General features: G+C 44.4%; 47 protein-coding genes, 1 tRNA gene and 1 riboswitch (1 of these 49 running past the window's edge). Of the genes, 34 read left to right on the top strand and 14 right to left on the bottom strand.

Annotated elements, in window-relative coordinates:
- Positions 1 to 241, top strand: the 3' portion of a protein-coding gene (locus tag AB6F11_RS01425) for a glycine zipper 2TM domain-containing protein (RefSeq protein WP_104216127.1). 215 nt of this gene lie to the left of the window's left edge; 241 of the gene's 456 nt are visible here — the last part of the coding sequence; its start codon lies off the left edge, out of view; its stop codon occupies positions 239 to 241.
- Positions 242 to 403: 162 nt separating this feature from the next.
- Complete coding sequence (gene aroA / locus AB6F11_RS01420) at positions 404 to 1,684, top strand: 3-phosphoshikimate 1-carboxyvinyltransferase (protein ID WP_017062105.1); 1,281 nt, start codon at positions 404 to 406, stop codon at positions 1,682 to 1,684.
- Between the two features lie 61 nt (positions 1,685 to 1,745).
- On the opposite strand, the gene AB6F11_RS01415 is transcribed toward aroA, so the two are convergent.
- Positions 1,746 to 1,991, bottom strand: coding sequence for a YciN family protein (locus AB6F11_RS01415; protein WP_017062104.1), 246 nt, complete (start codon positions 1,989 to 1,991; stop codon positions 1,746 to 1,748).
- 439 nt (positions 1,992 to 2,430) lie between these two features.
- Between AB6F11_RS01415 and topA the strand changes: the two genes are divergently transcribed.
- From topA to AB6F11_RS01395, 4 genes are all read left to right on the top strand, one after another.
- Positions 2,431 to 5,061: a type I DNA topoisomerase gene (gene topA / locus AB6F11_RS01410; RefSeq protein WP_050643790.1), complete on the top strand. Its 2,631-nt coding sequence runs from the start codon at positions 2,431 to 2,433 to the stop codon at positions 5,059 to 5,061.
- Between the two features lie 524 nt (positions 5,062 to 5,585).
- On the top strand, positions 5,586 to 6,815 hold the full coding sequence (glgC, locus tag AB6F11_RS01405) for a glucose-1-phosphate adenylyltransferase (RefSeq protein WP_080582251.1): 1,230 nt from the start codon (positions 5,586 to 5,588) through the stop codon (positions 6,813 to 6,815).
- On the top strand, positions 6,805 to 8,259 hold the full coding sequence (glgA, locus tag AB6F11_RS01400) for a glycogen synthase GlgA (RefSeq protein ID WP_104216128.1): 1,455 nt from the start codon (positions 6,805 to 6,807) through the stop codon (positions 8,257 to 8,259). Before glgC ends, glgA begins: the two co-directional genes overlap by 11 nt.
- Before the next feature lie 285 nt (positions 8,260 to 8,544).
- Complete coding sequence (locus AB6F11_RS01395) at positions 8,545 to 9,342, top strand: alpha/beta fold hydrolase (RefSeq protein ID WP_017062100.1); 798 nt, start codon at positions 8,545 to 8,547, stop codon at positions 9,340 to 9,342.
- Between the two features lie 133 nt (positions 9,343 to 9,475).
- Here AB6F11_RS01395 and AB6F11_RS01390 read toward each other — a convergent pair whose 3' ends face one another.
- Complete coding sequence (locus AB6F11_RS01390) at positions 9,476 to 9,793, bottom strand: DUF2007 domain-containing protein (RefSeq protein WP_017062099.1); 318 nt, start codon at positions 9,791 to 9,793, stop codon at positions 9,476 to 9,478.
- 64 nt (positions 9,794 to 9,857) lie between these two features.
- Positions 9,858 to 10,538 carry a TVP38/TMEM64 family protein gene (locus AB6F11_RS01385; protein WP_102394105.1) on the bottom strand — a complete coding sequence of 227 codons (681 nt, stop codon included), beginning with the start codon at positions 10,536 to 10,538 and terminating at the stop codon, positions 9,858 to 9,860.
- 377 nt (positions 10,539 to 10,915) lie between these two features.
- Between AB6F11_RS01385 and AB6F11_RS01380 the strand changes: the two genes are divergently transcribed.
- On the top strand, positions 10,916 to 11,275 hold the full coding sequence (locus AB6F11_RS01380) for a DUF3316 domain-containing protein (RefSeq protein ID WP_017067843.1): 360 nt from the start codon (positions 10,916 to 10,918) through the stop codon (positions 11,273 to 11,275).
- Between the two features lie 97 nt (positions 11,276 to 11,372).
- On the opposite strand, the gene AB6F11_RS01375 is transcribed toward AB6F11_RS01380, so the two are convergent.
- The 3 genes from AB6F11_RS01375 to torD form a co-directional block, all read right to left on the bottom strand.
- On the bottom strand, positions 11,373 to 11,963 hold the full coding sequence (locus AB6F11_RS01375; protein ID WP_019820997.1) for a TfoX/Sxy family DNA transformation protein: 591 nt from the start codon (positions 11,961 to 11,963) through the stop codon (positions 11,373 to 11,375).
- 127 nt (positions 11,964 to 12,090) lie between these two features.
- A riboswitch (cyclic di-GMP riboswitch) is annotated at positions 12,091 to 12,176 on the bottom strand.
- Positions 12,177 to 12,346: 170 nt separating this feature from the next.
- Positions 12,347 to 13,351 carry an HTH-type transcriptional repressor PurR gene (gene purR, locus AB6F11_RS01370; protein WP_017062096.1) on the bottom strand — a complete coding sequence of 335 codons (1,005 nt, stop codon included), beginning with the start codon at positions 13,349 to 13,351 and terminating at the stop codon, positions 12,347 to 12,349.
- Positions 13,352 to 13,667: 316 nt separating this feature from the next.
- A complete protein-coding gene (torD, locus tag AB6F11_RS01365; RefSeq protein WP_104216129.1) occupies positions 13,668 to 14,315 on the bottom strand; it encodes a molecular chaperone TorD in 648 nt (215 codons plus the stop codon).
- Positions 14,316 to 14,600: 285 nt separating this feature from the next.
- Between torD and torR the strand changes: the two genes are divergently transcribed.
- Positions 14,601 to 15,314, top strand: a complete 714-nt coding sequence (gene torR, locus AB6F11_RS01360; RefSeq protein ID WP_017062094.1) for a two-component system response regulator TorR — start codon at positions 14,601 to 14,603, stop codon at positions 15,312 to 15,314.
- Positions 15,315 to 15,471: 157 nt separating this feature from the next.
- On the opposite strand, the gene elyC is transcribed toward torR, so the two are convergent.
- Positions 15,472 to 16,332: an envelope biogenesis factor ElyC gene (elyC, locus tag AB6F11_RS01355; protein ID WP_104216130.1), complete on the bottom strand. Its 861-nt coding sequence runs from the start codon at positions 16,330 to 16,332 to the stop codon at positions 15,472 to 15,474.
- A gap of 115 nt (positions 16,333 to 16,447) precedes the next feature.
- Here elyC and cmoM point away from each other — a divergent pair, with 115 nt between their 5' ends.
- The 5 genes from cmoM (at position 16,448) to fdhF (ending at position 28,558) form a co-directional block, all read left to right on the top strand.
- A complete protein-coding gene (cmoM, locus tag AB6F11_RS01350; protein ID WP_017063509.1) occupies positions 16,448 to 17,233 on the top strand; it encodes a tRNA uridine 5-oxyacetic acid(34) methyltransferase CmoM in 786 nt (261 codons plus the stop codon).
- A gap of 125 nt (positions 17,234 to 17,358) precedes the next feature.
- Positions 17,359 to 18,696, top strand: a complete 1,338-nt coding sequence (mukF, locus tag AB6F11_RS01345; protein WP_017055049.1) for a chromosome partition protein MukF — start codon at positions 17,359 to 17,361, stop codon at positions 18,694 to 18,696.
- Entirely contained in the window at positions 18,677 to 19,483 is an 807-nt protein-coding gene (mukE, locus tag AB6F11_RS01340; protein ID WP_104216131.1) for a chromosome partition protein MukE, read from the top strand. The genes mukF and mukE overlap by 20 nt, the downstream gene beginning before the upstream one ends.
- Positions 19,480 to 23,940: a chromosome partition protein MukB gene (mukB, locus tag AB6F11_RS01335; RefSeq protein WP_104216132.1), complete on the top strand. Its 4,461-nt coding sequence runs from the start codon at positions 19,480 to 19,482 to the stop codon at positions 23,938 to 23,940. Before mukE ends, mukB begins: the two co-directional genes overlap by 4 nt.
- A gap of 388 nt (positions 23,941 to 24,328) precedes the next feature.
- Positions 24,329 to 28,558 (top strand): formate dehydrogenase subunit alpha, encoded by a 4,230-nt coding sequence (gene fdhF / locus AB6F11_RS01330; RefSeq protein ID WP_104216133.1) that lies wholly within the window; start codon positions 24,329 to 24,331, stop codon positions 28,556 to 28,558.
- A gap of 124 nt (positions 28,559 to 28,682) precedes the next feature.
- Here fdhF and AB6F11_RS01325 read toward each other — a convergent pair whose 3' ends face one another.
- The 6 genes from AB6F11_RS01325 to AB6F11_RS01300 form a co-directional block, all read right to left on the bottom strand.
- Positions 28,683 to 29,663 (bottom strand): alpha-L-glutamate ligase-like protein, encoded by a 981-nt coding sequence (locus AB6F11_RS01325; RefSeq protein WP_029235672.1) that lies wholly within the window; start codon positions 29,661 to 29,663, stop codon positions 28,683 to 28,685.
- Between the two features lie 3 nt (positions 29,664 to 29,666).
- Positions 29,667 to 31,172, bottom strand: coding sequence for an inactive transglutaminase family protein (locus AB6F11_RS01320; protein ID WP_029235671.1), 1,506 nt, complete (start codon positions 31,170 to 31,172; stop codon positions 29,667 to 29,669).
- Between the two features lie 17 nt (positions 31,173 to 31,189).
- The gene (locus AB6F11_RS01315) at positions 31,190 to 31,930 is read right to left on the bottom strand and encodes an ATP-dependent zinc protease (RefSeq protein ID WP_029405339.1); all 741 of its coding nucleotides are present in this window, start codon (positions 31,928 to 31,930) and stop codon (positions 31,190 to 31,192) included.
- Between the two features lie 314 nt (positions 31,931 to 32,244).
- Positions 32,245 to 33,216 (bottom strand): tRNA 5-methoxyuridine(34)/uridine 5-oxyacetic acid(34) synthase CmoB, encoded by a 972-nt coding sequence (gene cmoB / locus AB6F11_RS01310; protein WP_104216134.1) that lies wholly within the window; start codon positions 33,214 to 33,216, stop codon positions 32,245 to 32,247.
- A gap of 186 nt (positions 33,217 to 33,402) precedes the next feature.
- Complete coding sequence (gene cmoA, locus AB6F11_RS01305) at positions 33,403 to 34,131, bottom strand: carboxy-S-adenosyl-L-methionine synthase CmoA (RefSeq protein WP_017062083.1); 729 nt, start codon at positions 34,129 to 34,131, stop codon at positions 33,403 to 33,405.
- A 139-nt stretch (positions 34,132 to 34,270) separates the two neighbouring features.
- Positions 34,271 to 35,176 carry a DUF72 domain-containing protein gene (locus AB6F11_RS01300; protein WP_029235140.1) on the bottom strand — a complete coding sequence of 302 codons (906 nt, stop codon included), beginning with the start codon at positions 35,174 to 35,176 and terminating at the stop codon, positions 34,271 to 34,273.
- Between the two features lie 314 nt (positions 35,177 to 35,490).
- Between AB6F11_RS01300 and aspS the strand changes: the two genes are divergently transcribed.
- The 17 genes from aspS (at position 35,491) to AB6F11_RS01215 (ending at position 51,685) form a co-directional block, all read left to right on the top strand.
- Complete coding sequence (gene aspS, locus AB6F11_RS01295; RefSeq protein ID WP_017062081.1) at positions 35,491 to 37,269, top strand: aspartate--tRNA ligase; 1,779 nt, start codon at positions 35,491 to 35,493, stop codon at positions 37,267 to 37,269.
- 172 nt (positions 37,270 to 37,441) lie between these two features.
- Entirely contained in the window at positions 37,442 to 37,963 is a 522-nt protein-coding gene (gene ruvC, locus AB6F11_RS01290; protein WP_008219936.1) for a crossover junction endodeoxyribonuclease RuvC, read from the top strand.
- Positions 37,964 to 38,116: 153 nt separating this feature from the next.
- Entirely contained in the window at positions 38,117 to 38,728 is a 612-nt protein-coding gene (gene ruvA / locus AB6F11_RS01285) for a Holliday junction branch migration protein RuvA (protein ID WP_017062079.1), read from the top strand.
- Positions 38,729 to 38,831: 103 nt separating this feature from the next.
- Positions 38,832 to 39,848: a Holliday junction branch migration DNA helicase RuvB gene (ruvB, locus tag AB6F11_RS01280; RefSeq protein ID WP_065585131.1), complete on the top strand. Its 1,017-nt coding sequence runs from the start codon at positions 38,832 to 38,834 to the stop codon at positions 39,846 to 39,848.
- Positions 39,849 to 40,388: 540 nt separating this feature from the next.
- Positions 40,389 to 41,975, top strand: coding sequence for a cytochrome ubiquinol oxidase subunit I (gene cydA, locus AB6F11_RS01275; protein ID WP_017062077.1), 1,587 nt, complete (start codon positions 40,389 to 40,391; stop codon positions 41,973 to 41,975).
- 13 nt (positions 41,976 to 41,988) lie between these two features.
- Positions 41,989 to 43,125 carry a cytochrome d ubiquinol oxidase subunit II gene (cydB, locus tag AB6F11_RS01270; protein ID WP_102398111.1) on the top strand — a complete coding sequence of 379 codons (1,137 nt, stop codon included), beginning with the start codon at positions 41,989 to 41,991 and terminating at the stop codon, positions 43,123 to 43,125.
- Positions 43,126 to 43,156: 31 nt separating this feature from the next.
- Positions 43,157 to 43,264, top strand: coding sequence for a cytochrome bd-I oxidase subunit CydX (cydX, locus tag AB6F11_RS01265; RefSeq protein ID WP_000270284.1), 108 nt, complete (start codon positions 43,157 to 43,159; stop codon positions 43,262 to 43,264).
- Complete coding sequence (gene ybgE, locus AB6F11_RS01260; protein WP_017062075.1) at positions 43,257 to 43,559, top strand: cyd operon protein YbgE; 303 nt, start codon at positions 43,257 to 43,259, stop codon at positions 43,557 to 43,559. Before cydX ends, ybgE begins: the two co-directional genes overlap by 8 nt.
- Positions 43,560 to 43,731: 172 nt before the next feature.
- Positions 43,732 to 44,169, top strand: coding sequence for a tol-pal system-associated acyl-CoA thioesterase (gene ybgC / locus AB6F11_RS01255; protein ID WP_017062074.1), 438 nt, complete (start codon positions 43,732 to 43,734; stop codon positions 44,167 to 44,169).
- Entirely contained in the window at positions 44,159 to 44,842 is a 684-nt protein-coding gene (gene tolQ, locus AB6F11_RS01250; protein WP_017062073.1) for a protein TolQ, read from the top strand. Before ybgC ends, tolQ begins: the two co-directional genes overlap by 11 nt.
- A gap of 3 nt (positions 44,843 to 44,845) precedes the next feature.
- On the top strand, positions 44,846 to 45,289 hold the full coding sequence (tolR, locus tag AB6F11_RS01245) for a protein TolR (RefSeq protein ID WP_017062072.1): 444 nt from the start codon (positions 44,846 to 44,848) through the stop codon (positions 45,287 to 45,289).
- 13 nt (positions 45,290 to 45,302) lie between these two features.
- On the top strand, positions 45,303 to 46,370 hold the full coding sequence (tolA, locus tag AB6F11_RS01240; RefSeq protein ID WP_017062071.1) for a cell envelope integrity protein TolA: 1,068 nt from the start codon (positions 45,303 to 45,305) through the stop codon (positions 46,368 to 46,370).
- A 12-nt stretch (positions 46,371 to 46,382) separates the two neighbouring features.
- Positions 46,383 to 47,735 carry a Tol-Pal system beta propeller repeat protein TolB gene (gene tolB / locus AB6F11_RS01235; RefSeq protein ID WP_102394098.1) on the top strand — a complete coding sequence of 451 codons (1,353 nt, stop codon included), beginning with the start codon at positions 46,383 to 46,385 and terminating at the stop codon, positions 47,733 to 47,735.
- Positions 47,736 to 47,848: 113 nt separating this feature from the next.
- Positions 47,849 to 48,391: a peptidoglycan-associated lipoprotein Pal gene (gene pal / locus AB6F11_RS01230; protein ID WP_017062069.1), complete on the top strand. Its 543-nt coding sequence runs from the start codon at positions 47,849 to 47,851 to the stop codon at positions 48,389 to 48,391.
- Positions 48,392 to 48,424: 33 nt separating this feature from the next.
- Positions 48,425 to 49,207, top strand: coding sequence for a tol-pal system protein YbgF (gene ybgF / locus AB6F11_RS01225; RefSeq protein WP_017072257.1), 783 nt, complete (start codon positions 48,425 to 48,427; stop codon positions 49,205 to 49,207).
- A 209-nt stretch (positions 49,208 to 49,416) separates the two neighbouring features.
- Positions 49,417 to 50,478, top strand: coding sequence for a quinolinate synthase NadA (gene nadA / locus AB6F11_RS01220; protein ID WP_017062067.1), 1,062 nt, complete (start codon positions 49,417 to 49,419; stop codon positions 50,476 to 50,478).
- Positions 50,479 to 50,653: 175 nt separating this feature from the next.
- Positions 50,654 to 51,685: a potassium channel family protein gene (locus AB6F11_RS01215; protein ID WP_017063519.1), complete on the top strand. Its 1,032-nt coding sequence runs from the start codon at positions 50,654 to 50,656 to the stop codon at positions 51,683 to 51,685.
- Positions 51,686 to 51,760: 75 nt separating this feature from the next.
- Here AB6F11_RS01215 and AB6F11_RS01210 read toward each other — a convergent pair whose 3' ends face one another.
- Positions 51,761 to 52,330, bottom strand: a complete 570-nt coding sequence (locus tag AB6F11_RS01210; protein ID WP_017062064.1) for a UPF0149 family protein — start codon at positions 52,328 to 52,330, stop codon at positions 51,761 to 51,763.
- A gap of 171 nt (positions 52,331 to 52,501) precedes the next feature.
- On the opposite strand from AB6F11_RS01210, the gene AB6F11_RS01205 reads away from it, so the two are divergent.
- The 4 genes from AB6F11_RS01205 (at position 52,502) to gltS (ending at position 57,393) form a co-directional block, all read left to right on the top strand.
- Positions 52,502 to 54,955 carry a hybrid sensor histidine kinase/response regulator gene (locus tag AB6F11_RS01205; protein ID WP_102394097.1) on the top strand — a complete coding sequence of 818 codons (2,454 nt, stop codon included), beginning with the start codon at positions 52,502 to 52,504 and terminating at the stop codon, positions 54,953 to 54,955.
- 248 nt (positions 54,956 to 55,203) lie between these two features.
- Positions 55,204 to 55,653, top strand: coding sequence for an L-alanine exporter AlaE (locus AB6F11_RS01200; protein WP_017062062.1), 450 nt, complete (start codon positions 55,204 to 55,206; stop codon positions 55,651 to 55,653).
- Between the two features lie 180 nt (positions 55,654 to 55,833).
- Positions 55,834 to 55,924: transfer RNA gene (locus AB6F11_RS01195), tRNA-Ser, on the top strand.
- A 254-nt stretch (positions 55,925 to 56,178) separates the two neighbouring features.
- Entirely contained in the window at positions 56,179 to 57,393 is a 1,215-nt protein-coding gene (gltS, locus tag AB6F11_RS01190; RefSeq protein ID WP_048612760.1) for a sodium/glutamate symporter, read from the top strand.
- Positions 57,394 to 57,671 lie beyond the last annotated feature (278 nt).

The following is a 57,671-nucleotide window of genomic DNA, read 5'->3' as shown; positions in this document are numbered from 1 at the left end:
CGGCACTGGTAAAGAAGTGGCGACAGCTGTAGGTGCAGTAGCAGGTGCGGGTATTGCTCGTAACCGAGGTAACACACAATATAAAGTAGAGTACAAACTGGTCGAGTTATTGGTCAAAACCAAAGACGACAAGTTGGTCAACATTATCCAAGATGTCGATAACTCGATGCTGTTCAACCGAGGCGATGATGTACGAATTCTCTATTTTTCAGATGGTGTTCGAGTTGATCTCGTGTACTAGTATATAAATACGATTGATTGGCTAATTAATCACCGGTTTGGGCTGGATTAGCTCTGGAGTTCGTTGGAAAAGTTCGTTAGTCTGCAAGTACGAAGAATTATTCATCACCCGAAAATAAATACGCGCCAGTGACTTCGGGTGGTACAAGGACTATAAGATTTAATGGAAAGCCTTACGTTACAACCAATTCAAAAAGTGAACGGGGAAGTTAACCTACCTGGTTCAAAAAGCGTTTCCAACCGTGCACTTCTTTTGGCTGCACTTTCTACGGGAACCACTCGCCTAACAAACTTGCTAGACAGTGATGATATTCGTCATATGTTGAATGCATTAACTCAGTTAGGTGTTGATTATCAGTTGTCTGCAGACAAAACCGTTTGTGAAGTGACAGGTGTTGGTGGTGCATTTTCAAGTGACAAAGCCCTAGAGCTTTTCTTAGGTAATGCGGGTACGGCGATGCGTCCGTTGGCGGCTGCACTATGTTTAGGTCGCGGTGAATACGTTCTTACTGGTGAGCCTCGTATGAAAGAGCGCCCAATTGGCCACTTAGTAACAGCACTGCGAGAAGCCGGTGCCGACGTTGAATACTTAGAAAATGAAAACTACCCGCCATTGAAGATCACAGGTACTGGTCTGAAGAGCGGTACAGTTTCTATCGACGGTTCTATCTCTAGTCAATTCTTGACGGCATTTTTGATGGCTGCGCCCTTAGCTGAAGGTGAAGTGACCATTAAAATTGACGGTGAATTGGTTTCTAAACCTTACATCGATATTACGCTGCACATCATGAAGCAATTTGGTGTGGACGTGATCAATAATGATTACCAAGAGTTTGTGATTCCTACCGGGCAATCTTACTCGGCACCGGGTGATTTCTTGGTTGAAGGTGATGCATCATCTGCGTCATATTTCCTTGCAGCCGCTGCTATCAAAGGTGGTGAGATTAAGGTCACTGGTATTGGTAAAAACAGTATCCAAGGTGATATTCAATTCGCTGATGCGCTTGAGAAAATGGGTGCGGAAATCGAATGGGGTGACGACTACGTTATCTCTCGTTGTGGTGAGCTGAAAGGCATCGATATGGACTATAACCATATCCCAGATGCTGCGATGACTATCGCGACAACCGCATTGTTTGCGAAAGGCACAACGGCAATCCGTAATGTCTACAACTGGCGTGTGAAAGAGACAGACCGCTTGGCTGCAATGGCAACAGAGCTACGTAAAGTCGGCGCTGAAGTGGAAGAGGGTGAAGATTACATCATTGTTAACCCTGTGGCTGAACTGACTCATGCGGCAATTGATACTTACGATGATCACCGTATGGCGATGTGTTTCTCGCTGGTTGCTTTGAGCGATACGCCTGTGACGATTAATGATCCAGGTTGTACGTCAAAGACATTCCCTGATTATTTCGACAAGCTGAAAATGCTAAGTCTATAAAAATGCTTATTTTGTAAAGGTTTAGGAACAAAAAAGCTTGCCTAAGTGGCAAGCTTTTTAATTATTGCTGAATTGTAAATTCTTTCGAAAGGTGGTGCGCTAAGTATTTAAACATGTTAAATACCGCGGTTGTATTCTCGGTCGGCATTCCATTGCTGTCTAAGAAGTATTCACCTTTGAAGACGAGTACATCGTCTTTTTCTACTACGCTGTTTGCGCGCATGCCTTCAATGTAGTCATCATGTGATTGGATAATTTGGTTTGCGATAAGCAGTAAATCAAATTCTGCTATTACTTTCTTTGTCATGAGTTTATCTCTGATAACTGAATATAACGTTGAGTTTATGGTGTCGAACTAGAAATTCAATGATTTCACAACCGATTAAGAGAGTCTTTTCAAACATCCACAATTTATTTTGTGATTTACGGCAAAAATAATTGAATGGGGCTCGCGTTAGATTCGCGGACAAGCTTAGTATGAGCCCGTTTAGACGTAATGCCTGATGAATAGGCTCTTGCAAGTATTCTTAGTGAGTACTTTATAGCTTCTTTATATTGCGACCCTTTTATCTATGAGTCGTCGAATTGTCGAGCGATCAGATCCAATTTTGAAAAAAGCGGTTGATCTTCTAGTAATCTCGCACAATAGTAAAAAAAGAAGCAATGAATTTAGAATATCATGCGTAAAAGCCCACAAGCTAAATTGTTGGTGCTGAAGCATCGTGATTAAGGACGTTAGAGTCAATATGGGTAAATCGCTCGTTATAGTGGAGTCGCCAGCCAAGGCTAAAACTATCAATAAATATCTTGGCAAAGACTTTGTCGTTAAGTCGAGTGTAGGTCACGTACGTGATTTACCAACGGCGGGTCAAAGTACTGGTCAAAAGGCTGCTGCAGTTTCAACCAAGGGTATGAGCCCAGAAGACAAAGCTCGTATCAAAAAAGAAAAAGATCGCAAAGCTCTGATTAAAAAGATGGGTATCAACCCATATAAAGAGTGGGAAGCGAACTACCAAATCCTACCTGGTAAAGAGAAAGTTGTTGCTGAATTGCAAAAACTGGCTGAGAACGCAGACCATGTTTATCTCGCAACCGATTTGGACCGCGAAGGAGAAGCTATCGCATGGCACCTTCGTGAGATCATCGGTGGCGATGAAACGCGATACAAGCGAGTGGTTTTTAACGAAATCACCAAGAATGCTATTCAACAAGCTTTCGAAACTCCAGGTGAGCTAAACATCGATGGCGTAAACGCGCAACAAGCACGACGTTTTATGGACCGTGTTGTTGGCTTTATGGTGTCACCTCTGCTTTGGAAGAAAGTAGCACGAGGCCTGTCCGCTGGCCGTGTTCAATCAGTAGCGGTAAAACTACTGGTAGAGCGTGAGCGCGAGATCAACGCCTTTATCCCTGAAGAGTTCTGGGATGTGCATGCTGATACTAAAACTGCAGAGAAAACCGACTTTAGACTGCAAGTAGCGCAGAAAGACGGTGTTGCGTTTAAACCTGAAAATGAAGCGCAAACACAAGCTGCTGTTAGCGTTTTAGAAAAAGCGCAATACGAAGTATGTAAACGTGAAGACCGCCCAACAAAGAGTAAGCCGTCTGCACCTTACATCACGTCGACGCTGCAACAAGCGGCGAGTACGCGTCTTGGTTATGGCGTAAAGAAAACCATGATGCTGGCTCAACGCCTGTATGAAGCGGGTTACATCACTTATATGCGTACTGACTCAACCAACTTGAGTTCAGAAGCTGTAGAAGCCGCTCGTGAATACATTGGTTCTGAGTACGGCGCGCAATACCTTCCACCTAAAGCACTTGCATACGGCAGCAAAGAGGGCGCTCAAGAGGCCCACGAAGCGATTCGTCCTTCAAGTGTAGATGTTAAGTCGGAAGATCTAAACGGCGTAGACGCAGACGCACACAAGCTTTACTCGCTAATTTGGAATCAATTCGTAGCGTGTCAAATGACGCCAGCTCAATACGATTCAACGACAGTAAGCGTTAAAGCCGATGAGTACACGTTAAAAGCGAAAGGTCGTATCCTTAAATTTGATGGTTGGACTCGTGTTCAGCGTCCAATGGGTAAGAACGAAGATACGATCCTTCCAGCAGTTCAGATCGGCGATAAGCTTGATCTGATCGCGCTAGACCCTAAACAGCACTTCACTAAGCCACCGGCTCGTTTTACTGAAGCGGCGCTAGTTAAAGAGCTTGAGAAGCGTGGTATTGGTCGTCCTTCAACATACGCATCAATCATCTCGACGATTCAAGATCGTGGTTATGTAAAAGTTGAACAGCGTCGTTTCTATGCTGAGAAGATGGGTGAAATTGTTACTGACCGTCTAGACGGCAGCTTCAATGACCTAATGAACTACGACTTCACTGCTCGTATGGAGCAGAAGTTGGACCAAATCGCAGAAGGCGAAGCAAGCTGGAAAGGCGTGCTAGATAACTTCTTCGAAGACTTTACTGGCGATTTGGAAAAAGCAGATTTAGACGAAGACGCTGGTGGCATGAAGCCAAATCATATCGTGGAAACCGATATTGAGTGTCCGACTTGTAGTCGTAAAATGGGTATTCGTACTGCTTCGACAGGCGTATTTCTTGGTTGTTCTGGCTATGCACTTCCACCAAAAGAGCGTTGTAAGACAACAATCAACCTTGGTGATGAAGAAGGCATTATCAACGTGCTTGAAGAAGACGTTGAAACAGCAGCACTTCGAGCTAAAAAGCGTTGTCCTATTTGTGAAACGGCAATGGATGCTTATCTAATCGATGATAAGCGTAAGATGCACGTGTGTGGTAACAACCCGAACTGTGAAGGTTATGTGGTTGAGCACGGCGAATTTAAAGTGAAAGGCTACGATGGTCCACTTGTTGAGTGTGACAAGTGTGGTTCTGACATGGTTCTGAAGAACGGTCGTTTTGGTAAATACATGGATTGTACCAATGACGATTGTAAGAACACTCGTAAGATTCTGAAAAATGGCGAAGTTGCGCCACCGAAAGAAGACCCGGTACATTTCCCTGAACTTCCATGTGAAAATTCAGACGCGTACTTTGTTCTTCGTGATGGTGCTTCTGGTCTATTTATGGCTGCGAGCAACTTCCCTAAATCACGTGAAACACGTGCACCATTAGTGGAAGAGTTGGTTCGTTTTAAAGACCGTATCTCACCTAAGTTCCAATACCTAGCATCAGCGCCAGTTGCTGACCCTGATGGCAAGCCGACAGTGGTTCGTTTTAGTCGTAAGACTAAAGAAAACTACGTTCGTACTGAAGTAGATGGAAAACCGTCCGGTTGGACTGCGTTGTACATCGACGGTAAGTGGGAAGTTACGGATAAGCGTAAAAAGCCTAAAGAGAAGTAACTGAACGTTATTGATGAAAAAGCAGCCTAATGGCTGCTTTTTTTTGATCTCAATATGACTAACTATGCAACTTGTTGACTTAGTGTTTCGTCGGCGGGAATTTATTAAATTCACACCGCGAAATTAATGGTGGCAATTAATCATATCTTCTTATGCAACTTTAACGAGAATGTAACTTAATTAAAATATTGTAACTCACAGATCAGCGTTTAGTTGTATACCTGATGTGTGTCGGGTGTTAATGTAATGTTTCGTCTGGACGGTGTAGTGTGAGCTGCTTTAAGTCTTAGGAAAGCAATCAGCTTACGTACCACAGAATGGCGTATTAAAAATTGAATTCGGCCGAAAAGTCGATAACGTATATAAAACCAAGTGCAAAGAATAGTGCACACATAACAACGTTTGGCTTAGGATATTGTCACTGTATGTGAATGGATATTCGCTAAATACCGAAATAAGTGTTGGTGCTCATCCCCCAGAGGAAGATACCTCTACGAGTACTAACATCGACAAGCTATAGATATATGGAGAATAAAATGGCTGGTGTATTGGGAATGATTCTTGCTGGTGGTGAAGGCTCTCGCTTAAGACCTTTAACTGAATCTCGCAGCAAACCCTCGGTTCCTTTCGGTGGTAGTTACCGCTTAATTGATTTCGCTTTGAACAACTTCGTTAATGCTGATCTAATGAAGATCTACGTATTAACACAATTTAAGTCACAGTCACTGTTCCACCATATGAAAAAAGGCTGGAATATCAGTGGCATAACAGACCGTTTTATCGACCCAATTCCTGCGCAAATGCGTAAAGGAAAGCGTTGGTATGAAGGCACAGCAGATGCTATCTACCAAAACATGGGCTTTATGGAGTTGGAAGAACCTGATCAAGTATGTATTTTTGGTTCAGACCATATCTATAAGATGGACATCAAACAGATGCTTGATTTCCATAAAGAGAAGAAAGCGGCTCTAACAGTATCAGCATTGCGCATGCCGCTTGCTGAAGCATCAGAATTCGGTGTTATTGAGGTTGATGCTGACGGCCGTATGATTGGCTTTGAAGAGAAACCTGCAAATCCGAAGTCGATCCCGGGCGATCCAGAATCAGCGCTTGTTTCAATGGGCAACTACGTGTTCGAAGCGAAAGAGCTTTTTGCTGAACTAACGGAAGATGCTGATAGAGAAGGTTCGACGCACGATTTCGGCAAAGACATTATTCCAAACATGTTCCCACGTGGTGACGTGTTTGTTTATGATTTCAGCACCAACCGTATTACTGGTGAGAAAGAAGAAGTTTACTGGCGCGATGTAGGTACGATTGACGCGTACTGGCAAGCCCACATGGACCTTCTTAAGAAAGATGCGCCATTCTCGCTATATAACCGTAAATGGCCTCTACACACTTATTACCCGCCACTACCACCAGCTACGTTTACTGATTCGGCAAATGGTCGAATTCAGATCATTGATAGCCTTGTTTGTAGCGGTAGTTATGTACGTGGTTCGCGTATTGAAAAGAGTGTATTGGGCTTCCGCAGCAATATCGCATCAGCGTGTGATATTAGCGAAAGCATCTTACTCGGTGATGTAAAAGTGGGTGAGGGTTGTATCTTGCGCCGAGTTATCATTGATAAAGACGCAGATATCGCACCGGGTACACAGATCGGTGTGAATCTGACAGAAGACAAAAAGCATTACCACGTATCTGACGATGGTGTCGTAGTGATTTCTAAAGGAGCACGAGTTGGTTACTAAGACTCTCTCGGTACTTTTTGTAGCGTCTGAAGTTGAAGGCTTGATTAAAAGTGGTGGCTTGGCTGATGTAGCCAAGGCACTGCCGAAAGCGTTGCAAACACTCGAACAGGACGTTCGAGTGACTATCCCCGCATATAGAAACATTCCAAACATTGATTCAGCAGAAGTTATTTTATCGACTGAACTCGATCATTGGCCTCATACGGCTTATCAAGTTAAAAAACTGAGCGTAGAAGGCGTTCCAGTTTTTGGTATTGAATGTGCTAAGTATTTCGACCGCCCGGAAATGTACGCAGAAAACAATCAAGCTTATGCTGATAACGGAGAGCGCTTCTCGTTCTTTAGTGCAGCCTGTCTTGATATGCTTCCTAAGCTTGGTTTTCAACCGGATATCATTCATGCAAATGACTGGCATACTGGTTTCGTTCCTTTCTTGCTTAAATCGCGTTATCAACAACACGATTTCTTTGAAAATACGCGCAGTGTTATCTCGATTCACAATGCGGTTTTCAAAGGTGTGTTCGCATACGATGAACTTCAATTCCTGCCAGAGATGCACAGTTACCATGCGCCTGAAGCTTCAGTGAGTGACACTCATGTCACTATGCTAAGAGCTGGAGTGATGTGTGCGGATAAAGTGAACGCAGTAAGTCCTACCTATGCAGAAGAGTTGAAAACGGAATTAGGTAGCCACGGTATGGCTGCGGAATTCCAACACAGATCGGCTGATCTGTTCGGGATTTTGAATGGGTGTGATTACGGGGCTTGGAATCCGGAAACTGATGCTTTCCTTCCTCGTAAATACAAAGCGACCAAGCACAGCATGGCTCGCGGAAAATCAGCTTGTAAGCAAAAACTGCAACAAGATGTAGGTTTACCCGTTGCCGATTGCGCGGTTTATGGCATGGTTTGTCGCTTGACGAATCAAAAAGGTGTTCATTACTTACTGCCTATCATCGAACAGTTTTTGAAAAATGATCTTCAGATCGTGATTGTCGGTACTGGCGATCCGGTTTTGGCGAGTCAATTGAAAGAGCTATCAGCGCTTCACTCAGATAAGTTCTCGTTCGTAGAAGCGTACAATAATGAACTTGCGCACTTGGTTGAAGCAGGCTCTGATTTCTTCTTGATGCCTTCGGAATTTGAACCGTGTGGCTTAAACCAAATCTACAGCATGGCTTACGGTACTTTGCCGATTGTTCGTTCTGTGGGAGGTTTAAAAGACAGCGTGAATGATTACGATGAAGATCCTGAAGTCGCGACTGGGTTTGCTTTTGAAGAGCCAACACCGCAAGCGTTATTGGCTGTGTTACATCGTTCATTACTGCTTTACGCACAAAACCCATCTGAAATTAAGCGTGTTCAGCTTTATGCGATGCAGCGAGATTTTAGTTGGGAAGATGCGGCTAAAGAATACCTAGCTATGTACCATTCAGCATTTTAACTTGTTGACTTAGTTTTAAAATTAGCTGGCGAGCAACAACCGCTCGTAATAAATGAAGGCGCTCTAATTGTAGAGTGCCTTTTTGTTTCCTGGTCAGAGCACATCACGTTTACGAAGACAAAGCTTGCAAACTCATTTTTGTCAGGTAGAAAAGGTGAGGTAGGTATTCACATGACTAATGATAGGTTTGACACTATTATCACTTAAAGTTCTTAATAGCGTGGTATCCTTAGTCATCGCCTCGTGATGAGGCATAGCTCCATTCCAATAATTGAAGCGATAGGTATGTCTGAGAGTTTACTATTTCATAAAACATTTACTCACCCTACGAGCGATGAGTGGGTTGTATTTGTGCATGGCGCAGGAGGCAGTTCCTCCATCTGGTTCAAGCAGATCAAAGCGTATAAACAGCATTTCAACTTACTTCTCATTGATCTGAGAGGGCACGGTAAATCAGACAATATACTTAAAGGGCTGATTTCGAATCGTTATACGTTCAAATCGGTGACGCTTGATATTCTTAAAGTGTTAGACCATCTTAAGATCCGTTCTGCACATTTCGTTGGCATGTCTTTGGGCACGATTATTGTGCGTAACGTTGCCGAACTGGCGGCTGGCCGTGTACGTTCAATGGTACTGGGTGGCGCTGTCACCAAGCTAAACACTCGCTCTCAAGTGTTAATCAAGTTGGGTAACCTCAGCAAGCACATCATTCCTTACATGTGGTTATACAGCCTTTTTGCTTATGTTGTGATGCCACAAAAAAGCCAAAAAGAGTCTCGTCACCTTTTTATCCGCGAAGCTAAAAAGCTGTGCCAGAAAGAGTTTAAGCGCTGGTTTATCTTAACGGCTGATGTAAACCCCTTGATGAAATATTTTAAAGATAGAGAGCTACCAATACCGACTCTTTATTTGATGGGCGAACGCGACTACATGTTTATTAAGCCGGTAAAAGAAATGGTCGCAGCGCATGAGTCGAGCGAGCTAGTAGAAATCCCGAATTGTGGACACGTATGTAACGTGGAAAACCCTGAAGAGTTTAATCAGCGTTCGATTGCGTTTATTCAAAAACAAATTCAATGATTTTCTAGGTGTGAAATCAAAGATGATGATTTAATCGAATTGAAATAAAAACGGGAAGCTAACTTTAGCTTCCCGTTTTTATTTTTGGAGGAGGTATCTGACCGAATCGTTCTATCAGGTTACTGAGACCTTGCTATTCAGGTGAGGCAGCACCGCACTGCCAGCACGAGCCGAATTGCGCTTCGTTGACTTCATGACACTCACCACAACGCCACTCTTCATAGATGATCGAATCTTGCTGCTTTTGGTAGTCATTGACGAGCATGCGAGCTTTACTGGCCAATTCTGGCTCATATAACCATACGTAAGGGTCAGTTTCTTCGGTGAATGGGATTTCCCCCTTTAATCCGAACAACCCCTCACCACGGACTTCACAGGCAATATTCTCGCTTTCTAATAATCCACAGATGATATGAGCTTCTGTCGGATTCGATGCACTGAAGATTTTCATTGAAATAGAACCTTATTCGGCTATCTGTGTTATTTAGCTATTATAAACTATTCTGCTATATACGTTATTCAGCTACGGGTGCTGAGCGAAACTTACCCATCAACCATTTAGCCACTATTGGGAATATACCCAATAACGCAAATGACAATAGTACTGAAGGGGAGACGATGCCCGAAAGTGAATCAATTTCTGCGAGCTGAGTGCCAGCATTCAAGAAAACTGCCGTCCCCGGTAACATCCCGATTTGACTCGTAATGTAGTAACGACTCACTGACATCGGTGTTAGACCCATCAATAGGTTGATAAGGAAAAATGGGAATACAGGAATCAGACGCAGAGAAAACAGGTAAAACGCGCCGTCTTTTTCAACCCCCTTGTTAATCGTCGCCAATTTGTCACCAAACTTGGTTTGAATCCAGTCACGCAACAGGTAACGGCTACTTAAGAAGGCTAAGGTCGCACCGATCGCACTTGCGAAAGATACCAGCAGCAAGCTGTTCCAGAAGCCAAATAGCGCGGCCCCTAATAAGGTCACAACAGCGGCTCCAGGAATGGAGAAAGCCGTAATCATGACATACGCGACAAAATAGATAGCGGCAGCCGCAATAAAGTTGCTGTCAATGTATTCATTTAACACAGCTTGTTGGGCCTTAGCATTTTCAAGCGTTAAGTACTGGCCGAAATTGATGCCCAACAACACGATGGTTACGACCAACACAATACCCAATATCATTTTCTTACTCATTGATACTTCCTCTAAATTTTCAATGCATACCGATAGTATAGATAGACAGGCAAAGCATAGATTAACTTTCACCAGTTGATAAAAAACTATTTACTCTAGACGATGGATCGGGGCAAACAGTTAGCTTAATTGCTTAGTCTTATGTTACCGACAAGTATTGGCGGAATAGAGGTGGAAAAAGATTCGTTGGTTAGAGGTTGTGACTCTCTGCTAGGGACTTGTTTTGTATGCATTATTTTAATAGCGATAATTTGTACCACGTAAAAAGTAACAAAAATTTGAAAGAGTTTTGGTCTTGGCTCGTTCTATATACGTAACAATCGTGGCATGAAGATTGTTTTAGATAATTATTCAGGCAGACAACTAAGGAGCTAGCTATGAAATTATTATCAATGATTACGGTTATTGCTACAACGGGCCTATTCTCTTTCCAAGCCATGGGATCGGGCGTCTATCACCGTGCGGCTGTTGAGTCTAAAGTATTTAAAGGCGATGTAGTGGCGAGCCAATCACAGGCTTACGAATCTGGAAAAAAAATCTGGATGGATATAAACAGTAAGCGCTCATATGAATTGAGCAAAATCTTACCGCAAGCCTCTGAAAAAGTAGATGTACGCTCGTTTGAAATCAAAAACGGTACCATCAAAGTAAAAGAAATAATGGATTCCTCTGGAGAAATTAACTTCATTCCGATGGTTAAAGTGGATTACAAATACTATTACCGTCCATCTTTTTGATCGCAGTGGTCCAGCTATACACAAGACTAGTTTTGTCGACATAAAAAAAGCCGCAGTAAATGCGGCTTAGTTATGTATATAGATTGCACTGACAATGTTAATTGACGCGATTGATAAGCTCTTCGCGACGCTGCTGCGGTATAACAGACCAATGTGTACCATTGATCGCGCCTTCTAGCGCCCAAAGTAGTTCAATACTGACAGAAGACGCATGCGATTCTTTGATGGCGTTAAATGCGTTTACAGAGCCAGATTCATATAAACGTTCTACAGAATCGATCCCTGCCTTTTTCAACATACGCTCGGTAGCGAGTCGAAGATTAGGCAGATCTTTGAGTCGGGTCGGCTTAGCAGAAGACTGCTCAGCTTTTTCTTCTTTAGCAAAACCTAGAGACGTGGTTGCAAGCTGCAAGATTTTCTCTTGGTCTTGCCAGAGGCCTTCAGGTAAAGCGAAATATTTAGTAACGACAGGGAAACCACGTTTTTTGTAGACGTACGGTTGAAACCCTTGTTGTTCGAATTGTTTCGTTGTGCCTTTGTCTGCGCGTATGTGCAACTGGTCATTTACAACCAGAGCAAACATAGTGTCATCAGCAAAAAGACCGAAGCCACCAAACATTGAGCGTGATTTTATTTTTCCTAGGGACTCAAATAACTTCATCGAGTCCTTTAGTATCGGTTTATCCATGTTATTTATCTCGGTGTATTTGAACTACGCCACCAAATAAGCAGGTCCGAGAGATTAGCAAAATGTTGCAATTAAATTGTCAATAAGCCGTAAATTACTAAATTATTAGTAGTTACTGCATTTTGCCATCGGTAACCCCGCTACCATACCAACGAGTGGTTTAGGCCGGAAGCTTTGCGTCTCACTCTTTCGAGTGGTTTGCCCTGTGCGTGACTGATTGAATAGAATAAAGTTTTTGTTGAATGAAGCTCACAGTTGATATTTCAAAATGTGACATTGCTTCAATTAATGATCTTTCATTTATGCATAAGGGTTCATTGTGGTTGCTGATAAAAAAAGCGCACCTAAAGGTGCGCTTGATGAAATTAAACTCGAATTATCAACTAATTTAACGTTTTAACTGTACTTCGTTCAACAATTTCAGGATGCATTTCGAAGACGCGTTTTTCGTGGTCTTTGTCTTTGATGCGCTCCAATAGAATTTCGAATGCATTCTTACCAACACGACGTTTTGGTTGGTGAACTGTCGTTAACGGCGGAGAGAAGTATTCAGCGAGTTCGATGTTGTCGTAACCGATCACTGAGATATCTTCAGGAATGCGGATGCCTTTTTCTTGCAGTCGGCTCATTAAGCCGAGTGCCATTGTGTCGTTAAAGCAGAATACCGCCGTTGGACGATCTTCCATCTCAACGATTTGTTCTGCAGCAAGAACAGCCGTATCACACTCAAAGTTGCCTTCGATGATCATATTTTCATCAGCAGAAATCTTTGCTTCGTTCAGTGCGCGCTTGTAACCGGCAATACGTTCAACACATGCTGCTTTGTCTAAGTGGCCACTTAAACATGCAATCTTAGAGTGACCGCGTTCAATAAGGTATTTGGTCGCTAGGTAGCCACCTTCTTCTGAGTTATCGATGATCTTATCAGCCTGAGAGCTCTCAGGGCCCCAGTCCATGATAACTTTAGGGATGTCAGCGTGACGGTCTAACATCTCTCTTAGTTCTTCAGTTAGGTCAGAACACATAACTAAGATGCCATCTACACGTTTCTCTGCAAGCATTCGAATGTAGTCACGTTGCTTCTCATAGATACCGCCCGTATTACACAGGATCAAAGTGTAACCTTGACGGTAGCAGTAGCTCTCAACACCATCGATAACTTCAGAGAAGAATAGATTAGTTGATTGAGTCACTAGCATGCCGATGGTGCGTGTTGTATTACACTTCAAGCTACGAGCAACAGCACTTGGTGCATAGTTCAGTTCATCTACGGCTTTGTTTACTTTTTCTTGCGTTGCTTCTGCAACAAAGCGAGTTTTATTGATTACGTGAGAAACGGTTGTTGTTGATACGCCGGCTAAGCGAGCGACATCTTTTATAGTGGCCATGGTTTTATCCTATTAGAAGCTACTTTCCCAAAGTACGGAATAAAGTAGCCGTTAAGCTACCTAACTAAGAGCTTAAATTTGTAGGGCTCTTTGGGTACTAAAAGTGCTAAAAAACAAAAAACCGCTATTGAGCGGCTTGTCTTAACACCGAAATGCTCAAAACTATAATAAGCATAGCATTTCGTGAATGTTTCATATTTTATCGTTTGCGGTCACAATTTTAGACTGACTAGAAATTACTCGCAATAAAATTCCCCCGGAAATCCGGGGGAATTGTCACATTCTTCTGAATTTATTTAACGAGTCATCCAATAAGCTATTCACCAGCTAAATATTGAGTGTCTAATTGACAGAATGCGAGTAGCAACGATGAGACGGAGGAGTAGAAACCGAATTCATCAACGTCATGACATTTCACGTTGAACTTTGGTAACCAAGTCAGCAGTTGTTGTTCGATAAACTGCTGTTGAGCGGCAAATGAATTCTCTAGTTCTTCTTCAATATTCGTTTCGTTTGAACGAATGATCAAGTTACCAAGGAAATCGAGTTCGATAGCAATGTGGTCTGCTGGCTCTTTTAGATCTTGGTTCACAACTAAGTTGTGCTTAACCATGATCTCTTCCATATCTTTTGCTGGCTTATCATTCAAAAGGCCAGTTTCGCCGATATACATTGAAGCGTAAGGAAGAGCGCCGTGCTTATCTGTCTTTAAGAAAAGATCGCAAAAGTCTGCAGACAGTTCTAGCTGAGCATCTTCACGAGTTTGTAGGCGGTTCAGCGCATCCACTAACTTATCAATCGCTGGCTTTAGTGTCTCATTTTCGCCTAAACCAGTTAGGAAAGAACGAATTTCAACAGAGTGGTAGTGATCGAGTTCTTCTTGAGTGAGCTCTTTGGCAAATAAGCTTGATAGCCACCAGTATATTTCTGCTCTTTGCTCGTTGAACGCTTTCGTATCTTTCATTTGTTAGATCCTGACTTAGTCTTGTGATGTTGCTTATATGCATCTTGAAGTCACTTGGGCATAAGCACACCAAGGCTGAATAACAAGGTTATTTGCGAAACGCAAAGTTACTCGTTAGTAGTAATGCCTATATTGAATTGCGATGGACGATAAATAGCAAGGTTTAAGATTGTCTTGTATCAAAAAAAATCCATGTTTCTGGCTTTTATCTTCTGTACCACTAGAATTGTTACTAGTTATGAATAGAATAGTCACTGAAACTATTAAATAAGAAAAGTGGTGTAGATGAGCTATCACGTATTAGTCGTAGAAGATGATGTGGTAACCCGCAGTAAACTGGTTGGATACTTCCAGAACGAGGGTTACACAGTGAGCGAAGCAGAAAGCGGCGCTCAAATGAGAAACGTGTTAGAAGAAAACAACGTTGACCTCATTATGCTGGACATCAACTTACCAGGCGAAGATGGATTGATGCTAACTCGCGAATTACGCAGTCAATCAGACATTGGAATTATTTTAGTTACTGGACGCACGGATAGCATCGACAAAATCGTTGGCCTTGAAATGGGCGCTGACGATTACGTTACTAAACCCTTCGAACTTCGCGAGTTATTAGTTCGAGTTAAAAACCTACTTTGGCGTATTTCTGCTGCTCGTAAAACAGCAGCGGGCGCAGTCGAAGAAATATCAGATGAGTCTGTGGTTCGTTTTGGTGAGTGGACATTTGATATCCCTCGTCGTGCGTTAAGCAAAAACGGCGAACCGGTGAAATTGACCAAAGCAGAATACGAACTGCTAGTGGCATTGTCTTCTTACCCTAACCAAGTATTAAGCCGCGAACGTATTTTGAATATGATTAGCCACCGAGTGGACGCGCCTAATGACCGTACTATCGACGTATTGATTCGTCGTATGCGTGCAAAAATGGAGTTTGATCCTAAGAACCCACAAATTTTTGTGACGGTTCACGGTGAAGGTTACATGTTCGCTGGTGATTGATTTCCTTCGGAAGTGATTAATCAACAACGACATTTAAACGTAAAAAGCCGAGACACCATTGATGTCTCGGCTTTTTTATTGCTTAGCTTTCATTGTTAACGAACAGAGAACCTAAAAATACTTGCCGACTCAGTCTGCTCAGTATGAGTTTAAAGATTCAATTGGCTTCCTGAGGCTGAGCCGCAGAAACTTCACCGTCATCTTCAACTAAGCTGGAAGCTTCTGGAATCACCGGCTCTTCAACAATGTCATTGCTTGTATCAAGCCAATCACGTAAATCTTGCCAAACTAATCCCATGGTTTCGTGCCAGTAACGCTCAGTCTGCTCAAGGTAGAGAGCTTTTGGCATGTACTTATTCCAAGGCTCAACAACGCCTTCTTGTGCAAGGTAGTTGGTTGGTGCAGGCAGTGGTTTCATACCAGCTGCATGGAATTCATTGAGTGCACGAGTCATATGGCTCGCTGAAGTCACCAGAACCATTTTTTTATTCTTAACGAACGCAGCGGCTTGGCGAGCTTCTTCCCAGGTGTCTTTTGCGGTTTCAAGCAGAATGATGTCGGGCTTTGCTACGCCAAGTGCTAATGCAACTTTAGCCATCATTCTTGCGTTACTGACTTCAGTGCCTGCGCCATAGCCAGACAAAATGAGTTTTGCACCAGGGTAAAGGCGTAGAATACGAATCCCTTCACTTAAACGCATCAGGCCGGTGCGGCTAAGTTCTGATGTCGGTGGAATATGGTCGTCTACGACGTGACCACTTCCGAGAACCATTACGTAATCGACGGTTTCATCGACAGGTAAAAAAGCGGTGTGTTGCCTTTCCATTGGCATTAAAAGTTGACTAGAAACTGGTTGGAAAGCGATTAGGAAAATACCACATAGGGCTGAAAGGGTGATTAAGCAACCCGTCTTCCTTTTGGTAGTAAACATCACTAGGGCTAAACCCAGAAAAGCGAGAATTAACATTGCTGGCAGTGGCATCAATAGCGAAGACACTACTTTTTTCAGCTCAAACATATCCGAATAGTCCGAAAAAACATCACTTAGTAGTAAAAAGAGACATCGCCTCTTTATTCCTGGAATTCCTGTGACAGAATAGCAGGCACGATAGGACATAATAACTCAAGTAGCCGTGACTGAAGACCGTAATTTCGACGATATTGCCCACAAATTTGCAAAAAATATTTACGGCTCTGACAAAGGAGAGATCCGTCAGATCATCGTATGGGAAGATTTAGAACAAGCTTTGAGCAAGTTTGAGCAATCAGCTTCTCCGCTGCATGTGCTTGATGCTGGAGGCGGCCTTGCACAGATGTCGCAAAAAATTGCGTCGCTTGGGCATAACGTTTCTCTGTGTGATCTCTCTTCTGAAATGCTGAAGCTCGCAGAAGAAAGTATCAGCGAAGCGGGTTTGCTAGAGCAATATCGATTTATTCATTCACCAGTACAAAAAGTCGCAGAACATCTAGATGAGAAAGTCGATTTTGTGATGTTTCATGCCGTAATGGAATGGTTAGCCGATCCTAAAGAGGCGCTTGATTTATTGCTTGAACAAGTTAAACCGGGTGGCGTTGCCTCGATAATGTTTTACAACCACCACGGATTAGTCCTGAAAAATGTGATTTGTGGCAACATTCCTCATGTATTGAATGGGATGCCACATCGAAAACGGTTTAAGCTGCAACCACAAAAAGGCTTGAAGCCGGAAGAGGTTTATCAATGGATAGAAGACGCCGGTCTAGAAATCTGTGGTAAATCAGGCATTCGTTCCTTCAGTGACTACATAGGTAATATGGAGTACATGGGCGATTACCAATTTGAAGATGTATTGGAACTAGAAAAACAGCTATGTCGCCAAGAGCCATATCTGTCGCTAGGCCGTTATATTCACGTTTGGGCTCAAAAACCTGCGCAATAACAGCGGTGAATGTGGTAAAAGAAGCCACAACATGCGCTATGCAATCGTAAGAAGCCCGCGTCATAAAGAAATAGGCGTCATATCTAATACATTCGATATGACGAAGAACAGTAACAGGAACCACAATGAGTGAAATGACTCAAACTGCCGAAGAGCAGCCAATTGATGAGTTGGTGGGCTGGGTCAAGCAGCATGATTTTTCATTAAACTTGCCACCAGAGCGCTTAGCATTTTTGATTGCTATCGCAGTACTAAGCAATGAAAGGTTCGATGAAGAGTTGGGCGAGGGTGAACTGCACGATGCATTTACCATCGTCACTCGACTGTTTGAAGATACTGGCGAAGCGTCCGCGTTTCGTGCCAACAATGCCATCAACGAGTTAGTTAAACAGAAGTTGATTAGCCGCTTTACCAGCGAAATCACCGATGGTGCGAGTATTTATCGCTTATCACCATTGGCGATTGGTATTTCAGATTATTATTTACGCCACCGTCAGTTCTCTAAGTTGAAACTGTCTATCCAGCTTTCTATGGTTGCCGATGAGATGGCAAAAGCCATTGAAGCAGCACAAAAAGGCGGAACTCCAGGACATTGGAGAAAGAATGTTTACGGCGTGCTCAAGTATTCTGTTGGTGAAATTTTCGATCAGATTGATCTTAACCAACGTGTTATGGATGAGCAGCAGCAAACCGTTAAACAGCAAATTGCCGACCTTTTAAACAAGGATTGGCGAGAGGCGATTAACAACTGTGAAACCTTGCTTTCAGAAACCTCGTCCACACTAAAAGAATTGCAAGACACCTTGCAAGCGGCGGGGGATGAACTGCAAACACAGATCCTCGATATTCAAGAAATTGTTTACGGTGACGATGAACTCGAGTTCGTTGGCGAAACCCTGTTCGGCTTGCAGATGAAGCTAGACCGAATCACCAGTTGGGGCCAACAAGCCATCGATTTATGGATCGGCTACGACCGCCATGTTCACAAGTTCATCCGTACCGCGATTGATATGGATAAAAACCGCGCCTTTAGCCAGCGCTTGCGTCAGTCAGTCACTGACTACTTTGATGCGCCTTGGTTATTGACCTACGCCGATGCTGAGAAGCTGACGGATCTTCGTGATGAAGCGCTCGTGCTTCGTGATGACGAAGTGATGGGACAAGCACCAATCGACGTAGAGTACGAAGAATTTGAGCAAGTAAATGACCTGCTTTCAGATCGAATTGCAGAGATGTTAAAAGCTCACAAACAGCAAGGCGCGCCAATTGATCTTGGCCTTGTGTTACGCGATTACCTCGCTGCACACCCTCGCACACACCATTTTGATTTAGCCAGAATTGTTGTCGACCAAGCCGTGCGCTTAGGTTACTCAGAGTCTGACTATCAGGCTATTCAGCCAGATTGGCAGGCAATTAACGATTTCGGTGCAAAGGTACAAGCAAATGTCATTAACAAGTACTGATGATTACATGCCAGAGAAACTGGTAAAAGCGATAGCGAACCCACTGTTCCCTGCGCTAGATAGCATGCTGCGTTCAGGTAAGCATGTTTCAATAGAAGACCTAGATAACCACGCGTTGCTGTCTGATTTTGAAGTTGAGCTTCAGCATTTCTATCAACGCTACAATACGGAATTGGTAAAAGCGCCGGAAGGTTTCTATTACCTGCGTCCGCGTTCTACGTCTCTGATTGGTCGTAGTGTGTTGTCTGAGCTCGACATGTTGGTTGGCAAGGTGTTGTGTTTCTTATACCTAAGCCCAGAACGTCTGGCTCATGAAGGTATCTTCACCAATCAAGAACTGTTTGATGAATTGATGTCGTTAGCGGATGAGAAAAAACTCATGAAGCTAGCAACCAACCGTGCATCTGGTTCTGACTTAGATAAAGAAAAGCTCTTCGAAAAAGTTCGTACTTCTCTGCGTCGTTTACGCCGTATCGGCATGCTGATTGCGATTGGTGAAACGGGCAAGTTCCGTATCAGCGAAGCGGTATTCCGCTTTGGCGCTGACGTTCGTGTTGGTGACGATATGAAAGAAGCGCAATTACGTCTTATCCGTGATGGTGAAGCTGTGGTGCATACCCAAGAGCCTAACCAAGGTAGCTTGTTGAATGAAGAACAAGCGGAAGCTGTATCAGAAGTAGTTGCAGACGTAAACGAAAACGGTCAACAAGACATTTTTAACGATCAAGCTGACTTTGACCTTGAGTCAAACGATGGCGAACAAACAAAAGTAGAAGGTGAAGCATGATTGAAAGAGGTAAGTATCAATCATTAACCATGGTCAACTGGAACGGCTTCTTTGCGCGTACTTTTGATATTGATGGATTGGTTACAACGCTTTCTGGCGGTAACGGTGCGGGTAAGTCGACCACAATGGCGGCATTCATCACAGCACTGATCCCTGACCAAAGCCTTCTGCATTTCCGTAACACAACGGAAGCGGGTAGCTCGCAGTCATCTCGTGATAAAGGCCTTTACGGTAAGCTTCAGCCAGGCGCATGTTATGCCGCGCTAGATGTTGTGAACTCTCGTAATCAACGTCTATTGTTTGCAGTAAAACTGCAGCAAGTTGCGGGTCGTGATAAGAAAGTCGACATCAAACCGTTCGTTATTCAAGGCCTTCCAAGCCATGTGAAACCAACGGATGTGTTGATTCAGAACGTTTCAGACAGCCACGCTCGCGTATGTCAGTTGAACGACGTGAAAGCGGCGGTTGCACAATACGAAGGCGCGCATTTTAAAGCCTTCTCTTCGATTGTTGATTACCACTCACAGATGTTTGAATACGGTGTGGTACCGAAGAAACTGCGTAACAGCAGCGACCGTTCTAAGTTCTACCGCTTAATTGAAGCATCACTTTACGGTGGTATCTCAAGTGCAATTACGCGCTCTCTGCGTGATTACCTTCTACCGCAAAACGGTGGTGTGAAGAAAGCATTCCAAGACATGGAATCAGCACTACGTGAAAACCGCATGACGCTAGAAGCGATCAAGACGACTCAGTCGGATCGTGACCTGTTCAAGCACTTGATCACTGAATCTACGAACTACGTGGCTGCGGACTACATGCGCCATGCAAACGATCGTCGTAACAAGTTAGATCAAACCATGAAGTTCCGTGGTGAACTGTTCGGTTCTCGTGAAACCTTGCTTGATCAAAACAATTTGTTGAATCGCGTTCAAGAAGAACTAGAACTACTTGTCGATCAAGAATCGGCACTAGAGCAAGATTACCAAGCGGCATCGGATCATCTTCAGTTGGTTCAAACTGCACTTCGTCAGCAAGAGAAAATTGCCCGCTACAGCGAAGATCTAGAAGAGCTTAACGAGCGTCTAGAAGAGCAAATGATGGTGGTTGAAGAAGCTCAAGAGCGAGTACTTCTTGCCGAAGAGCAGGCAACCATCACTGAAGAAGAAGTGGATAGCCTGAAAACTCAGCTTGCTGACTACCAACAAGCGTTGGATGTTCAGCAAACGCGTGCACTTCAATACCAGCAAGCGGTTCAAGCATTAGAGAAAACTAAGCAGTTGCTTGGTGATGAATCGATTACGGCAGAAAGTGCATTAACTCTTGTTTCTGAGCTAAAAGCACAAGAAGAATCAAGCACTCAAGCGCTACTGGCTACTAAGCACAAGCTAGATATGTCTTCTGCAGCTTCAGCACAGTTCGACAAAGCACTGTCTTTAGTTAAGAGCATCGTTGGTGACGTGGAGCGCAAAGAAGCGTCTAGCAGCGCTAAACAAGCGTTAGAGAAAGGTCGTAACGCAAAACACGTTGTTGAAAATGAACAGCAGTGGCGTGCTCAGCACCGTGATATGGCTCGTGATGTGGCTCAGCAGCGTCAAGTAAAAGAGCTTGCGACTGAATACCAAAAGCAACACAACATCTCACTGACTGACGAAGCGGTTTTCGATGAAGAACGTGAACGTCACGCTATGCAGATCGAGTCTCTTGAGTACGCTCAAGAAGAGCTGCGTGAAGCGAAGAGTGAGCAACGTCGTGTGCAACAAAACCACGACCAAGAGATTCAAAAGCTTGAGTCCATTGCTCCAGCGTGGATCACGGCAAACGATGCGCTTGAAGCATTAAGAGATCAAACCGACGCTGAGCTAGAAGATAGCCAAGCGGTGATGACTCAAATGCAGCAAGTGCTTGAAGATGAGAAATCTCAAGCGGCAGCAAAAGATCAGTTGGCTACGCGCCGAGCTGAACTTGAGCAAGAGATTGAGCGTTTAGCCTCTCCAGGTGGCTCTAACGATCCTCGTTTGAAAGGTCTGGCGGATACGCTTGGTGGCGTGTTGCTTTCTGAGATCTACGATGACATCACGATTGGTGATGCGCCGTACTTCAGTGCGATGTACGGCCCAGCTCGTCACGCAATTGTGGTTTCTGATCTTGATGGTATTAAAGAGAAGCTGGTGGATCTTGATGATTGTCCAGAAGACCTTTACATCCTAGAAGGCGATGTCGACGCGTTTGATGACAGTTCATTTAATGCCGATGAGCTTGAAGGCGCAGTATGTGTTCAGCTGAACGATCGCCAAATGCGTTACTCACGTTTCCCTGAGATCCCACTGTTTGGCCGTGCGGCTCGTGAACAACGTCTAGAGAAATTGCGCGAAGAGCGTGACGTTGTTGTTGAGAACCACGCGAAAGCCGCGTTTGACTCTCAAAAGCTGAATCGTCTATATCAAGCATTCAACAGCTTTGTTGCGAAGCACCTGCACGTTGCGTTTAACGCAGACCCAGAACAAGCACTTGCTGCGATTCGTGATAAGCGTAATCAAATTGTTCGTTCTCTGGCTGAGCTTAACTCTAAAGAGCAGCAGCAACGTAGCCAGCTTCTACAAAGCAAGCAGGCACTCGGTGCGCTAGATAAATTAGCACCAATGGTTCGTATTTTAGAAGACGAAACATTGGCTGAGCGTTTAGCTGAATTAGAAGCGCAACTAGAGCGTTTAAGTGAAGCGAAATCTTACTTGAATACGCACGGCAAGGCGCTTACTTCTCTAGAACAGTTCGTATCTGCACTAGACGCTGACCCAGAGCAATTCGAAGCTTTGGAAGCAGAGTACCGTCAAGCAGACAACGCGCTACAAACGCTAAAAGGCAAAGTGTTCGCACTGTCTGATCTGATTGAGCGTCGTCATTACTTTGCTTACGCGGATTCTGTTGATTTGCTTAATAAGAGCAGTGAACTGAGCGAGCAACTGAAAGCGAAGTTGGTTCAAGCTGAACAAGCAAGAACCAAAGGCCGCGATGGCTTGAAGCAAGCTCGCGAACAGATGAACCAATACAACCAAGTATTGGCGGCACTGAAGAGCTCACATCAAGCGAAGCAAGAAACGGTTCAAGAGTTCAAACAAGAGCTACAAGAGTTCGGCGTAAACGCTGACGAAGGCGCTGAAGAGCGTGCTGTACGTCGTCGTGACGAGCTTCAAGATCGTCTGCATACATCTCGCAGCCGTAAGAGTGAATACGAGCGTACGATTACGTCAACTGAACTTGAGATGAAAGCACTGGCTAAGCGTCTTAAGAAAGTTCAAAAAGAGTACACCGAGCTTCGTACTTTCGTTGTTGCAGCGAAAGCGGGTTGGTGTTCAGTACTTCGTTTAGCGCGTGAGAATGATGTTGAACGTCGTCTGCATAAACGTGAACTGGCTTATCTAACGGCAGGCGAGCTTCGCTCTATGTCGGATAAATCACTGGGTGCGCTACGTCTGGCGGTAGCCGACAATGACGACCTGCGTGATTCGCTGCGTTTATCTGAAGACAACGCGCATCCAGAGCGTAAAGTTCTGTTCTACATTGCGGTTTACCAACACCTTCGTGAGCGTATTCGCCAAGATATTATTCACACGGATGATCCGGTTGAAGCAATCGAAGAGATGGAAGTGGAGCTAGCTCGACTAACAGAAGAGTTGACGCAGCGTGAAAATCGCCTGGCAATCAGCTCTGAGTCCGTAGCAAGCATCATCAAGAAAACGATTCAGCGCGAGCAGAACCGTATTCGAATGCTGAACCAAGGTTTGTCTAACATTTACTTTGGTCAGGTTAAAGGCGTACGTCTGAACGTTAAGATCCGTGAAAGCCACGAGATCTTGCTATCAGGGCTAGCAACTCAACAAGAGCAACACAAAGACTTGTTTGAATCAACGCGCTTTACCTTCTCAGAAGCGATGGCGAAGTTGTTCCAACGAGTGAACCCGCATATCGATATGGGTCAACGTTCTCCACAGGTTCTTGGTGAAGAGCTACTGGATTACCGTAACTACCTAGAGCTGAGTGTTGAAGTTAACCGTGGTTCAGATGGTTGGTTACAAGCTGAATCGGGCGCATTGTCTACGGGTGAGGCGATCGGTACGGGTCAGTCAATCCTATTGATGGTTATTCAGAGCTGGGAAGAGGAATCTCGTCGACTTCGCAGTAAAGACATCGTTCCATGTCGTTTGTTGTTCCTTGATGAAGCAGCACGTTTGGATTCTAAGTCGATCTCTACGCTGTTTGAACTGTGTGACCGTTTGGGTATGCAACTTCTGATTGCAGCACCTGAAAACATTAGCCCAGAGAAAGGTACAACCTACAAACTGGTTCGTAAGGTCTTCAAAGACCACGAACACGTACATGTTGTTGGCCTGCGCGGTTTTGCTCAAAACAAACCAGCATCTCCGGTGCAAGAGCTTATCGAAGAAACTGAGCAATAACTTTGATAGCCGAATTATAATCTTGATAGCCGAGCAATAACCTTGATAGCTTAGCTATAAGCTCGAAAGCGACTCAATGATATTTGTTCAAAGCCCCTAATCATTAGGGGCTTTTTTGTACCTTGAATCTAATTTCTTACTTCTTACTTCTTACTTCTTACTTCTTACTTCTACAGCAGAACCCCTCCCGCTTAATCCTTTCGTCGATACTGATAAGACCACTCATACCTTGTGGTTATTATCAATGGAACTTGTTTGAGGTCACACGCACAAAACCACAAATAATGTATGGTAATGACATAGATTTAATAATATTAATAATATTGTATTACTTAAATTTTAATTGTTGATAACTCGCGTGTGCGAAAGGTAAAGGTAGGACTTAGGTATGATTCAAATCGTGATTGATGGGAAATATCGAATCGTCGAGCAAGGACAAACCGTTCTTGAAGCGGCAAAAACATGTGGTTTGGAAATCCCATCTTTATGTGGTTTGAACAAAACAGCGGATAAAGTGCCGTGTGATTTGTGTGTCGTTGAAGTTGATGGCGTTGGTGTTACTCGCTCTTGTGAGCTTGAAGTGTCTAATGGGCTGAATATTACCACTCAGTCAAAACAGTTAACGAATCATCGACAAGAAGCGTTGAATCGCATCATGACCGATCACTACGCTGACTGTGAGGCGCCATGCCAAACAGCCTGTCCTGCTGGGGTCGACATCCAATCTTACCTGCACCATATTGCTCAAAATGATCACATTAAAGCGATTGAAGTGATCAAAAAGACATTGCCAATGCCGCTTTCAATTGGTCGTGTGTGTCCTGCTTTCTGTGAAACCGAATGTCGTCGTAACTTGGTCGATGAATCCATTGCGATTCGCCAACTCAAACGACACGCTGCCGATGCGGATCTAGCGGCTCAAGAGAGCTACATGCCAGCGAAGAAACCAAATAAAGGCAAGAGCATTGCTATTGTTGGTAGTGGCCCCGGTGGGCTTACGGCGGGTTATTACCTATCTAACGAAGGCTATGAAGTCAGTGTCTATGAGTCGATGCCCAAAGCGGGTGGTTGGCTGCGTTACGGTATCCCTGAATATCGCTTACCTAAGTCGATTCTAGATAAAGAAATCGAGTTGATGTGTCGCAACGGAATGGTGGTTGAGTGCGGTAAAAAACTCGGTGTTGATTTTACACTGTCTGATTTAAGTAACGATTTTGATGCGGTTTGTTTAGCCGTTGGTGCATCGCAAGCGGTCGAGATGAATTACCCGGGTAGCGAACTCGGAGGTTGTTATTTGGGTGTCGATTATCTGAAAGATTACGTGACCGATCAGCAGTACGTCACTGGTAAAAAGGTTGCCGTGATCGGTGGCGGTAATACAGCGATTGACTGTGCTCGAACCGCAGTTCGTGATGGCGCGGATACTACGCTGATTTATCGTCGTACTCGAGATGAGATGCCAGCAGAAGATTACGAAATCGAAGAAGCTGAACATGAGGGTGTGAAGTTCCACTTCTTAACCAACCCTGCAGAAAACATAGCCGATGAAAATGGTCATGTATCAGAAATACGATTAGAACGAATGGCTTTGGGTCCTGCTGATGCTTCAGGCCGCCGCAGCCCTAAACCAACTGGCGAGTTCTTTGTTGAAGCGTTTGATACGGTTATTGCTGCCGTGTCGCAAAAGCCTGATCTGAGCTTTATGGACAATGAAGCGATTGATATTCCTCTTACTCGTTGGAATACCGCAGATGCTGATCCACAAACCATGCATACCGGAACCGGAAATATTTTCAGTATTGGTGATTTCCGACGCGGCCCTGCAACCGCAGTCGAAGCGGTGGGGGATGGGCGTATTGCTGCACAAGCGATCGATCGCTTCTTCCATGGTGATATGGACAATATTCCAGCCAAACTGTTTAACTCAAGAAAGCACAAACAGCTCAAAGCGGTGGATCCTGAGCAATACCAGTCGATACAACGCATGGCTCGTAAGATCATGCCAGAACTAACGCCCGAGCAGCGTGAACAAAGCTTTGATGAAGTAGAAACAGGGTTTGAGAATGCTGATGCAATAGCGGAAGCTGCAAGATGTCTAGAGTGTGGCTGCCAGGCCAATACCGATTGCGACCTACGAGACTACTCGACCGAATACAAAGCAACGCAAACGCATCCAGAGTACAAAATCGATGTGGCTTCGAATGAGAGTTGGCAGGCGATTCGTGCTGAAGAAGCGAAGGTCGGGTTAACAAGGCAAAAATTTTCGGTCGATGACAGTTCTGAGTTCATTATCTTTGACGCCAACCGCTGCATCAGTTGTGGCCAGTGTATTCAAGCATGTCGAGAACAGAATGTTCATGGCGTTCTAAGCTTCATGAATCAATCGGATGGAAAACCTGCATCAAGACCTGAATGTCGCCCTAACTTTGGGGCAGATAAGACCTTAATGGGCGACTCAAACTGCGTTCAATGTGGATCGTGTATTCAGGCGTGTCCAACCGGTGCAATGGTGGATGCTCGCGACAGAAAGCAGGGAGACACAGACGTACTCAAGAAAGTCGATACCATCTGCACCTATTGCGGTGTCGGCTGCAAGCTAACCATGCATATCGATGAGCAGAAAAACAAAATCCGCTATATCGAAGGCGGAGACTCTCCGGTTAATGAAGGCATGTTGTGTGTTAAGGGACGATTTGGCTTCGATTTTGTGGGCAGCGATGCGCGTTTAACCACACCATTAATTCGTAAAGATGGCTGGTTGCAACCTGCAAGTTGGGATGAGGCAGTTAAGCTTATTGCCGAGAAGTTTACTGCGATTAAGCAAGGCTTTGGCAGTAACGCTTTAGCGGGGTTCTCGTCGGCGAAAACCACCAATGAAGATAACTATGCCTTCCAAAAATTCATACGTCGTGAACTCGGTACCAATAACGTCGATCACTGTGCGCGCCTTTGTCACGCATCTACTGTTACTGGTTTAGAGGCTTCGCTAGGTAGCGGGGCGATGACCAATGATATTCCAAGCATCAAGCACTCAGATGTGATCTTTATTATTGGCTCCGACACCACGTCAGCACACCCAATTATTGGCTCGCATATCAAGCAAGCTGTGAGACATGGTGGAGCGAGATTGATCGTTGCCGATCCAAAACGAATCGATATTGCTGACCATGCTGAACTTTATTTAGCGCACCGACCGGGTACTGATGTAATGTTGATCAATGGTGTGATGCAGCAAATCATCAAACACGGTTGGTACGACCAAGAGTATATCGAAGACCGTGTGGATGGCTTTGATACCTTGCTTCAAGAGGTAATGTCACCAAGTTATTCACTAGACAAAGTGGAGCTGGTAACTGGCGTTAAAGCGGAAGACATCTTCGCAATGGCGCGATTGATTGGTACTGCAGAGCGTACAGCGGTGTACTACTCGATGGGCATTACGCAACATACCACTGGTCACGATAACGTTCGATCAATCGCTAACCTACAGCTCTTGTGTGGCAATATCGGAATTGAAGGCGGCGGTATCAACCCATTACGTGGTCAATCCAATGTTCAGGGTGCGTGTGACATGGGCGCATTGCCAAATAACCTTCCGGGTTATCAGAAAGTGTACAACCCAATGGTTCGTCAAAAATTCGCGATGGAGTGGGGTGTTTCTGACCTACCGGCTGAAACAGGCTTAACGTTGACCGAAATTATTGATGGAGCGTGTCATCGAGATGTTCGTGGTCTGTACGTAATGGGCGAGAACCCAGTGCTGAGTGACCCGAACCAAGCGCATGTGATTGAAGGTCTTGAAGCGTTAGATTTCCTCGTGGTTCAAGATATTTTCTTAACCGAAACCGCTCAATATGCCGATGTGGTGCTACCGTCTTGCTCGTTTGCTGAGAAGTCTGGTCATTTTACTAATACCGAGCGTCGTGTTCAGCGTATTAACCCGGCGGTATTGCCTCCAGGTGAAGCGAAAGAAGATTGGGTGATTATCCAAATGTTGGCTAATGCGATGGGCGGCAATTGGGAATATGACTCGGTTGCTGATATCACCAATGAGATAGCGCGTGTCACGCCACAGTATGGTGGTTTACGTTGGGAGAACATTACGGTGAACGGCGTGCAATGGCCAAGTAATAAGAACAACCCTGATGGCACACGTATCATGCACCAGACCCAATTTACGCGTGGGCGTGGTCAAATGGAGGCGATTCCGTTTAGATACGCTGCTGAGCTACCGGATGCGGAATACCCGTTAGTATTAACGACAGGCCGTATTCTAGAACAGTTCCACACCGGAACCATGACACGTAAAACAAAAGGGTTGGATAACTTAGCAGGGCCGCGTGCCATGGTGAGTGTTCATGATGCTGAAGCGCTAGGTATCTCGAATGGTCAGATGCTTAAGGTCTCAACACGTCGTGGTGAAATCGAAATCGCGGCCTTTGTGACTAAACGAATGCAAAAGGGTGTGGTATTTATTCCATTCCATTTTGTTGAATCACCAGTTAACCGTTTGACTACCACAGCGACTGATCCACACGCGAAGATCCCTGAATTTAAGGTGGCGGCTGTGCGTATTGATCCTATTCGTGAGCCTGAGTGTGAAGTAACAGAGGCTTAATCATATTAGCTCGGTGAAGACGGCTGGCATTAAAAAGCCGCGTAACTCTCAGAGTTATGCGGCCTTTTTATCGAGCTAGATTCAGTATCAATAACTGAGTCGTTTCGCTTTAATTTAGATGAGCTTAGTTTTGAACAATTTCGCTACCGTGAACACCAAATTGCTTAGCAGCGTAGGCAACGCGCTCTGCTGGTTTTGGGTATTCAGCCGGTGTGCCCAGGTTTTCAATATGATGCAAGCGAGGTAATAAACCTGCGCCGTTTGCAATCTGTATTGCTAATCCAGGGCGAGCGTTTAGCTCCAGTACCATCGGGCCTTCTTCTTGGTCTAAAACCATGTCCGTACCCATGTAACCAAGGCCTGTCATTTCCCAAGCACTTGATGCAAGTGTCAGCAGCTTTTCCCAATGGGGTACTTGTAGTAGCGCCAACTCTTTACCCGTATCTGGGTGGTGAGTCACTGGGTGGTCAAATTGAACCGCACGAACGGCTTTACCCGTAGCGATACAAATACCTACGCCCACAGCACCTTGGTGCAAGTTAGCTTTACCATCAGAAGCCGAAGTCGATAGACGCATCATCGCCATTACAGGGTAGCCCTTGAATACAATGATTCGTACATCTGGTACACCCTCGTAACTGAAGCCGTCAAAACACTCGTCAAACTTGATGAGGTTTTCAACTACAGCAACATCGTTCTTACCACCGAGTGAGAAAAGACCCGCGAGAGCGTTACTGATGTGGCGCTCTACGTCTTCTTCATTGATAGTCGAACCCGATGGCTTGGTGTAAACGCCGTCCTTGTGAGAAGTCACAACAAGGATACCTTTACCACCACTGCCTTGAGCTGGCTTGATTACGAAACCCGGCCACTCTTTTACCATCTTGTGGATTGTTTTTACTTCAGCTTGATGACCAATCACGCCAATCAGTTTTGGTACAGTAGCACCAGCCTGTTCAGCAATGATCTTCGTCTTAAGCTTGTCATCAACGAGTGGATACTTGGAACGATCATTGTAGCGACCAATATAACTATGGTTACGCTTGTTCATTCCCATTATGCCTTTGTCTTTCAACCTAAACGGTGAAGTAAACTGATCAAACATAACTTAGTCCTCCGCTAGCGGTTTAAAGCGACGAAGCTCGGTTAGACGGTATCCTGTGTAGTTACCTAGTAGCAAGATGGTCGCTAGAATAACAAGTTGTAAACCAATAAAGTTAAACGTTAAGTGCTGAATGAACGGGTTAGTCATGCCTAAGTAAACAAGAACCGCAGTGAATAGAGAACCACCACCTTGCAGCATTACTTCTTTCGCGCCTTCTTCTTCCCATAGGATAGACATACGTTCGATAGTCCAAGATAGGATAATCATTGGGAAGAACGTAATGGATAGACCTTCAGTCAGACCCACTTTAAACGCGACCACAGTGAATACAGAAATAATCATGATTACCGTGATGATTACGGCGGATATCCTGGCGACCAGTAGTAAGTTGAGCTTGGATAAGTAACTTCGAATAATAAGACCTGTACCTACGATAAGTAGGAAGCCGACAATACCCGTTACCAATTGTGTTTGTACAAAGGCTACCGCAATCAGTACAGGCATGAACGTACCAGACGTTTTCAGACCGATGATGACACGTAGGAACACAACAATCAGAGCACCGATAGGAATCAGCATGATGGTTTTAAACATCGCTTGCTCTTCTAGCGGCAGACTATGAATGGAAAGGTTTAACAGTTGATCCGCAGAGACTTTACTGTTGGTTGCTTCAGTGGGAGTCACCTCCTGAGCAATCATCGAGAAGTGAACTTTACTGTTCTGACCGCCAACCACGTCTAATAGAGATACATTTGATTCATCCCAAATTAGCAGGTTTGGCTGAACTTGCTGTTCGCTTGATTCAGGAGAGAATAAAACCCATTGGTCGTTATCCCAGATCTGGTTCATTTGCTGGATAGATTGACGACGACGTCCATCTTCTAGCTCGATAACACCAACCACTTTATTGTGAATGTTTGCTGCTGAAAGTAGCTTGTGTGTCGCTTCCACTTTAGTCATGTTATTCAGAATAAGCGCTGAGTTTTGGCTGTCTGGATCGTTAAGTGTTTTGATGAGCTCACGGGTAAAAGTGAGGTTGTCTGCAGAACGCTTTGTCGCTCTATCAATCAATGCAAAAGAAGCGGCTTCTTCAGGGCCGTCGAAGCTTGGCTGTGCGACTTCGCCTTCTGGCGGTATAGCATCAACTTTTGCTTGGTTGTCGACTAGGAATTGTGTTTTGTAGTAGATAGTTTGAGGGCCATCTGCGTATCGAATAGACCACTCTGCGCGGCGACCTGATTCGGTATTCAAGTAAGAGATACCATAACCTGGCGATGAAGCCGATTCGCCGATAAGTGTGTAGTTAGACTGAGTATGAGGAGCCGCTAAGGAAACTTTTGCTTCTTTGCCTACTGCGTTGAACTCGATGCGAGCTTCAACGTCCCAAACCTGTCTGGTTTCCCCTGGAGTCCAAGGTACACCGTAGGTCGTATGTCTGAACATACTCAGTGTTATACCTGCCACAATAAGCAGGAATATAGAGATATAAAATGGAATTCTTGACGTCATAGCTTACCCTACTATTGTTATTTAACTTCCGTTTGTACGTACTTTTTACTTACATCTACTAGCGCTATGTCTTTGATAAATTCGCGCCCTAGTAACACAGGGTGACTCATTTGAGAGCGATCCGCCAATGTAAATTGCGCTTTTTCATGGATTTTTCCAACTTTCACCCATAATTCGATCACAGCTCGACGTTCTGCCTGATCATTGGTTGATTGACGGATTTTTACATAACGTACAACAGGCGCTTCAATCCATTTCTGGTCTTCTTCCGCTTGGGCTTTATCGTCTAGGTGGAATTTAACCCAGTTCTTGCCGTTACGTTCGAATTCTTTGATATCGACAGCGTTTAAAGAAGAGGTGGTTGCGCCTGTATCCACTCGTGCATCAAAGCTTTGCTTAATAGAGTCGATAGACACTTTTTCAATGCCGCCAAGGATAGTCGGTTGTGATGTAGGAGCTATAGGGGCCGCTGCAACTGCTACGGGTTCTTCTTCCTCTAGCTGTTCAATAACCTTGTGTTCCATGCTAGTTAGATGGACATCTAATTGGCTAGAAAGGGTAGTAATTTCGTCTTCTAAGCTTTCAATATAATCACTTTGATTGCTTAGTTGCAGTTCAAGATTTTGAACCTTATTTGCGATGTTTGTCTCTGAGCGGGCAATAGCATCGAGAGTTTCTTGGTGGTAGGCGGCACCGTTAGTCAGGGTACAACCAGAGAGCAAACCAACCGCCACAATCGGCGATAATCGCTTAAACATAAAAAAACCTTTGAGAATTAGAGAATAGTTCAGACTATTTAGAAGTTTAGCCCACAAAAAAGGATGCGTGAAGCATCCTATTGTAAGAGTCTGGTCATATTGAATCGCAATGTGAGCGCTACGCCAATTATTGCTATTTGAAATAGCTCACTTATTAAACATAAGTCAATTTTTGTTCAATTTGTGAGCTCAGGAAGAAAAGTTCATCGCGAAATCAACGGTGACTTTTTGACCATGGCAAGCCATTGTTTTGCTGTCTTATATAGGCTTGTGTTTTATTTACTCAATATGCCACTGCTTTGTGGGCAGAGATTCTATGGTTTTGTTGCTACCAAAATCGCACGTCTTGGCGCTGGGTGGCCTTCAACCGTTTTATTTGGATCGTTCGGATCTAGATAATCTGGAAGAGAGTTGTGCGTCATCCATTCTGTGGTGCGTTGTTCACCAATTGTCGTGACATTTTCATCAACGATACGTACGTCTTCAAAGCCAACTTGTTCCAGCCAGCGTTTCAGTGCGCGAGCTGAAGGGAAGAAGTACACGTTTCTCATCTGTGCGTAACGGTCAACCGGAACTAATACTGCGTTCTCATCGCCTTCAATCACCAAGGTTTCAAGAACCAGTTCACCGCCAGACACCAATTGGTCTTTCAGTTGAATCAAGTGGTCCAGTGGTGAACGACGATGGTAAAGCACGCCCATGCTGAATACCGTGTCGTAGGCTTCTAGCTTTGGGAGCTGCTCAATACCTAGAGGTAATAGGTGAGCTCGTTGGTCATCGCCCATCAACTTACGAATTGCTTCAAACTGAACCAAGAATAGGTGGGAAGGATCGATACCAACCGTTAAGCGAGCACCTTCACCCAGCATGCGCCACATGTGGTAACCATTGCCACAACCTACATCGAGAACCGAACGGTTTTTTAATGGAGATATATGTGGAAGCACACGATCCCATTTCCAGTCACTGCGCCACTCAGTATCGATATGGATGTCGTGAACCGTATAAGGACCTTTTCTCCACGGGTGGAAAGTCTTCAATAAGCTTTCTAGCTTTTTCAGTTCGCCTGTGTGGTATGGCGTAGAACTACCAATCGTCACTGAATTTTTCAGGTCAACTTGATCTGGCACGTCTTGTGGAATCTTGTTTAGTGCACGTAGCCAGCGGTCAAAGTCACCGTGCTCTGCATTTTGCCAATCGGTCAGTTGCTGTGGCAGGACATTTAGCCACGGCTGAAGGCGAGTATCTTGGGCAATAAGTTGATAAAAATTGGCAAAATTAAACATAGGTTTTCACTGAGTTGGTGGTGTAGAAATTAAATTTGTCACTCCATTAAGAGTGTGGACAAACATGCTAGGGAATCTCGTTTATCGTGTTTGATAAGAGATCCCCAATTCGTTTGTTCCTCGCTCTTGAGGATGACATTTTAGTACGTGCTAACGGTGTCGCGACGGTTACGTAATCTAAAATGTTTACTTTATCGCGAACATTGAACCAAAGTTGAAACATTGGAACCAAACTTCGCTGCTTGAGAAGCCAATCTTATCAAATCGTTCTCTGTGAACAGGGATCGAGTCTGGGCGCATTACGTTTTCAATTGCGCTGCGTTTCTGGCTGACTTCCAGTTCGCTGTATCCGTTAGCACGCTTGAAATCGTGGTGCAGGTCGATAAGCAGTTCGTTTGAGCTTTCGTCTTCGAATACGTATTTTTCTGACAGGATTAAGATCCCGCCAGGGCGCAGGCCTGCATGAATTTTTTCAAGTAGAGCGTATCGATCGTCTGGCGACAGGAATTGCAGCGTGAAGTTAAGTACCACAACCGAAGCGTCTTTGATCTCCACTTCACGAATATCGGCTTCAATCACCTCTACTGGTGTGTCACTACGGTAAGCATTAACGTGCAATTTACAGCGCTCAACCATGGCTTCTGAGTTATCGATAGCGAAAATCGTGCAGCCTTCTTGCTGAATGTGACGACGCATAGAAAGTGTCGCCGCACCAAGAGAGCAGCCAAGGTCGTAAATATTGGAATGTGGCTTTACAAAGCGCTCAGCCAGCATGCCGATTGCAGAGATGATATTGCTATAGCCAGGCACCGAACGTTGAATCATATCCGGAAATACTTCAGCAACCCTTGCATCAAAGGTGAAGTCTCCAATTTTATCAATAGGAGCGGAAAAGATATTGTCTGTGTTGCTCATAGCATTTTCTCTCGACAGTCAGCGTAATTGGCACAAAATTCGTACCAAATAAAAGGGGGCGTATTTTACGTAAAAAAAACGCCACTGTCACGAAAACTGAGATTTAGCTCAAGGTTCGAAGCTACTTACAAGTGAGAGGTTAAAACATCGAGATTTGGTGATTGCCTTTTTGAGCTGGAAACTGAGCCAGTTCGGGCAGTAATAATGATGTATTTTCAGAGACTTGCTTTTGTAGCCTCTTATAAATAGCAATCGCAAGTTCAGGTGCGTGGTTATTGTCTGGGGTGTGGATCATTAAATAGGGCTGCTTGCCTTCATTAAGCCAGTTTGGGATTTTGGCAAACCAAGGCTTAAAAAACTCAATATTAGGTTCTTGGTCTGGGTGACCAATAAATCGAATCATCGGGTTATTGGCGGTAGCAATTGCATGAACAGGAACACGCGGTTTTTTCTGATGCGCATCGATCACCGCTTCTGTGGTGGGTGGCGCAGAGAAAACGGGGCGGCTGTCCATAATGATGCGATTGATGCCTTCCTCAACCAGCCATTGGTTGAAGCGTTTTTCCGCATCGCCCTTATCAAAGAAACCTAAGTGTCGAACTTCGACGCCAAGCTGCATATCTTTTGGGAATAAGGTGCAAAACTTTTGTAGGGCAGGCAGCATGCTGGGCTCAAAACTGTGCGGCAGCTGAATCGTCCATTGACCAATACGGTCATGCAGTGGCGACATCGTCATCAAGAACTCTTTGAGTTCGGCTTGGCAGTGTCTCAGTTGTTGCTGGTGGGTGATGAATTTGGGCAATTTGAAGGTGAACTTGAAATCATCGTGACTGGCGGCTTTCCAATTGTGAACGGTAGACATACTTGGCGTAGCGTAAAAGGTGGTGTTGCCCTCAACGGTATGGAAAACTTGGGTGTATTTTTCCAAGCGTTCGGCAGGCTTGGTGCCTTTACCGTAGAACTGACTTTGCCACTCAGAATGAGACCACATAGTTAATCCAAGTCTTAGAGGTAAAGTTTCTGTTGTTATTACACGATTATCCATCTATTACACCGTTATCCATCACGCCATCAGTCATTACAAAAAGTTTTTGGGTTGAAACGAAAATCTACTTTACGAGAGTTTTGCTGATTAAGGTACTTTCGAGATATAATTATCGCAATTTTTTCGGTTTTGATGAATCTTTGCGCACTTGATGGGCTAAAAAGCAGCAAAGCCAGATAAAACACAATAAATTCGAATGTGGAAGGTCGATTTTAAGCGAGTTTCCGCGTATAAATGTTCCTTTGCTCTGTTGTGTGGAATGACCACTGACAGCTTGGAAATTAGTAAATAATTAAGAGATTGGGAAATTCATTATGCGTACCCATTACTGTGGTAACCTGAACAAGTCCCTGGCGGGACAAACTGTAGAATTGTGCGGCTGGGTAAACCGTCGCCGTGATTTAGGCGGTCTTATCTTTATTGATATGCGTGATCGTGAAGGCATCGTTCAGGTTGTTGTCGATCCAGATATGAAAGATATCTTCCCGATCGCTAACCAACTGCGTAATGAATTCTGTATCAAGTTTACTGGTGAAGTACGAGTTCGTCCGGACAGCCAAGTAAATAAAGACATGGCTACTGGTGAAGTAGAACTTTACGCGACGGGTCTAGAGATCATTAACCGTTCAGAAGCGCTTCCACTAGACTTCAACCAAACGAACTCTGAAGAGCAGCGTCTTAAGTACCGTTACATCGATCTTCGTCGTCCAGAAATGAGCGACCGTATTAAGCTTCGTGCACGTGCTTCTAGCTTCGTTCGTCGTTTCCTAGATGAGAACTTATTCCTAGACATCGAAACGCCAGTACTAACGAAAGCGACACCAGAAGGTGCTCGTGACTACCTAGTACCAAGCCGTGTTCACAAAGGTAGCTTCTACGCACTTCCTCAATCTCCTCAGCTTTTCAAGCAACTGCTGATGATGTCTGGTTTTGACCGTTACTACCAAATCGTTAAATGTTTCCGTGATGAAGATTTACGTGCTGACCGTCAGCCTGAATTTACTCAAATCGATATCGAAACATCTTTCATGACTTCTCAAGAAGTACGTAACGTGACTGAGAAGCTTGTTCACGATATGTGGAAAGAACTTCTAGATGTTGAACTAGGTCAATTCCCAGTAATGCCTTTCTCTGAAGCGATTCGTCGTTTCGGTTCTGATAAGCCAGATCTACGTAACCCACTAGAGCTAGTTGACGTTGCTGACTTGGTTAAAGATGTTGAATTCAAGGTATTCTCTGGCCCAGCTAACGACGAAAAAGGTCGCGTAGCAGTTATCCGTGTTCCAGGTGGTGCTAAGCTAACTCGTAAGCAAATCGACGGTTACGCTGAACACGTAAACATCTACGGCGCGAAAGGCCTAGCTTGGATGAAGGTTAACGACCGTGCTGCAGGCATGGAAGGTATTCAATCTCCAGTTGCTAAGTTCCTAAGCGAAGACGTAATCAACGGTATTCTAGATCGCACTCAAGCTGAATCTGGCGATATCATTCTGTTCGGTGCAGACAAAGCGGGCATCGTTGCTGAAGCAATGGGCGCACTTCGTCTTAAACTAGGTACGGATCTAGAGCTAACAGACACATCTGCATGGGCTCCACTGTGGGTTGTTGACTTCCCAATGTTCGAAGAAGACGGCGAAGGTAACCTACACGCAATGCACCACCCATTCACATCACCACTAGGTGTGAACGCGGAAGAGCTAAAAGCGAACCCAGCAGCAGCAAATTCTGATGCATACGACATGGTAATCAACGGCTACGAAGTAGGCGGCGGTTCTGTACGTATCCACAACGCAGAAATGCAAACAGCGGTATTTGGTATCCTAGGTATCGAAGCACAAGAGCAACAAGAGAAGTTCGGCTTCCTACTTGAAGCGCTTAAGTACGGCACGCCACCGCACGCTGGTCTAGCATTCGGTCTTGACCGTCTAGCAATGCTGCTTTGTGGTACTGAGAACATCCGTGACGTTATCGCATTTCCGAAAACAACAGCTGCAGCATGTCTACTGACAGACGCGCCAAGCCTAGCGAACCCAGCATCACTGGAAGAGCTAGCAATCGCAGTTAAATTGGCAGAGAAAAAAGAGCAAGCGTAAGCCTGTTATCTTTTCTTGTTGATGAAGAGATCCTAGTTGATAGAGAGCTCTCAATTAATTAGCCAAGACTTGCCAGTAAATTAGAGAATGCCCGTTAATTTGACGGGCATTTTTTTTTGCGTTCGATATACTAAGCTCATAAAGCATGTATAAATAATCAGTATTTGAAGTTATGTCTATTATCTTAGGGATTGACCCTGGCTCACGCATTACCGGTTACGGTGTTATTCGTCAAAATGGCCGCCACCTATATTACTTAGGGAGTGGTTGCATTCGCACCTCAGAAAAAGAGTTGCCGGGTCGACTCAAGCAGATCTATGCAGGTGTGAGCGAAATTATTACTCAGTTCCAACCGGATGTGTTTGCGATAGAGCAGGTCTTCATGGCTAAGAATGCAGACTCAGCGCTTAAGCTTGGGCAAGCTAGGGGCAGCGCGATCGTAGCGGCTGTAAATGCGGATTTGCCTGTTCATGAATACGCGGCTCGTTTAATTAAGCAAGCGGTGACGGGTAATGGTGGTGCGGACAAGTCTATGGTTCAGAACATGGTGATGAGCATGCTTAAGTTACCCGCTAAACCACAGGCCGATGCTGCCGATGCTCTAGGCGTAGCGATCACTCACGCCAACACCAATAAAACTTTGATAGCGCTTGCGGGTAAAGCAACAGGTGCAAGAAAAGGGCGTTACCGATAACCATAGGCTATGGCGTTTCTGAAGACAGAATCATTCGGTTTCTTAAGCTAAGCAAGCTTAAATAAATCATCCTAATAAACACAAAGAACTGGATAAGCATCCAGTTCTTTTATATTCTGTCCCTCAAATTATATTCCATCAAGAGAGTGAATTGTGATCGGACGTCTACGCGGTACATTAATAGAAAAACAGCCACCAGAATTACTAATCGAAGTGAGTGGTGTTGGCTATGAAGTTCAAATGCCAATGAGCTGTTTTTATGAATTACCAAATGTTGGCGAAGAGGCAATTATCTACACTCACTTTGTTGTTCGTGAAGATGCACAACTGCTTTACGGATTCAATACAGTTAAAGAACGTGCGCTGTTTCGTGAAGTCATCAAAGCAAATGGTGTTGGTCCTAAGCTCGGCCTTGGCATCCTCTCAGGCATGACTGCGAGCCAGTTTGTGCAGAGTGTTGAGCGTGAAGATATCTCTACGCTGGTTAAACTTCCGGGTGTGGGTAAGAAAACCGCTGAACGTCTGGTTGTTGAAATGAAAGACCGCCTGAAAGGGTGGGGCGCGGGTGACTTGTTTACTCCAGCGACAGATGCAGCTCCGATTGATTCTATGCCAACCGTTCACGACGCGGAAGAAGAAGCGGTAAGTGCGCTACTTGCATTAGGCTACAAGCCGACTCAAGCTTCCAAGGTGGTTTCTCAAGTGGCTAAAGATGGCATGACCAGCGAACAGTTGATTCGCGAAGCTCTGAAATCGATGGTTTAATACCCAATATACTTGTTCGACAAAATAGACTCATTCACTTTGCCTTTACACAGAGTCAAGAAGCGCAGAGTCAACAAGAGCATAGTTAGGAATAGCAGAATTTATGATTGAAGCCGATCGCCTTATTGCACCGGATAACCCAGTATTCAAAGATGAAGATGTCATTGATCGTGCAATACGCCCTAAAGCACTGGCTGACTATCAAGGTCAGGATCACGTTCGTGGCCAGATGGAGATTTTCATCAAAGCGGCACAACTGCGTAACGAGGCGCTCGACCATCTGTTGATATTTGGCCCTCCAGGCTTGGGTAAAACCACGTTGGCGAACATTGTTGCCAATGAGATGGATGTCAACATTCGTACGACTTCAGGCCCTGTTCTAGAAAAAGCAGGCGACCTAGCGGCGTTACTGACCAATCTCGAAGAAAATGATGTCCTGTTCATTGATGAGATTCACCGTTTAAGCCCTGTGGTTGAAGAGGTGTTGTACCCTGCAATGGAAGACTACCAATTAGATATCATGATTGGTGAAGGCCCAGCGGCACGCTCTATCAAGATTGACCTTCCTCCTTTTACTTTGATTGGCGCAACCACTCGTGCTGGCTCACTGACATCGCCGTTACGTGACCGTTTTGGTATTACTCAGCGTCTTGAGTACTACAAGGTTGAAGATCTACAAAACATCGTTCAGCGCAGTGCAGATTGCCTTGGTCTTTCTATGGAGTCCGAAGGGGCGCTAGAAGTTGCTCGCCGAGCTCGTGGTACGCCACGTATTGCTAACCGTCTACTACGTCGTGTTCGTGACTATGCGGAAGTGAAAGGCGATGGACATATTTGCCCAGACGTTGCAGATAAAGCACTCAACATGCTGGACGTTGACGCCAAAGGCTTTGATTACATGGATAGAAAGCTTCTGCTTGCGATAATGGAGAAGTTTGGTGGTGGTCCGGTTGGTATCGACAACATGGCAGCTGCGATTGGTGAAGAGAGAGACACCATTGAAGATGTGTTGGAGCCTTACTTGATTCAGCAAGGTTACTTACAAAGAACGCCAAGAGGTCGAATCGCGACCGACAGAGCGTATTTACACTTTGGAATAGATAAACCATCTAATCGTTAAATTATTCATTTTCAAAGATCCCAGTTGCATAAGCGCTGGGATTTTTTGCTTTTTATTGAATAACAACTCTTTGAGCGATTCGATAAAAAGGCTGAATAGCCTCTGTCAAAAATGAAAACTTTGATTTAGTTAGCAAAAAATGAAATAAGTTGTCATATTTTTTGTTAATACTTTATAGGTAGTTGTAATTCGTATGTTGAAGTGGTGCTGAGCATTTGTCACAGATATCATGCGCTGTTATTAAGACAAGCATAATTGGTGTGATTTTAATCATAATTGTACAAAAATAACTCTAATTTGCTCGAATAAATTTGATACAAATCAACGCAGGGTTCTCCCATAAACCTTTTGAAACATACTGATTTTACCAGTAATATTAGCGCCAGCTATATTAGCTCATGCTTAACAATAATCTAACTATAACGGTACGTTTTTGCTACAAATTTCAACTTGTAATAACAATTACATAAATTGTTTTAACATGGATTTTTGCGGTGAATAATCACACAAGTGTCATTCAGCCGACACAAAGGAGTTACCATGATTGATGTTGTTGATCTGTCGCGATTGCAGTTTGCATTTACAGCGATGTATCACTTCCTATTTGTTCCACTGACTTTAGGTATGGCATTTCTACTTGCCATTATGGAGTCGGTTTATGTAATGACTGGCAAGCAAATTTACAAGGACATGACCAAGTTCTGGGGTAAATTGTTTGGTATTAACTTTGCTCTTGGTGTAGCGACAGGCTTAACCATGGAGTTCCAGTTTGGTACTAACTGGTCTTACTATTCTCACTATGTTGGCGACATTTTTGGTGCTCCGCTAGCTATCGAAGCGCTTGTTGCATTCTTCCTAGAGTCTACTTTTGTTGGCCTATTCTTCTTCGGTTGGGACAGACTGTCAAAGCGTCAGCACTTAGCGGTAACTTGGTTAGTAGCACTTGGCTCTAACTTCTCTGCGCTTTGGATCTTGGTAGCAAACGGCTGGATGCAAAACCCAGTGGGTGCGGAATTTAACTTTGAAACTATGCGTATGGAAATGGTGAGCTTCGCTGAAGTTGTACTAAACCCAGTAGCACAAGTTAAATTCGTACACACAGTAGCGTCTGGTTACACAACGGGTGCAATGTTCATCCTTGGTATCAGCTCATACTACATTCTTAAAGGTCGTGACCTTGCCTTTGCTCGTCGTTCTTTCGCGATTGCAGCGTCTTTCGGTATGGCGGCGATCTTGTCAGTAATCGTACTAGGTGATGAATCTGGTTACGAGCTTGGTGAAGTTCAAAAAGTGAAGCTCGCTGCTGTAGAAGCGGAATGGCACACTGAAGAAGCACCAGCAGCATTTACTGTTTTTGGTATTCCGAACCAAGAGACAATGAATACTGACTACGCAATTAAAATTCCTTACGTAATGGGTATCATCGCAACGCGTTCGCTTGATACTGAAGTAACGGGCCTACGTGACCTACGTGATGACCACGTTGATCGTATCCGTACTGGTATGTACGCGTACGAGCTGCTTGAAAAGCTACGTGCAGGCGATAAGTCTGAAGAAAACATGGCTGCGTTCGACGAAGTGAAAGGTGACCTAGGTTACGGCTTGCTTCTTAAGCGCTACACAGACGACGTTGTTGATGCAACTGAAGACCAAATCCAAATGGCTGCGGATGATTCTATCCCAACAGTTTGGCCTCTATTCTGGTCATTCCGTCTGATGGTTGCTTGTGGCTTCATCATGCTGTTTGTATTCGGTGCTGCGTTTGTTCAAACGTGTCGTCAGAAAATCGAACAGAAACCATGGGTACTTAAAGCTGCGCTATTCTCAATCCCACTTCCTTGGATTGCGATTGAAGCAGGTTGGTTCGTTGCTGAGTTTGGTCGTCAACCATGGGCGGTTGGTGAAATCCTACCGGTTAACGTTGCTGCATCAGCACTGACTATTGAACAGCTTTGGACTTCTCTATTCGCTATCCTGGCACTTTACACAGTGTTCTTGATTGCTGAAGTTTACCTAATGCTGAAATTCGCACGTAAAGGTCCAAGTAGCTTGAAGACAGGCCGTTACCACTTCGAACAAAACGATAACTCTGTTGAAGACAAAGTTAGCCGTTCAGTTGAAGTATAAGTGAGGGAATATTATGTTTGATTACGAAAGCTTACGACTTATTTGGTGGGTATTGATCGGTGTTCTACTGGTTGGTTTCGCCGTAACTGATGGCTTTGATATGGGTGTTGCCGCTCTGTCACCTGTTATCGGTAAGAGCGACACTGAACGTCGTATTATGCTAAACACGATTGCCCCTCACTGGGATGGTAACCAAGTTTGGCTTATCACTGCGGGTGGTGCATTGTTTGCTGCATGGCCACTGGTTTACGCGACGTCTTTCTCTGGTTTTTACTTCGCAATGTACGTAACGCTAGCTGCACTTTGGTTACGTCCACTTGCTCTTGACTACCGTTCAAAGATCGAAGATCCAAAATGGCGCAAAACTTGGGACTACGCACTTTGCTTTAGTGGCGCAGTACCACCAATCATTTTCGGTGTGGCATTTGGTAACCTACTACAAGGTGTTCCATTTGAACTGAACGAATTTATGATGTCTAAGTACCATGGTACGTTCTTCGCTCTGCTTAACCCATTTGCATTGCTTTGTGGTGTGTTGGCTCTGATGTTGTTCGTGATGCAAGGTGCAACATGGCTTCAAATGAAGACAACAGAAGCGCTGCACGCTCGTGCTCGTAACGTTGCTCAGATCACTGGCCTAATTGCTATTGCTCTGTTCATTATTGGTGGTTTCTGGGTTCAATCTATCGAAGGCTATGTAATTACGAGCACTATCGATACGTTTGCTGACTCAAACCCACTAAACAAAGAAGTATCACTTCAAGTGGGTGCTTGGATGACAAACTTCGAAACTTATCCAGCAATGTGGGCTGCGCCGATCCTTGGTGTAGCAATGCCACTGCTTGCTGTGATTGCATCTCGCTTTGAGCGTGGTGGTTTCGCATTCTTGTTCTCAAGCCTATCGAACGCTGGTGTTATTCTAACGGCTGGTTTTGCAATGTTCCCATTCGTAATGCCATCAAGCCTGAACCCTAACCAAAGCTTGACTATGTGGGATTCAACAGCGAGTGAGCTAACGCTTGGTCTTATGACTGTCGTTGCGGCGGTAATGGTTCCTGTGATTCTTGGCTACACAACTTGGACATACTACAAAATGTTCGGTCGTCTAGATAAGAAACACATCGAAGATAACGACGTTTCAGCTTACTAAGCTAGAAGTTAAATAACTTAGGAGAAATTTTATGTGGTATTTCGCATGGATTTTGGGTGTACTTCTAGCATGTGCATTCGGCATCATCAATGCTCTATGGCTAGAGCATTCAGAAATGATGGACAAAGACAGTGAGTAATCTCGCAGAGCAAATCGCTAAGCTGCATCAACCAATGGATAAGACTCTGCTTAGAGCCTTAGCCCTAGTATTGGGTTTCATGCATGTGGGTTTAGTGATGTGGGATCCTGAAGCGTATGCGACAAGCATCGGTGGCTTTAACGCGATCATCGGACCAATGTTTATTTGGGCAGTATGCTCAAGCATGGTTTACGGTATCGGATTTAAGCCAAGAGCTTGGATGTGGCAGCTACTGTTTAGCCCATATGTTTCACTCACAATTTTGCTCTACCTAACGGTGCTGCGCCTTCTATAAAAGGCAAAGGATTTAGGTTCATAACAACGTGAGCCTTTATACTTGTTGGGTTTTTAGCCAAAAAGAGGTCATCTTATACAGATGGCCTTTTTTTTCGTCTCTCAAATCAAAAAATTCACAGCGATATACTATTAATGATAAGGAGTTAGGTTATAGTGAGATCTTTATCGTTTTGGATTGTGGTAGCAAATTGCAGGGATTATCTAAGCTATTTACGTGGCCAGTGACTGTGTATTACGAAGACACCGATGCGGGTGGCGTTGTATACCATTCAAACTATCTTAAGTTTTTCGAACGCGCTCGAACTGAGATGTTGCGCTCAATTGGCGTTTCTCAGCAAGTATTGTTAGAACAAAACATCGGTTTTGTAGTCCGACATATGGACATTGATTTTATTCAAGGCGCGCGTCTTGATGATTCTTTACAAGTCATTACAAATATTTACGAGTTGAAGCGAGCTACCTTGGTCTTCTGTCAAGAGATCGTAAATCCTGATGGCAAGGCATTGTGTAAAGCAATGGTTAAGGTAGCATGTATCGATAATCAAAAAATGAAACCCAAAGCAATGCCAACATTTATTCTCACGGAGCTAACGAATAGTGACTGCTGAAATCTCAATCTTAGGCCTAATTTTAGAAGCTAGTTTACTAGTTAAGATGGTCATGCTGACTCTTATGGGCATGTCTGTTGTTTCTTGGGCGATGATCATAAAAAGAAGTAAAGTGTTATCTCAAGCTTCTAAACAAACAGAAGTGTTTGAAGACAAATTTTGGTCAGGCGTTGATCTTGCAAAACTGTACCAAGAGAGCAACAAACGCAAAGACGAGCTTTCTGGTACTGAAGAAATTTTCTACGCAGGCTTTACTGAGTTCGCTCGCCTTCGTAAATCGAATGCAACATCACCTGACTTCATTATGGAAGGCACTGGCCGTGCGATGCGCGTTGCCGTTGCTCGTGAGGTTGATGAACTAGAAACGAACTTACCTTTCTTGGCGACCGTTGGCTCTATCAGCCCATACATCGGCCTATTTGGTACGGTTTGGGGCATCATGCACTCATTCATCGCATTAGGTGAAGTGAAGCAAGCGACGCTCGCAATGGTTGCTCCTGGTATTGCAGAAGCACTGATCGCAACAGCAATGGGTCTATTCGCTGCGATTCCAGCGGTAATGGCGTACAACCGCTTCAGCAGCCGAGTAGGCAAGCTAGAACACAACTACGCGACTTTCTCTGAAGAGTTTCACAGTATTCTTCACCGTCAAGCGATGGCTGGCAGGGAATAATAGATGGCTGGATACCAACCTAAAAAACGCAAAATGACAGCAGAGATTAACGTTGTACCTTACATCGACGTTATGCTTGTTTTGCTGATCATTTTTATGGTGACTTCGCCGTTTGTTACTCAAGGCGTTGACGTTGAATTGCCTCAGGCTTCAACGGCTAAATCGGCACAAGACCTACTGGGTGACGACAATGCAAGTTTCATCATCGTTGAAGTGAACAAAGACGGTGAACTTGGCTTGAGCGTTAATGACGAAGAAGTACAGCGTGGCTTATCAATGGAAGATATTATCGTCCGTGTGAAAGCCGAGTTGTCTCTGAAGCCAAACTCTCCAGTGGCGGTTGGTGGTGATGCCGCAACGCCATACGCTGAAGTGGTTTTATTACTTGATGAATTAAGCCGTGCAGGTGTGCCAAAGGTTGGCCTTTTAACGGATATAAGGGAATAGCTCCGTAGCATTCATGAAAGCGAATAATAAAAAATCCAATAATTTCAGATCACCGCTTCTTATTTCTCTTGGGCTGCACGTCATTTTATTCGTTGCGCTCATTTGGGGGGCGGATTTCACGATGTCAGAGCCAAAGCCTACAGGGCAGATGGTTCAAGCAGTGGTGATTGATCCTCAGTTGGTTCGCCAGCAAGCTCAACAGATTCGTCAACAAAGAGAAGCGGCAAGCAAGAAAGAGCAAGAGCGTCTTGACAAACTAAGACGTGAAAGCGAACGACTTGAAAAGAATCGTAAAGCTGAAGAAGAAAATATTCGCAAGCTAAAAGAACAGCAAGCGAAAGAAGCTAAAGCAACTCGTGAAGCTGAAAAGCGTCGAGTTGAGAAAGAGAAACAACGCAAAGCTGAAGAAGCGCGTTTACAGCAAGAGCAAAAGAAAGCCGCTAAAGCCGAAGCTGACCGTAAGCTAAAAGAAGCTGCGTTAGTGAAAGCCGAGAACGAGCGTAAAGCCAAAGAAGCGGCAATCGCAAAAGCTGAACAAGAACGCGTGGCAAAAGAAAAAGCAGCGAAAGAGGCAGCAGACAAAGCTCGTAAAGAGAAAGAAGCCGCTGAACTCGCGGAAAAGCAACGCATAGCGAAAGAGAAAGAAGCGGCAGCCGCAGCAGAGAAAGCCCGTAAGGCAAAAGAAGCTGCAGCAAAAGCAGAAAAAGAGCGTAAACAACAAGAAGCCGCATTGAACGATATCTTTGCTGGGCTTGAAACGGAAGCGACTCAAAACTCTTCAGCAAGACAACAATTTATCACTGATGAAGCGCAACGTTACGGGGCTATCTATACCCAACTGATTCAACAGAACCTGTTGTTAGAAGACAGCTATCGAGGACGCTCATGTCGAGTGAACCTTAAGCTGATTCCAACGGGCTCTAACGCGATATTGGGTAGTTTGAGTATCTTAGATGGCGATAGCCGTTTATGTGCAGCAACCAAGCGTGCGGTGGCACAAGTACAATCTTACCCGTTGCCTAAAGACCCAGACATTGTGAACTCACTGAAAGACATTAACTTAACTGTATCACCAGAGTAAAAGGACGAACTTGTGTTAAAGAAACTATTACTGAGTTTTGTTTTCTTAATAGCTACAAGCAGCCAGTTTGCACATGCAGCGCTGGAGCTGGTTATTACAGACGGTATTAACTCTGCAAGACCTATAGCTATTGTACCTTTCCGTTGGGAAGGCTCAGAGCCATTGCCACACGATGTATCAGCGGTTATCGCTTCTGACTTACAGCGCAGTGGTAAATTCAGCCCAGTTGCGACAAGCAAAATGCCTCAAACGCCTTACAGCGAAACTGAGGTTAACTTTGATGCTTGGACTAACCTAGGTGTTGACTCATTGCTTACCGGTAGTATCACTAAAAATGCCGAAGGGCAGTATGTGGTGAATTACCAATTGATCGACATTGTTCGTGGTCAACTGACCAAAGGACAAAGTCGTGCGCTGAGTGATGAAGGCCAATTAGTGCTTTCTAAAGATCACGTTCTATTCAATAAGAAGGCTACGGTTCCTGGTAATCGCTTGAGAGAGTACGCACACCGTATCTCAGACCTAGTGTATGAAGAGCTAACTGGTGAGAAAGGCGCGTTCTTAACTCGTATCTCTTACGTGGTAGTGAACGATAAAGACAAGTACCCGTATCAACTTCGTGTTGCTGACTACGATGGCTTTAACGAGCGTTTAGTACTTCGTTCTAAGCAGCCTCTCATGTCTCCAGCATGGTCACCAGACGGCAAAAAGCTAGCTTATGTGAGCTTCCAGAATGGCCAAGCTGAAATATTCATCATGAATATTTACACGGGTGAACGTGAGAAAGTGACGTCATACCCTCGTCACAATGGTGCGCCAAGATTCTCGCCAGATGGTAAAACATTGGCATTGGTATTGTCGAAAACGGGCAGCCTTCAGGTGTACACACTTGACCTTGATAGCCGTAAGCTGACTCAAATTACCCGCGGCCGTTCGAATAATACTGAACCATTCTGGCACCCAGATGGCAAGTCTCTTATTTTCACATCGGATCGTGGTGGTAAACCACAGATTTATAATGTAAATTTGTCCAATAATTCGACTTCTCGTATTACTTGGCAAGGTAGCCAAAACTTAGGTGGCCAGATCACTCCTGATGGTCGATTCATGATCATGGTTAATCGCAGCAACTCAGGTTTTAACTTGGCTAAGCAAGATTTGGAAACCGGTGCGGTTCAGGTACTAACAAAAACATTGTTAGATGAGTCTCCAAGTATTGCACCGAATGGAGGTATGGTTATCTATAGCTCTATTTACAACAAAACAAATGTACTATCGATGGTTTCTATCGATGGACGTTTTAAAGCTAGATTACCGGCAACTAACGGACGCGTAAGAGCGCCTGCATGGTCACCGTTCCTCTAGGGAAAATTACATATTCTTTTAGCTATTGATAGTGTTAACTATTGTGGCATTTAACTATCTATAGCACTCTTAGTCGCTGTAGAAACTAAGTTTGATAACGTAAGGAAAAAAAGATGCAACTTAACAAAGTTCTTAAAGGCTTGATGATTGCACTACCAGTGATGGCAGTAACGGCATGTAGCTCAACTGATGAAGCAACATCTGCAACATCTGGTACTGAAAGCAACCAAACAACTTCAGGTTCAGAAGGCAATGTAGACACAACTGTTGTAACGCCAATTGACGCTAACGGTCAACTGTCTGAGCAAGAGCTTAAAGAGCAAGCGCTACGTGAAACTCAAACAATCTACTTCGCATTCGATAACTCTACTATCGCTGGCGATTACGAAGAAATGCTAGCAGCTCACGCAGCATACCTAGTTAAGAACGTTGACATGAACGTTACTATCGAAGGTCACGCTGACGAGCGCGGTACTCCTGAGTACAACATCGCACTTGGCGAGCGTCGTGCACAAGCTGTAGCGAAATACCTACAAGCTCTAGGTGTTCAAGCTGACCAAATCTCTATCGTAAGCTACGGTGAAGAGAAGCCACTTCTTCTAGGTCAATCTGAAGATGTGTACGCTAAAAACCGTCGCGCAGTACTAGTTTACTAATTTTAGTAGACTATATAATTGAGGAATTGCCTCATGTTCAGTAACACAAAGCGAGTCATTTTGCTTTCGTTACTGGCAAGTGCAGCGAACACCGCGTTTGCTGCACCAGCTCCAGTATCCGATCTCAATAGCACCGCAACCAATTCATCATCTTCCTCTCGATCAGCATCTAACGAATCAGATATTGAGCGTTTAGAGCGCCTGCTTCAAAATCGCAATCTCGTTCAGCTTCAAATGCAACAGCAAATCGACGACATGGCACTGGAGATCAGTGAACTTCGTGGTGAGCTGGAACGAAACAGCTACGATATGAAGCAAATGCTAGAGCGTCAGCGTGAACTGTTCATTGAACTGGATCGCGTAAGAGGCGAGGTGAAAGCAGCAGGAACAGCAACGGTAGCAGTGGCGGCGAGCGAAGGCTCTAAAGACGCTTCTGGTACGTTCAGTACTGATGTGGATGAGCAAACTGCTTATCAAAATGCTGTAGATATGATTCTAAAGCAACGAGACTACACGGGTGCTATCGCTGCATTCCAAAAGTTTCAAAAAGACTTCCCAGATTCTACCTTCACACCTAACTCACATTACTGGTTAGGTCAGCTTTATTTCGCTAAGAAGCAAGATAAAGAAGCCGTGAAGAGCTTCGCTGCTGTTGTGTCGTACAAAGACTCAAACAAGCGAGCAGATGCACTGGTTAAGCTTGGTGACATAGCAGCGCGCAACAACAACGCGACGCAAGCTAAGAAATATTACCAACAAGTCGTAACCGAGCACCCAAACAGTGCTTCGGCTAAAGTGGCCAAAACCCACTTATAACCAAAATAGGGGTGCTTAGGCGCCTCTTTTTTATACCTGTTCACTTCCGTTTAGTGTTTACTTCTCTTGCTAGTGATGACAACACATCGCCTTGTTTATGCGTTTTAAGCATTAGCTAGTCACCGCTTGCAACCAATCCTTTTTGATCCCAATCGCTGTCCTGTGTAGAATACTCGGATTCTCGGAAGAAGTTGCGTAGAGCAAGAGCAATGAGTCATATACTAGATAAAATCGATACAGTTTACCCGTTTCCGCCTAAGCCAGTTCCATTGAGCGACGCTCAGAAACAGGCCCACATCGCAAACATCAAAAAACTACTTCAAGAAAAAGATGCAGTTCTAATTGCACACTACTACACCGATCCTGAAATTCAGGCTCTGGCAGAAGAAACTGGTGGTTTCGTTGGCGATTCATTAGAGATGGCTAAGTTCGGTAACCGTCATTCAGCAAGCACTTTGATCATCGCTGGTGTTCGTTTTATGGGTGAGTCTGCGAAGATTCTTACGCCTGAAAAACGCATTCTAATGCCAACGCTTGAAGCTGAATGTTCACTTGATCTTGGTTGTCCTGCTGACAAATTTACAGAATTTTGTGATGCTCACCCTGACCATACCGTGGTTGTATACGCGAACACCTCTGCAGCTGTTAAAGCTCGTGCAGACTGGGTAGTTACGTCGAGCATCGCTTTAGAAATCGTTGAAAGCCTAGACGCTGAAGGCAAACCCATTATTTGGGGGCCAGACCGTCACCTAGGTTCTTACATCGCAAATCAAACTGGCGCTGACATGTTGCTTTGGCAAGGTGAGTGTATCGTTCATGATGAGTTCTCAGCTGATGCTTTGAAGAAAATGAAATCGGTATACCCAGAAGCGGCTATCTTGGTTCACCCAGAATCACCAGCAAGCGTGGTTGAACTGGCTGATGCTGTAGGCTCAACAAGCCAACTGATCAAGAAAGCAAAAGAGCTGCCTCATCCACAGATGATTGTTGCGACAGACAAAGGCATCTTCTTCAAGATGCAGCAATTGGTTCCTGAAAAAGAGCTGATTGAAGCGCCGACAGCGGGTGCTGGTGCAACGTGTCGTAGCTGCGCACACTGTCCTTGGATGGCAATGAACGGCCTTGAAGCGATTGAAAACGCGCTTGAGAATGGTGGTGAGCAACACGAAATCTTCGTTTCTGACGAATTACGCGTGAAGTCTCTTATTCCATTGAACCGCATGCTAGATTTTGCAGAGCAGTTAAATGTGCAGGTAAAAGGTAACGCGTAAGTCGTTCTTTTATCTAACCAATAAAAAAACCAGCCAATAGTGCTGGTTTTTTTGTATCTGCGTATAGGCCGCCAATATCAATCTTGTGGTCATGTATCTTTTTCTGATGATACATCTTGTTGATATCGCGTATTTTTTCTAGCATGTAAGTAAGAGGAAAAGATTAGAGGCTCGAATGATAATCTGGTTACAACTCAAACGCTGGATCAAAGCAAACATCTTTGTTTTGAATGGCAAAAACTTACTGTTCACTTTTCTTGGCTACATCGCTTTATCGTGGTCGATGCTGTATTTGGCGGGTGAAACAGATTTAACCAGTTCGGTTACCGTATTCGCTTACTACTTGGTGGTGACGGCTTCTACGGTTGGTTATGGTGATTTATCACCGACCACGGTAGCGGGGCAGTGGATCGTTATTCTATTTGTGATTCCAGGCGGGTTGAGCCTTTTTGCCGCGTTGCTCGGTAAAGTGGCGACAGAAGGTGTTGAATATTGGCGAGCGGGCTTGCTAGGAAAAAGGAGAGTTAGAGTGGACAACCACATTTTGATGTTGGGGTGGAATGAGCAAAGAACCATTCATCTCATCCGCATGCTACAACACGAAGAAACGGGTAAACGACCAATCGTGCTATGTACGCGTTCAGATATCGAGAACCCGTTACCCGGTGAAATCAATTTCGTCAAAGTAAACAGCTACACCGATGGCAAAGAGATGGAGAAAACGGGCATTGAGTCTGCAAGTTGCATCCTGATTGATAACCCAGAAGACGACATTACGTTATCTGCGGCGCTTTACTGTGCCAACCGAAACCCTAAAGCGCACCTTCTTGTTTACTTTAAAGATGAAGCGCTGAGCGATTTGTTACACAAGCATTGCCCTAACTCAGAATGTATTCCAGCGGTGGGTGCTGAGATGCTAGCAAAGGCTGCGGTAGACCCAGGTTCCAGTGCGCTTCACCAAGAATTATTGAGCTCAACAAGAGGCATGACACAGTATTCAACGTATTTCCCTGAAGACGCTGAGTCTGTCACCGTCGCGCCTATTTTCTCAGTGTTTAAAGAGAAGTATCAAGCAACTCTGATCGCCATTGATACGGGGAGCGGTATTGAACTCAACCCAGAGTTAGATCAAGTGGTCAGCAGTGGCACTAAGCTGTTTTATATTGCTGATGAGCGAATTGATGACTTCGATTGGAAAGGCTTCTAAAGCGACTATTTTATTTCGTCTGAAAACTAAAAAAGGCCTCATAATGAGGCCTTTTGGCTTGTATAAAGCTAACTGTTATTGAGCTTCAGCCAGTGCAATGCCACGCTGCGTTAGTCCGCAAAGCATCACAGGAACAGCGTTAAAGATCTCTTCGAACTGCTCTAGGCCTTCGATGCCTTGCTCTGCAAGCGTAGCAATTGACGTTTCTGGATCGTAAAGCATGCTCAGTGACAGCAGGACACCGCCAACGAGTGCGTTATCTTCGCTCTCTTCAGGCATTAGTGTTTCCCAATCGTCGCGAGCAATCTGCCAGCCTTGAAGCAAGCCTTCACAAAAATCACGAGCGGCAGTGTTCACCACTTCTTCGTCGTCTAATTGACAAGCTTCAGGCCAAACCCAAGTCCCTTCAATCAGTTCTGGGCGGGTTTTATTCCAAAGCTCGATGATAACTTCAATGTAGCTTTCTAGCTGTTCACCATCCGTAAAAGGTGCGACTTCTTCGCCACCCCATAAGAACGGTAGCCACTCATGCGGGGTTAACACATTCGGTGCCGCTGCCATTGCAGTGACAAAGCCCATTGTTTTGTGTTCTGTGATTAGCTTTCCTTCCAACTCTGGAAGCGCAAGAATATCTTGTAAAGTCAAAGTGAGGTACCGTAAAAGGGAACATATTTGCGCTTATAGTACCAATGAACTTGTGCCAATCAAGCTTCAATCTAAAAAGGCTTGATGTCATGGATGATAAACACTAGGTTTAACAGAAAAGAAAACAATAAAAGAATTATGCAGATACGGTCGTCTTTAAAGAAAAAAAGCATGGTAGCGCTTGGATTATACCTTGCGATGTTTATTGCCATTGTCGGTAGTGTGACGTATTACGTCGTAGAATCCCCTGTGCGCGCCAAATTACAACAAAACCTCGACTTGCGTACGCAACTGTTATCCGCATTGATTACAGAGCCACTCAGTAGTTCTCGAGGCTTCGTAGACAGTCTCGTTGGGTTTGCTCAAGCGCATCGTAACGGTGATGATGTTATTCAGCTCTTTAAGTCCATGTTGGCGGCGAGCGACGATACGATTGTCAGTGCCGGTATTTGGCCCGAACCTTATGCGCTTGATTCTAAAAAGCTTCTCAACAGTTACTTTTTTAATAAAGCCGACGATGGAATAATCGACCAGATATATTCTTACAACAACCCCCAAAATGCCCCTTATCAAGAAGAGTATTGGTACACCTCTGTCGTCAACCAAAAACAAGGCACGATCTCTTGGAGCGATGTGTATATCGATCCATACACACACGTTCGAATGATTACGGCGTCTTCCCCTTATTATTACGACGGTACTTTTGCCGGTGTTGCCACGGTGGATCTCTCGCTCGAAGAGCTGCTTGGTTTTATCAAGAACCACGCCGAAGAATACAACCTTGGCATTACGCTCAGAGATAAGCTTAACCAAGTGTTGGTTTCGCATAACTTTAATCTCGTTGAAGGCATTTACATCAGTAGCAATCAATTTGGTGATTTCGGCTGGCAAGTGGATGTGGTGAACTCCAAATCACGAGTAGAAGACGAAGTGTTTCGTCAGGTGATGAGCATTGAAGGCGGTATTGTTCCGCTATTGCTACTTTGTGTCATGGCGGGGTATTACTTATTGAACCGTTATTTGATTAGTCCAATCACAAGGATTGCAGCACAGGTTGATAGTTCGAAAGCCGGCGAAATCATTGATGTGGATTACTCGAGTGATGACGAAATCGGCCATTTGATTAAAACCTTCAACGAAAAGACCATTTATCTCGAAGCGGAAAAGGTTAAAGCTCAGGCATCCACCAATGCAAAAACCGCTTTCCTTGCGACCTTGTCACATGAAATTCGCACTCCGATGAATGGGGTATTGGGTACCGCTCAAATCCTATTAAAAACGCCTCTAAATTCTGAACAAGAGAAGCATCTTAAGAGCTTGTATGAGTCCGGCGATCATATGATGACTCTACTCAACGAGATCTTAGACTTCTCGAAGATCGAGCAGGGCAGGTTGGATCTTGATGAAACGCGTTTCCCGCTTGATTCGATCATCGGCAGTATTAACAGTGTTTACTACACATTGTCTTCCGAGAAAGGGCTTCAATTCAAAGTGTACTCTGAGGTGACTTCGGGTCGTTGGTACTTCTCAGATAAAGCTCGCCTTCGCCAAATTTTGTTTAATCTATTGAACAACGCGGTGAAGTTCACCTCCAGAGGCTTTGTTGAGGTGTACCTGAAAGAAGTTGTAGAGGGGAGTGACACCTATCTGAGCATTCGAGTTCGTGATACCGGAATTGGTATTTCTAAAGAAGCTCAGAAGCGTATTTTTAAACCGTTTGAACAAGCGGAGTCTTCGACCACAAGGCGTTTTGGCGGTACTGGCCTTGGCCTCGCGATTGTGAAGAAAATTGCCCAGTTGATGGATGGCAGTATTACCGTCACCAGTGAAGAAGGGATAGGCACGAGTTTTGATGTTCGCTTGAAGATTCAGCCATGTCAGCCAGGAGAAATCGAGAGTTTGCCACATAAGAAGTTGGACTACTCTGGCTTAAAGGTACTGATCGTCGAGGACAACCGAACTAACACGGTGATCATTGAAGCCTTCATGAGCAGTAAAGGCTTTACCTGTAAGAGCGTCGAAAACGGTGAACTTGCGATACAAGCCGTGGTTGCTGAGCGCTTTGATTTGGTGCTCATGGATAACCATATGCCTGTGATGGATGGCGTTGAATCAACCACTGCTATTCGTGCTTTGATAGGCGATGTGTCATCGGTATTGGTGTTTGGTTGTACGGCTGATGTCTTTAAAGAGACTCGCGAGCGTATGTTGGGGGCAGGTGTGGATTATATTATTGCTAAGCCGATTGACGAGCGTGAACTGGATGATGCCTTGTTCCGCTATTCAAATAAGCTTTATCAATACCATGAAGTAAAAGCGGATGAGCTCGAAAGCCAAGACGTAAAACCACACGATTCGAAAAGTAAAAGCGAGTCACTGCCTAAACCTGATCTTCGCAACAAAGATAACACTGAAGAGCTGTTAGTGACGTTGTATGTGGCGCTAGAAGACAACAACCTAGAACTGATTCAATTTGCACTAGAGAGCCTACGTGTCCACGTTGAAGCTATGAACAACGCGGAACTTACTGAACAAGTCGATAAAGCGTTAGAGCAGGTTGCTTTAGGATCACCACCTACACAAGATGTCATTAATATCATTACTGTAAATCTACCCATGGCTTAAATGTTGTTTAATTACGGTAAGTAAATGACGAACTGTCCAATATTTGACCTTGGTTGGATTTTTTGGTGAAAGTGACTGCTTTTAAAGTGGTTTTTGGTTGTTAATTTACAACTTGATTTTTAATTTGGAGTGTATGACTACTAATCTTGTGATTTAATAGCGACATTATCTGGTGAGGTGCAAATGTGCCTTGTTTATATGTTACTAAATCACTAATTAAGCAGTGATATATTTTAGGTTTGTCGTCAATGAAGTCTCGTGGTCCATTTTGTATTCGAAACGCAGCTGCGGATACATTTGCTATGGTCGTTTTCTGTTTTATTTCTGGCATGATCGTAGAAGTGTTTATTTCTGGTATGACGTTTGAGCAATCTCTTGCTTCTCGAACGTTATCTATTCCTGTAAACATTGCTATCGCTTGGCCTTATGGCGTTTTTCGTGATTGGTTCTTACGCAATGGTGCAAAACTTTCAGAAAGCTCATTGATGAAAAACTTGTCTGATTTGATGGCATACGTGTTATTCCAGTCTCCAGTGTATGCGGGTATTTTGTTGGCAGTGGGTGCTTCAGGCGACCAGATCGTTACGGCTGTCACCAGTAATGCAGTTATCTCGTGCGGTATGGGCGTACTTTACGGCTACTTCCTCGATATGTGTCGTAAATGGTTTCGAGTTCCTGGCTACTATCAACAAGCTTAAGAAAAGCAACAAGCGTAAGTGCAGCGAAAGAATGAAATTTGGTTTGTTTTTGATCTAATGAGTTAATTTGTAATCGAACAAACCGAAAAAGGCACTTTTTTTGAGAATGCCCCTTGACCAAAGCAAGCAGAATCAATAAAGTAGCGCCTCGTTGAGTGACATGCTCAACACACAATTTGTGGAAGGATGGCTGAGTGGCTTAAGGCGCTCGCCTGGAAAGCGAGTATACGTTTATAGCGTATCTGGGGTTCAAATCCCCATCCTTCCACCACTATTCAAAACCCTAGCAGAAATGCTGGGGTTTTCTCGTTTTAGAGCCTCTATATCCCACCTCATCTGTATACCTCCCTAATATCCGTTCCTTTAATCATTGCTTTATAGTTATAATCTCTATTAATACCGTCGCAGAATTAACCATATTAGGTGTTTTTATCATAGATAATCGCTTGATTTTTTGGCGTGAACCTAGATTATTAATAGTACGCAATATTATGAATAATCTAACTATTAGGAATCCATAACCTCATGACAGAAACCCTAGTTTCTCCAATGCTCTCTTTTACGATCGCGATTTCATTACTGTTTATCGGTAAAGGTTTGATCGAGCGATCTGAAGTATTAAGAAAGTATTCACTGCCAGAGCCTGTGATTGGTGGCTTTGTCTGCGCAGCGACCGTAGCGGCGCTTTACTATATTTTTGAAATCCAAATCACCTTTAGCCTAGATGTCAGAGACTTTTTGCTCCTCTACTTTTTTGCTGGCATCGGGCTCCAAGCGGATATTAAAACACTGATTAAAGGCGGGCGACCGTTGTTCATCCTACTGTGTCTTGCTGCCATTTTTATCGTGTTGCAAAACGTAGTCGGAATGGCAGTCGCTTCTGGCTTTGGAATGGATGCGAAAGCAGGCTTGCTATCTGGGTCTGTTAGCTTGATAGGCGGCGTAGGCACAACGTTAGCGTGGGCGCCAATGTTTGTGGAAGAGTTTGGTATTGCTAACGCGCTCGAACTTGGTGTCGCTTCAAACACGGTTGGTTTAATTGCAGCGTGTGTGATTGGTGGCCCGATTGCCAACTACCTGCTCAATAAACACAAAGTAAGCCCTTCTAATGAAGAAGAGGTTACGGTTGGTGCATTCCAAGAGAGTGAAACAAAAACAGAGCTTAGCCACTACGGCGTTCTGTGGGCGTGGTTGATTCTTAACTTAACACTAATGCTGGGTTACAGCTTGAGTGAAGTTATCGACTCGATGGGCCTAAAACTGCCGTTATTCGTTAGCTGTTTAATCGCAGGTATCCTAATCGGAAACGTCGGTCGAGCACTGTTTAAGAAGCGTCGTACACAAGAGAAAATCGCTCAAGGCCGAAAAGGCTTAGCGATGATCTCTGATATCTGCTTAGGCATGTTCTTAACCATGGCATTGATGGGACTTCGCATCTGGGATCTCGATGGACTGTTTGGCTATATCTCTGTTGTCATGAGTATCCAGATCTTACTTTCGCTGCTGTTTACTGTGTTTGTCGTTTATTACTTGATGGGAAGAAACTACGACTCTGTGGTGATATGTTCAGGCTTCGGTGGTATCACTCTAGGCTCGACAGCAACAGCAATTGTGAACATGACCGCAGTAACTCACCGCTATGGCGCAAGCCCACAAGCGTTCATTGTGGTGCCATTAGTGTGTGGTTTCTTTGTTGATTTGATCAACGCGCTAGTGATCAGTTTCTTTGTCGGTATGTAAATGAAGCCAGTGCTTCGCATAAGTTGATGATTAGTAGCTTGTTCAACAAAGCAAGCTACTAGTGATCTAATTTTGTAATCTACCACTTTTGTTGATAATGCTAGGTATACATAACTCTATTATTTTTGTGGCTTTGATGAGCAATCTACTTACCTGAATGCTGTGAGTTTCGAAGCTAGTTGGCCAAATTCTTCCATTGCATCTCGCCATTGCTGTTTTAGACGGCTTTGTTTCCTAATTGGATCTCAGATAGAAACGGCCAGTATGGGTGATTATTA

The sequence above is a fragment of the Vibrio sp. 10N.247.311.14 genome (assembly GCF_041467715.1).
GTDB lineage: Bacteria > Pseudomonadota > Gammaproteobacteria > Enterobacterales > Vibrionaceae > Vibrio > Vibrio crassostreae_C.
The sequence above is the reverse complement of the archived record's forward strand: the minus strand, read 5'-3'. Positions and strand labels throughout refer to the sequence as shown.

Coding starts and splice junctions, on each gene's coding strand:
- mukB (WP_104216132.1), top strand. CDS start 19,480: ATGATTGAAAGAGGTAAGTATCAATCATTAACCATGGTCAACTGGAAC.
- AB6F11_RS01375 (WP_019820997.1), bottom strand. CDS start 11,963: ATGGATAAACCGATACTAAAGGACTCGATGAAGTTATTTGAGTCCCTA.
- nadA (WP_017062067.1), top strand. CDS start 49,417: ATGAGTCATATACTAGATAAAATCGATACAGTTTACCCGTTTCCGCCT.
- AB6F11_RS01215 (WP_017063519.1), top strand. CDS start 50,654: ATGATAATCTGGTTACAACTCAAACGCTGGATCAAAGCAAACATCTTT.
- AB6F11_RS01200 (WP_017062062.1), top strand. CDS start 55,204: ATGAAGTCTCGTGGTCCATTTTGTATTCGAAACGCAGCTGCGGATACA.
- cmoB (WP_104216134.1), bottom strand. CDS start 33,216: ATGTTTAATTTTGCCAATTTTTATCAACTTATTGCCCAAGATACTCGC.
- AB6F11_RS01320 (WP_029235671.1), bottom strand. CDS start 31,172: ATGACGTCAAGAATTCCATTTTATATCTCTATATTCCTGCTTATTGTG.
- aspS (WP_017062081.1), top strand. CDS start 35,491: ATGCGTACCCATTACTGTGGTAACCTGAACAAGTCCCTGGCGGGACAA.
- AB6F11_RS01205 (WP_102394097.1), top strand. CDS start 52,502: ATGGTAGCGCTTGGATTATACCTTGCGATGTTTATTGCCATTGTCGGT.
- tolA (WP_017062071.1), top strand. CDS start 45,303: ATGAAAGCGAATAATAAAAAATCCAATAATTTCAGATCACCGCTTCTT.
- AB6F11_RS01315 (WP_029405339.1), bottom strand. CDS start 31,930: ATGTTTAAGCGATTATCGCCGATTGTGGCGGTTGGTTTGCTCTCTGGT.
- purR (WP_017062096.1), bottom strand. CDS start 13,351: ATGGCCACTATAAAAGATGTCGCTCGCTTAGCCGGCGTATCAACAACA.
- cydX (WP_000270284.1), top strand. CDS start 43,157: ATGTGGTATTTCGCATGGATTTTGGGTGTACTTCTAGCATGTGCATTC.
- mukE (WP_104216131.1), top strand. CDS start 18,677: ATGTCATTAACAAGTACTGATGATTACATGCCAGAGAAACTGGTAAAA.
- AB6F11_RS01390 (WP_017062099.1), bottom strand. CDS start 9,793: ATGAAAATCTTCAGTGCATCGAATCCGACAGAAGCTCATATCATCTGT.
- elyC (WP_104216130.1), bottom strand. CDS start 16,332: ATGTTTGAGCTGAAAAAAGTAGTGTCTTCGCTATTGATGCCACTGCCA.
- pal (WP_017062069.1), top strand. CDS start 47,849: ATGCAACTTAACAAAGTTCTTAAAGGCTTGATGATTGCACTACCAGTG.
- ybgF (WP_017072257.1), top strand. CDS start 48,425: ATGTTCAGTAACACAAAGCGAGTCATTTTGCTTTCGTTACTGGCAAGT.
- AB6F11_RS01415 (WP_017062104.1), bottom strand. CDS start 1,991: ATGACAAAGAAAGTAATAGCAGAATTTGATTTACTGCTTATCGCAAAC.
- torD (WP_104216129.1), bottom strand. CDS start 14,315: ATGAAAGATACGAAAGCGTTCAACGAGCAAAGAGCAGAAATATACTGG.
- ruvB (WP_065585131.1), top strand. CDS start 38,832: ATGATTGAAGCCGATCGCCTTATTGCACCGGATAACCCAGTATTCAAA.
- AB6F11_RS01385 (WP_102394105.1), bottom strand. CDS start 10,538: ATGAGTAAGAAAATGATATTGGGTATTGTGTTGGTCGTAACCATCGTG.
- fdhF (WP_104216133.1), top strand. CDS start 24,329: ATGATTCAAATCGTGATTGATGGGAAATATCGAATCGTCGAGCAAGGA.
- aroA (WP_017062105.1), top strand. CDS start 404: ATGGAAAGCCTTACGTTACAACCAATTCAAAAAGTGAACGGGGAAGTT.
- torR (WP_017062094.1), top strand. CDS start 14,601: ATGAGCTATCACGTATTAGTCGTAGAAGATGATGTGGTAACCCGCAGT.
- topA (WP_050643790.1), top strand. CDS start 2,431: ATGGGTAAATCGCTCGTTATAGTGGAGTCGCCAGCCAAGGCTAAAACT.
- cydA (WP_017062077.1), top strand. CDS start 40,389: ATGATTGATGTTGTTGATCTGTCGCGATTGCAGTTTGCATTTACAGCG.
- cmoA (WP_017062083.1), bottom strand. CDS start 34,131: ATGAGCAACACAGACAATATCTTTTCCGCTCCTATTGATAAAATTGGA.
- tolR (WP_017062072.1), top strand. CDS start 44,846: ATGGCTGGATACCAACCTAAAAAACGCAAAATGACAGCAGAGATTAAC.
- ruvC (WP_008219936.1), top strand. CDS start 37,442: ATGTCTATTATCTTAGGGATTGACCCTGGCTCACGCATTACCGGTTAC.
- AB6F11_RS01380 (WP_017067843.1), top strand. CDS start 10,916: ATGAAATTATTATCAATGATTACGGTTATTGCTACAACGGGCCTATTC.
- AB6F11_RS01325 (WP_029235672.1), bottom strand. CDS start 29,663: ATGTTTGATCAGTTTACTTCACCGTTTAGGTTGAAAGACAAAGGCATA.
- AB6F11_RS01395 (WP_017062100.1), top strand. CDS start 8,545: ATGTCTGAGAGTTTACTATTTCATAAAACATTTACTCACCCTACGAGC.
- gltS (WP_048612760.1), top strand. CDS start 56,179: ATGACAGAAACCCTAGTTTCTCCAATGCTCTCTTTTACGATCGCGATT.
- glgC (WP_080582251.1), top strand. CDS start 5,586: ATGGAGAATAAAATGGCTGGTGTATTGGGAATGATTCTTGCTGGTGGT.
- AB6F11_RS01300 (WP_029235140.1), bottom strand. CDS start 35,176: ATGGATAATCGTGTAATAACAACAGAAACTTTACCTCTAAGACTTGGA.
- cydB (WP_102398111.1), top strand. CDS start 41,989: ATGTTTGATTACGAAAGCTTACGACTTATTTGGTGGGTATTGATCGGT.
- mukF (WP_017055049.1), top strand. CDS start 17,359: ATGAGTGAAATGACTCAAACTGCCGAAGAGCAGCCAATTGATGAGTTG.